The sequence below is a fragment of the Kitasatospora sp. YST-16 genome, assembly GCF_026802215.1.
Classification (GTDB): domain Bacteria; phylum Actinomycetota; class Actinomycetes; order Streptomycetales; family Streptomycetaceae; genus Kitasatospora; species Kitasatospora cineracea.
Genome location: NZ_CP113837.1, coordinates 1 through 56,442, shown reverse-complemented (window position 1 = coordinate 56,442; position 56,442 = coordinate 1). Strand labels below are relative to the sequence as shown.

At 74.9% G+C, this 56,442-nt stretch carries 51 protein-coding genes and 7 pseudogenes (1 of these 58 only partly in view); 29 read left to right on the top strand and 29 right to left on the bottom strand.

Annotated elements, in window-relative coordinates:
• Both OU787_RS00285 and OU787_RS00280 read right to left on the bottom strand, forming a co-directional pair.
• Window positions 1–2,688, bottom strand: partial view of a penicillin acylase family protein gene (locus OU787_RS00285; RefSeq protein WP_268658098.1) — the 5' portion only. 501 nt of this gene lie to the left of the window's left edge; the window shows 2,688 of its 3,189 coding nt (coding positions 1–2,688); its start codon is at window positions 2,686–2,688; its stop codon lies off the left edge, out of view.
• A 212-nt stretch (window positions 2,689–2,900) separates the two neighbouring features.
• A complete protein-coding gene (locus tag OU787_RS00280) occupies window positions 2,901–3,776 on the bottom strand; it encodes a helix-turn-helix transcriptional regulator (protein ID WP_268658097.1) in 876 nt (291 codons plus the stop codon).
• Between the two features lie 190 nt (window positions 3,777–3,966).
• Between OU787_RS00280 and OU787_RS00275 the strand changes: the two genes are divergently transcribed.
• Window positions 3,967–5,019 (top strand): aldo/keto reductase, encoded by a 1,053-nt coding sequence (locus OU787_RS00275; RefSeq protein ID WP_268658096.1) that lies wholly within the window; start codon window positions 3,967–3,969, stop codon window positions 5,017–5,019.
• A 48-nt stretch (window positions 5,020–5,067) separates the two neighbouring features.
• On the opposite strand, the gene OU787_RS00270 is transcribed toward OU787_RS00275, so the two are convergent.
• Window positions 5,068–6,081: a DMT family transporter gene (locus OU787_RS00270; protein WP_268658095.1), complete on the bottom strand. Its 1,014-nt coding sequence runs from the start codon at window positions 6,079–6,081 to the stop codon at window positions 5,068–5,070.
• A gap of 48 nt (window positions 6,082–6,129) precedes the next feature.
• On the opposite strand from OU787_RS00270, the pseudogene OU787_RS00265 reads away from it, so the two are divergent.
• Both OU787_RS00265 and OU787_RS00260 read left to right on the top strand, forming a co-directional pair.
• Window positions 6,130–6,644 (top strand): annotated as a pseudogene (locus OU787_RS00265) (MarR family winged helix-turn-helix transcriptional regulator).
• A 132-nt stretch (window positions 6,645–6,776) separates the two neighbouring features.
• Complete coding sequence (locus tag OU787_RS00260) at window positions 6,777–7,124, top strand: hypothetical protein (protein WP_030462007.1); 348 nt, start codon at window positions 6,777–6,779, stop codon at window positions 7,122–7,124.
• A gap of 170 nt (window positions 7,125–7,294) precedes the next feature.
• Here the strand turns inward: OU787_RS00260 and OU787_RS00255 are convergent, their stop codons facing one another.
• A complete protein-coding gene (locus OU787_RS00255; RefSeq protein WP_268658094.1) occupies window positions 7,295–8,530 on the bottom strand; it encodes a serine hydrolase domain-containing protein in 1,236 nt (411 codons plus the stop codon).
• A 291-nt stretch (window positions 8,531–8,821) separates the two neighbouring features.
• Here OU787_RS00255 and OU787_RS00250 point away from each other — a divergent pair, with 291 nt between their 5' ends.
• Window positions 8,822–9,559, top strand: a complete 738-nt coding sequence (locus OU787_RS00250) for an ATP-grasp domain-containing protein (protein ID WP_268661765.1) — start codon at window positions 8,822–8,824, stop codon at window positions 9,557–9,559.
• 60 nt (window positions 9,560–9,619) lie between these two features.
• A complete protein-coding gene (locus OU787_RS00245) occupies window positions 9,620–10,144 on the top strand; it encodes an AAA family ATPase (RefSeq protein WP_268658093.1) in 525 nt (174 codons plus the stop codon).
• Between the two features lie 101 nt (window positions 10,145–10,245).
• Here the strand turns inward: OU787_RS00245 and OU787_RS00240 are convergent, their stop codons facing one another.
• Window positions 10,246–11,325, bottom strand: a complete 1,080-nt coding sequence (locus tag OU787_RS00240) for a winged helix DNA-binding domain-containing protein (RefSeq protein ID WP_268658092.1) — start codon at window positions 11,323–11,325, stop codon at window positions 10,246–10,248.
• Between the two features lie 197 nt (window positions 11,326–11,522).
• Between OU787_RS00240 and OU787_RS00235 the strand changes: the two genes are divergently transcribed.
• Window positions 11,523–12,485: a TerC family protein gene (locus OU787_RS00235; RefSeq protein WP_268658091.1), complete on the top strand. Its 963-nt coding sequence runs from the start codon at window positions 11,523–11,525 to the stop codon at window positions 12,483–12,485.
• Between the two features lie 27 nt (window positions 12,486–12,512).
• On the opposite strand, the gene OU787_RS00230 is transcribed toward OU787_RS00235, so the two are convergent.
• From OU787_RS00230 to OU787_RS00210, 5 genes and pseudogenes are all read right to left on the bottom strand, one after another.
• On the bottom strand, window positions 12,513–12,839 hold the full coding sequence (locus OU787_RS00230) for a putative quinol monooxygenase (RefSeq protein ID WP_030462014.1): 327 nt from the start codon (window positions 12,837–12,839) through the stop codon (window positions 12,513–12,515).
• Window positions 12,840–12,993: 154 nt separating this feature from the next.
• Window positions 12,994–14,013, bottom strand: a complete 1,020-nt coding sequence (locus OU787_RS00225) for an acetamidase/formamidase family protein (protein ID WP_268661736.1) — start codon at window positions 14,011–14,013, stop codon at window positions 12,994–12,996.
• Entirely contained in the window at window positions 14,010–14,417 is a 408-nt protein-coding gene (locus OU787_RS00220) for a hypothetical protein (protein WP_268661764.1), read from the bottom strand. The genes OU787_RS00225 and OU787_RS00220 overlap by 4 nt, the downstream gene beginning before the upstream one ends.
• A 100-nt stretch (window positions 14,418–14,517) precedes the next feature.
• Window positions 14,518–15,339 (bottom strand): annotated as a pseudogene (locus OU787_RS00215) (APC family permease); the annotation flags it as partial.
• 276 nt (window positions 15,340–15,615) lie between these two features.
• A complete protein-coding gene (locus OU787_RS00210) occupies window positions 15,616–16,677 on the bottom strand; it encodes an ABC transporter substrate-binding protein (RefSeq protein WP_268658090.1) in 1,062 nt (353 codons plus the stop codon).
• 102 nt (window positions 16,678–16,779) lie between these two features.
• Here OU787_RS00210 and OU787_RS00205 point away from each other — a divergent pair, with 102 nt between their 5' ends.
• From OU787_RS00205 to OU787_RS34500, 4 genes and pseudogenes are all read left to right on the top strand, one after another.
• The gene (locus OU787_RS00205; RefSeq protein ID WP_268658089.1) at window positions 16,780–17,268 is read left to right on the top strand and encodes a MarR family transcriptional regulator; all 489 of its coding nucleotides are present in this window, start codon (window positions 16,780–16,782) and stop codon (window positions 17,266–17,268) included.
• A 223-nt stretch (window positions 17,269–17,491) separates the two neighbouring features.
• On the top strand, window positions 17,492–18,160 hold the full coding sequence (locus OU787_RS00200; RefSeq protein WP_268658088.1) for a DUF4232 domain-containing protein: 669 nt from the start codon (window positions 17,492–17,494) through the stop codon (window positions 18,158–18,160).
• Between the two features lie 177 nt (window positions 18,161–18,337).
• Window positions 18,338–19,363, top strand: a pseudogene (locus tag OU787_RS00195) (serine/threonine-protein kinase); the annotation flags it as partial.
• 107 nt (window positions 19,364–19,470) lie between these two features.
• A complete protein-coding gene (locus OU787_RS34500) occupies window positions 19,471–19,995 on the top strand; it encodes a hypothetical protein (RefSeq protein ID WP_327059342.1) in 525 nt (174 codons plus the stop codon).
• 69 nt (window positions 19,996–20,064) lie between these two features.
• Here OU787_RS34500 and OU787_RS00190 read toward each other — a convergent pair whose 3' ends face one another.
• The 3 genes and pseudogenes from OU787_RS00190 to OU787_RS00180 form a co-directional block, all read right to left on the bottom strand.
• Window positions 20,065–21,120 carry an ABC transporter substrate-binding protein gene (locus OU787_RS00190; protein ID WP_030462022.1) on the bottom strand — a complete coding sequence of 352 codons (1,056 nt, stop codon included), beginning with the start codon at window positions 21,118–21,120 and terminating at the stop codon, window positions 20,065–20,067.
• A 40-nt stretch (window positions 21,121–21,160) separates the two neighbouring features.
• The gene (locus tag OU787_RS00185) at window positions 21,161–22,024 is read right to left on the bottom strand and encodes an ABC transporter permease (protein ID WP_030462023.1); all 864 of its coding nucleotides are present in this window, start codon (window positions 22,022–22,024) and stop codon (window positions 21,161–21,163) included.
• Between the two features lie 12 nt (window positions 22,025–22,036).
• Window positions 22,037–22,837, bottom strand: a pseudogene (locus OU787_RS00180) (ABC transporter ATP-binding protein); the annotation flags it as partial.
• A 262-nt stretch (window positions 22,838–23,099) separates the two neighbouring features.
• Between OU787_RS00180 and OU787_RS00175 the strand changes: the two are divergent.
• Together OU787_RS00175 and OU787_RS00170 are read left to right on the top strand one after the other, a co-directional pair.
• On the top strand, window positions 23,100–24,710 hold the full coding sequence (locus tag OU787_RS00175) for an ATP-binding protein (RefSeq protein WP_030462025.1): 1,611 nt from the start codon (window positions 23,100–23,102) through the stop codon (window positions 24,708–24,710).
• Window positions 24,707–25,399, top strand: coding sequence for a response regulator (locus OU787_RS00170; protein WP_030462026.1), 693 nt, complete (start codon window positions 24,707–24,709; stop codon window positions 25,397–25,399). The genes OU787_RS00175 and OU787_RS00170 overlap by 4 nt, the downstream gene beginning before the upstream one ends.
• On the opposite strand, the gene OU787_RS00165 is transcribed toward OU787_RS00170, so the two are convergent.
• The 4 genes from OU787_RS00165 to OU787_RS00150 form a co-directional block, all read right to left on the bottom strand.
• Window positions 25,372–26,112 carry a phosphatase PAP2 family protein gene (locus OU787_RS00165; protein WP_268658087.1) on the bottom strand — a complete coding sequence of 247 codons (741 nt, stop codon included), beginning with the start codon at window positions 26,110–26,112 and terminating at the stop codon, window positions 25,372–25,374. The two genes, OU787_RS00170 and OU787_RS00165, sit on opposite strands and share 28 nt — an antisense overlap.
• Window positions 26,109–26,756: a DedA family protein gene (locus OU787_RS00160; protein ID WP_268658086.1), complete on the bottom strand. Its 648-nt coding sequence runs from the start codon at window positions 26,754–26,756 to the stop codon at window positions 26,109–26,111. Before OU787_RS00160 ends, OU787_RS00165 begins: the two co-directional genes overlap by 4 nt.
• A gap of 113 nt (window positions 26,757–26,869) precedes the next feature.
• Window positions 26,870–27,664, bottom strand: a complete 795-nt coding sequence (locus OU787_RS00155; protein ID WP_442788388.1) for a COG4705 family protein — start codon at window positions 27,662–27,664, stop codon at window positions 26,870–26,872.
• Between the two features lie 103 nt (window positions 27,665–27,767).
• A complete protein-coding gene (locus tag OU787_RS00150; RefSeq protein WP_157852459.1) occupies window positions 27,768–28,295 on the bottom strand; it encodes a hypothetical protein in 528 nt (175 codons plus the stop codon).
• A gap of 186 nt (window positions 28,296–28,481) precedes the next feature.
• Between OU787_RS00150 and OU787_RS00145 the strand changes: the two genes are divergently transcribed.
• Both OU787_RS00145 and OU787_RS00140 read left to right on the top strand, forming a co-directional pair.
• The gene (locus OU787_RS00145) at window positions 28,482–29,159 is read left to right on the top strand and encodes a response regulator transcription factor (protein WP_030462031.1); all 678 of its coding nucleotides are present in this window, start codon (window positions 28,482–28,484) and stop codon (window positions 29,157–29,159) included.
• Entirely contained in the window at window positions 29,152–30,594 is a 1,443-nt protein-coding gene (locus tag OU787_RS00140) for a sensor histidine kinase (protein WP_268658085.1), read from the top strand. The genes OU787_RS00145 and OU787_RS00140 overlap by 8 nt, the downstream gene beginning before the upstream one ends.
• Window positions 30,595–30,652: 58 nt before the next feature.
• On the opposite strand, the gene OU787_RS00135 is transcribed toward OU787_RS00140, so the two are convergent.
• The 7 genes and pseudogenes from OU787_RS00135 to OU787_RS00105 all read right to left on the bottom strand — a co-directional run bounded on the left by OU787_RS00135 (window position 30,653) and on the right by OU787_RS00105 (window position 37,931).
• Entirely contained in the window at window positions 30,653–31,786 is a 1,134-nt protein-coding gene (locus OU787_RS00135) for an FAD-dependent oxidoreductase (RefSeq protein WP_268658084.1), read from the bottom strand.
• A gap of 244 nt (window positions 31,787–32,030) precedes the next feature.
• A complete protein-coding gene (locus OU787_RS00130; protein ID WP_268658083.1) occupies window positions 32,031–32,951 on the bottom strand; it encodes a LysR family transcriptional regulator in 921 nt (306 codons plus the stop codon).
• A 55-nt stretch (window positions 32,952–33,006) separates the two neighbouring features.
• A complete protein-coding gene (locus OU787_RS00125; RefSeq protein ID WP_030462036.1) occupies window positions 33,007–33,681 on the bottom strand; it encodes a response regulator in 675 nt (224 codons plus the stop codon).
• Window positions 33,678–35,165 carry a sensor histidine kinase gene (locus OU787_RS00120; RefSeq protein WP_442788387.1) on the bottom strand — a complete coding sequence of 496 codons (1,488 nt, stop codon included), beginning with the start codon at window positions 35,163–35,165 and terminating at the stop codon, window positions 33,678–33,680. Before OU787_RS00120 ends, OU787_RS00125 begins: the two co-directional genes overlap by 4 nt.
• Window positions 35,166–35,358: 193 nt before the next feature.
• On the bottom strand, window positions 35,359–36,210 hold the full coding sequence (locus OU787_RS00115; protein ID WP_268658082.1) for an ABC transporter permease subunit: 852 nt from the start codon (window positions 36,208–36,210) through the stop codon (window positions 35,359–35,361).
• A pseudogene (locus OU787_RS00110) lies at window positions 36,207–37,152 on the bottom strand (ABC transporter ATP-binding protein). Before OU787_RS00110 ends, OU787_RS00115 begins: the two are co-directional and overlap by 4 nt.
• Before the next feature lie 98 nt (window positions 37,153–37,250).
• Window positions 37,251–37,931 carry a TetR/AcrR family transcriptional regulator gene (locus OU787_RS00105; RefSeq protein ID WP_268658081.1) on the bottom strand — a complete coding sequence of 227 codons (681 nt, stop codon included), beginning with the start codon at window positions 37,929–37,931 and terminating at the stop codon, window positions 37,251–37,253.
• Between the two features lie 94 nt (window positions 37,932–38,025).
• Here OU787_RS00105 and OU787_RS00100 point away from each other — a divergent pair, with 94 nt between their 5' ends.
• The 6 genes and pseudogenes from OU787_RS00100 (at window position 38,026) to OU787_RS00075 (ending at window position 44,962) form a co-directional block, all read left to right on the top strand.
• On the top strand, window positions 38,026–38,883 hold the full coding sequence (locus tag OU787_RS00100; RefSeq protein ID WP_268658080.1) for a class I SAM-dependent methyltransferase: 858 nt from the start codon (window positions 38,026–38,028) through the stop codon (window positions 38,881–38,883).
• A gap of 92 nt (window positions 38,884–38,975) precedes the next feature.
• Window positions 38,976–40,442, top strand: a complete 1,467-nt coding sequence (locus OU787_RS00095; RefSeq protein ID WP_268658079.1) for an aminotransferase class I/II-fold pyridoxal phosphate-dependent enzyme — start codon at window positions 38,976–38,978, stop codon at window positions 40,440–40,442.
• Window positions 40,439–40,954, top strand: a complete 516-nt coding sequence (locus tag OU787_RS00090) for a CinA family protein (protein WP_268658078.1) — start codon at window positions 40,439–40,441, stop codon at window positions 40,952–40,954. Before OU787_RS00095 ends, OU787_RS00090 begins: the two co-directional genes overlap by 4 nt.
• Window positions 40,955–41,031: 77 nt before the next feature.
• Window positions 41,032–43,467 (top strand): annotated as a pseudogene (locus OU787_RS00085) (molybdopterin oxidoreductase family protein); the annotation flags it as partial.
• 22 nt (window positions 43,468–43,489) lie between these two features.
• On the top strand, window positions 43,490–43,972 hold the full coding sequence (locus OU787_RS00080) for a hypothetical protein (RefSeq protein ID WP_268658077.1): 483 nt from the start codon (window positions 43,490–43,492) through the stop codon (window positions 43,970–43,972).
• Window positions 43,973–43,999: 27 nt separating this feature from the next.
• Window positions 44,000–44,962 carry a TIGR03557 family F420-dependent LLM class oxidoreductase gene (locus OU787_RS00075; protein ID WP_268658076.1) on the top strand — a complete coding sequence of 321 codons (963 nt, stop codon included), beginning with the start codon at window positions 44,000–44,002 and terminating at the stop codon, window positions 44,960–44,962.
• 34 nt (window positions 44,963–44,996) lie between these two features.
• Here the strand turns inward: OU787_RS00075 and OU787_RS00070 are convergent, their stop codons facing one another.
• Window positions 44,997–45,719, bottom strand: coding sequence for a Mut7-C RNAse domain-containing protein (locus tag OU787_RS00070; protein ID WP_268658075.1), 723 nt, complete (start codon window positions 45,717–45,719; stop codon window positions 44,997–44,999).
• A 60-nt stretch (window positions 45,720–45,779) separates the two neighbouring features.
• A pseudogene (locus OU787_RS00065) lies at window positions 45,780–46,966 on the bottom strand (alcohol dehydrogenase catalytic domain-containing protein).
• Between the two features lie 295 nt (window positions 46,967–47,261).
• Here OU787_RS00065 and OU787_RS00060 point away from each other — a divergent pair.
• Window positions 47,262–49,475, top strand: coding sequence for a catalase (locus OU787_RS00060; RefSeq protein ID WP_268658074.1), 2,214 nt, complete (start codon window positions 47,262–47,264; stop codon window positions 49,473–49,475).
• Between the two features lie 87 nt (window positions 49,476–49,562).
• A complete protein-coding gene (locus OU787_RS00055; protein WP_030463622.1) occupies window positions 49,563–49,733 on the top strand; it encodes a hypothetical protein in 171 nt (56 codons plus the stop codon).
• Window positions 49,734–49,851: 118 nt separating this feature from the next.
• Here OU787_RS00055 and OU787_RS00050 read toward each other — a convergent pair whose 3' ends face one another.
• The 3 genes from OU787_RS00050 to OU787_RS00040 form a co-directional block, all read right to left on the bottom strand.
• On the bottom strand, window positions 49,852–51,081 hold the full coding sequence (locus tag OU787_RS00050) for a PP2C family protein-serine/threonine phosphatase (protein ID WP_268658073.1): 1,230 nt from the start codon (window positions 51,079–51,081) through the stop codon (window positions 49,852–49,854).
• 3 nt (window positions 51,082–51,084) lie between these two features.
• Entirely contained in the window at window positions 51,085–51,513 is a 429-nt protein-coding gene (locus tag OU787_RS00045; RefSeq protein ID WP_268658072.1) for a hypothetical protein, read from the bottom strand.
• Window positions 51,514–51,636: 123 nt separating this feature from the next.
• On the bottom strand, window positions 51,637–51,915 hold the full coding sequence (locus OU787_RS00040; protein WP_268658071.1) for a DUF6479 family protein: 279 nt from the start codon (window positions 51,913–51,915) through the stop codon (window positions 51,637–51,639).
• A gap of 206 nt (window positions 51,916–52,121) precedes the next feature.
• On the opposite strand from OU787_RS00040, the gene OU787_RS00035 reads away from it, so the two are divergent.
• Genes OU787_RS00035 through OU787_RS00005 form a run of 7 tightly spaced genes read left to right on the top strand, consistent with a single transcriptional unit; the run spans window position 52,122 to window position 56,355 of the window.
• On the top strand, window positions 52,122–52,739 hold the full coding sequence (locus tag OU787_RS00035; protein WP_268658070.1) for a hypothetical protein: 618 nt from the start codon (window positions 52,122–52,124) through the stop codon (window positions 52,737–52,739).
• Window positions 52,740–53,834 (top strand): SRPBCC family protein, encoded by a 1,095-nt coding sequence (locus tag OU787_RS00030; RefSeq protein WP_268658069.1) that lies wholly within the window; start codon window positions 52,740–52,742, stop codon window positions 53,832–53,834. It begins immediately after the preceding gene.
• 5 nt (window positions 53,835–53,839) lie between these two features.
• The gene (gene gvpJ, locus OU787_RS00025; RefSeq protein WP_030463628.1) at window positions 53,840–54,277 is read left to right on the top strand and encodes a gas vesicle protein GvpJ; all 438 of its coding nucleotides are present in this window, start codon (window positions 53,840–53,842) and stop codon (window positions 54,275–54,277) included.
• Window positions 54,274–55,095, top strand: coding sequence for a GvpL/GvpF family gas vesicle protein (locus OU787_RS00020; RefSeq protein WP_268658068.1), 822 nt, complete (start codon window positions 54,274–54,276; stop codon window positions 55,093–55,095). Before gvpJ ends, OU787_RS00020 begins: the two co-directional genes overlap by 4 nt.
• The gene (locus OU787_RS00015; RefSeq protein WP_030463630.1) at window positions 55,086–55,328 is read left to right on the top strand and encodes a gas vesicle protein GvpG; all 243 of its coding nucleotides are present in this window, start codon (window positions 55,086–55,088) and stop codon (window positions 55,326–55,328) included. The genes OU787_RS00020 and OU787_RS00015 overlap by 10 nt, the downstream gene beginning before the upstream one ends.
• Entirely contained in the window at window positions 55,325–55,873 is a 549-nt protein-coding gene (gene gvpO, locus OU787_RS00010; RefSeq protein WP_268658067.1) for a gas vesicle protein GvpO, read from the top strand. Before OU787_RS00015 ends, gvpO begins: the two co-directional genes overlap by 4 nt.
• Window positions 55,870–56,355 carry a gas vesicle protein gene (locus OU787_RS00005; RefSeq protein WP_435820781.1) on the top strand — a complete coding sequence of 162 codons (486 nt, stop codon included), beginning with the start codon at window positions 55,870–55,872 and terminating at the stop codon, window positions 56,353–56,355. The genes gvpO and OU787_RS00005 overlap by 4 nt, the downstream gene beginning before the upstream one ends.
• The last annotated feature ends 87 nt before the right edge of the window (window positions 56,356–56,442 follow it).

Below are 56,442 nucleotides of genomic sequence, written 5' to 3'. Positions count from 1 at the left end.
GATCGAGTCGGCGCACAGCTGGTCGCTCGCCGCGCAGTACTTGTCGGCCGGGTACGTGGTGGCGGCCGGGGTGGCCACCGCCCGGGTCAGCGTGGTCAGCAGCACCTGGCGGCAGGCGCTCAGCGTGCCGGCGCCGCAGTACGCCCTCTCCAGCGGGCCGGCCACCGGGCGGCCGAGCACCGTGCGCAGGTCCTTGTCGACGTACGACCACCAGCCGTGCTGGAACGCCGAGCCCTTGTGCGCCTGGCCGGCCGCGATGTCGCTGCCGCCGGAGGTGGCGCCCAACTGCCCGCCGGAGGGCGTCTCGTTGATCGGGGCGACGGCCGTCAGCGCCTGCCAGGCCGGATCGCCCAGGCCGGGCCGGAACTCGCCCTCCACCAGCAGCGGCCACCAGGCGTCCAGCACCCGGATCGCCTCCGCGTCGGTGTACACGCCCGCGCCCTTGGACGCCTCGCGCCGGTGCGAGCCGCCCGCCGCCCAGGCCCGCAACTCGGCGATCGCGTCCGCCGCCGCCGGGTCGGTGACCGGCGCCGAGTCCAGCACCGCGAGCAGTTCGGGCAGCACCCGTTCGGCCCGCAGGTCGACGTTGGCGGCGTCCTCCATCGCCTTGACCAGGTCGGTGCGGGTGACGGCGCCGCGCTGCACCAGCGCCTTCACCCGGTTGTCCAGCAGGTCGGCCCGGTGGACGGCGCCGTTGCCCCAGGCCGAGGTGAAGCCGGGGGCCTGCTTGTTGTTCCAACTGACGTAGTAGTCCTGGTCGGTGGAGTGCGCGTGCCGGTCGGCCGGTTCGACCGCGGAGGTGTTGGCGGCCTTGTCCCAGCCCTGCCAGGTGTAGGCCGGCAGGGCCAGGACCGGCAGGTCCGGGTCGGTGCCGGGGGCGCGCAGCGGCTCGGTGCCGGAGTTGTAGTAGGAGGTGTGGTCGGCGTCCGCGTAGAACCAGTTGAAGGTGTAGCCGATGTCCTGCGCGGCGCGCTGGAACGCCGCCGCCGAGGTGATCGCCGCCGGGTCGTTGAACTGCTGGAAGCCGATCACCGAGTCCACCTCGTGCCGGTAGGTGGAGCGCAGCGCGGTGTACGCCACCGGCCGCCCGCCGACCGTCCCGGTGTGGGTCACCAGCCCGTACGCCGAACGCAGCGTCACCAGGTCGTAGGCGCCCGCCGCGGTGGAGTCCGCGGTGCTCGGCTGCCAGGCGTCGTGCTGGACCAGCCGTTCGAACGGGGTGCAGGCGCCGTCCAGCAGGTAGCCGGTCGAGGAGGTGGACGGGGTGCCGCCGCCGGGCTCGCACAGCTCGACGGCGAAGGTGTCGGTGATGTCCTGGTTGGCGGAGGTCGCGCTCCACGAGTAGTCCAGGCCGCGGCCGATCTCCACGTAGAAGCTCAGCCCCGGGAAGGACGCGCCCCGGCTGCGCAGGCCCGGCCCGTCCAGTTCCTGCACCATCAGGATCTGCGGCGCGTAGTAGCCGGTCTGCGGGCCGTACACGGCGATCGGGTGCCCGGAGGCGGTGTGCGCGCCGGACACCAGCAGGGCGTTCGACATGCCCTTCTTCGCGGTGATCAGGTCGGCGGGCAGCACGCCCTCGGCGGTTCCCGCCACGGCGGCCCCGGTGCCCGTCCCGTTGGCGGTGTGCGACACCTCGGCGACCGAGCCCGGGTCCGGCAGCGCGGTGCCCACCGGCGCGGCGGGCGAGGCCGCGTACGGGAAGGCGGTGCCGTCGTGCACGGTGGCCGTCGCCTCCGGGTCGTCCTCGGCCCGCCAGGCCGCGTACGCCCGGTCGCCCGCCTCGGTGCCGTACTGCCGGCGCAGCGCGAGCTTGGCCAGCGCGTTGCCGACCTCGCCGCCCCCGCCGCCGCCGAAGATCGCCCCGATCACCGAGGAGATCGCCACCACGTCGGTGGCCGTGAACGGGGCGATGGTCGAGCCGTGCCCGGTCAGCACGTACTCGCCCGGGTAGGTGTTCGCCGCGACGTCCGCCGCCGCGAAGGCGTTCAGGCCCGCCACGTAGTCCTGCACGTCCTGCCAGGCCTGCGCCCCGCGCGGGCCGGACGCCTTCACCCGGTCGATCTGCTGCTGCAGGTCCGCCTCGGTGTACGGGGCGACCGCCCACAGGCTCTGCTCCAGCTCCCGGTTGCCCGCCGCGCCGCCCGCGAACGAGGACAGCTGCCCGCGGCCCACGTGCCGCAGCACGTCGATCAGCCAGAGCCGGTCCTGCCCGGCCGCGTACCCGGCGCCGAACTCGGTGTCGGACCGGGTCACGCCCTTGACGTGCGGGGTGCCGGTCGCCTTGTCCCGGGTGATGGTCACCCCGGGGCGCGGGGTGGCGGTGCTCTCCACCTGCCCGGCGGGCACCCCGAACGAGGCGTCGTTGAAGTACGCCGACAGCTGGTCGGGTGTCAGGCCGCTGTAGTCGTGCAGCAGCGCGTCGTACTCGTCCACCTGGTCGGCGGAGTGCGCGGGCCGGGTCCCCACGCTCTGGTGCAGCAGGATCCCGGCCAGCGTGGCGTGGCCGTTCTCACCCGCCGTCAGGACGTCCTGGCACTGGCCCAGGCACGGGTCCCCGGCGGCGGGGGCGGGCCCGGCGGCGGCCCCGGCGGCCGGCTGGGCGGTGAGCGCGCCGAGCAGCAGCGCGGCGGAGGCGAGGACGGCGAGGGCGGCCGAACGCAGTCGGCGGGGGCGGGGGGCAGCGGGCACCTGGGCCTCTTCCTGACAGGGGGTATCGGAAGTCCGGGCGCACGCTAGTCCGCGAAGTGACCCCCGGGTAGGGGGCGGGCGGGACCCGCCACGGAACTGTCACCCGCCTGTCATGAACGCGAGTTGACGCTGCGTCAGGATCCGTCGGAACGCGCAGGCCGGTGCGGGCCCGTGCGGGCCGGTGCAGGTTCGCGCGGGCTGTGGCGGGAGGCTCAGGAGACGTCCGGGCCCGGGACGGCCGGGACGGCCGGGGCGAGGGGGCGTTCGGCGAGCTCGGCGAGGACGTGCAGGGCGGCCTGGGAGGGGGAGCCCTCCTCGGCGGTGTAGGTGACCAGGGTCTGGTCGGGATCGCCGGGCAGGGTCAGGCTCTCGTAGGCGACGGTGAACTCGCCGACCGCGGGATGGCGCAGGTGGTAGCTGCCGTGGGTCTTCTCCCGGATCTCCTGCTGCTCCCACAGCCGCCGGAACTCCGGGCTGGCGTCCGACAGTTCACCGATCAGCGCCGGGTACGCCAGGTCCCCCGGGTGGCGGCCGAGGTCCAGGCGCAGGTAAGCGACGATGTCGCGGGCCTTGGCCTCCCGGTCGACGAAGCGGCTGCGCAACTCCTCGTGGCAGAAGACCAGCCACGCCTTGTTGAGCCGCTCGGGCGGCAGCGCGGCGAAGTCGATCATCATGGCGGCCATCGGCGCGTTCCAGGCCAGCACGTCGGTGCGGCGGCCCACCACGTACGCCGGGGTGTGCGGCATCGAGTCCATCAGCCGGCGCAGGCCCGGACGCACCTGCTGCACGGGCGTCGGCAGCGGCCCGCCGCCGGCCCGCACCAGCCGGTGCAGGTGGCCGGTCTCGACCGGGTCCAGGCGCAGCGCCCGGGCGACGGCGTCGACGATCGCGTCGGACACGTTCTCGGCCCGGCCCTGTTCGAACCGGGTGTAGTAGTCGGCGCTCACCCCGGCGAGCTGGGCCACCTCTTCGCGGCGCAGCCCCGGCACCCGCCGCCGCTCGCCGAAACCCCGGATCCCCGCGTCCTCCGGGCGGATCCGGGCACGGCGGGAGCGCAGGAAGGCACCGAGGTCGGCTCGTCGGTTCATGGCCACGATCCTATTGAACCGGGCCCGGCCAACCGGGCCCGGGCAACCGGGCCCGGCCCGAAGGGGGTTCCGGCAGACCCAGGACGGGCGGCACCGGGGACGAACGGAGCCCTGGGTGCGGCCGGGCGCGGTCGTGAGGATGGGGGCGCACCACCCGGACACCCGAACGCAACGTGAGGAACCCGCAGTCATGGACGCTCTGCCCACCACCCGCCTCGGCGGCACGGACCTCGACATCAGCCGGATCGGCTTCGGCGCCTGGGCGCTGGGCGGGGCCGGCTGGGGCTTCGCCTGGGGCGCCCAGGACGACGCCGACTCGGTCGCCACCATCCACCGGGTCGTCGAGGCCGGGGTCAACTGGATCGACACCGCCCCCGCCTACGGCCTCGGCCACTCCGAGGAGGTCGTCGGCAAGGCCCTCGCCGCCCTCCCGGAGGCCGAACGCCCGTACGTCTTCACCAAGGCCGGCCTGGTCTGGGACGAACCCGACCCGTTCGCCGCCCCGCGCAAGCTGCTCAAGCCCGCCAGCATCCGGGCCGAACTGGAGGACTCGCTGCGCCGCCTGGGCGTCGAGCGGATCGACCTCTACCAGGCGCACTGGCCCGGCGACGGCGCGCTGCTGACCTTCGGCCCCGACGAGGACCCGGCCGCCACCGCCCGGCACGCCACCGCACTGGAGGAGTACTGGGCGGCGCTGGCCGAGCTGAAGGCCGAGGGCAAGGTGCGGGCGATCGCGCTGTCCAACCACGACGCCGCGCAGCTGGCCGCCGCCGAGGCGGTCGCGCACGTCGACGCGATCCAGCCCCAGTTCAGCCTGCTGCACCGGGAGGCCGCGCCCGAACTCGCTTGGGCGCACGCCCACGGCACCGGGGCGATCGTCTACCAGCCGCTCCACTCCGGGCTGCTGACCGGGACGTTCAGCGCCGAGCGGGTCGCGTCCCTGCCGGACGACGACTGGCGCAAGGGCTTCCCCGAGTTCACCACCGGCCTCGCCGCCAACCTCGCCCTGGTCGAGGCCCTGCGCCCGATCGCCGCGGCGCACGGCACCACGGTCTCCGCGGTCGCCCTCGCCTGGACGCTGGCCTGGCCCGGCGTCACCGGCACGATCGTCGGCGCCCGCCGCCCCGGCCAGGTCGACGACTGGATCGGCGCCGGATCCCTGGAGTTGACCGACGCCGACCGGGACGCGATCACCGCCGCGATCACCGCGACCGGCGCCGGCGCGGGCCCGGCCCGCCCCTGAGCCCCGGCCCTATTCCGGCCTGACACCGGCCCCAACTTCCGCTCTTGCTCACGCCTCGGGCGGAGGCTCGCACCCCTGCGCAGCCGTCGCCGCTGCCCGGCGGGCGGGTGGGACGCCGGTCCGGCCGGCCCGGGCGCGGGGTGACGCCCCGTCGGGGCGCGGGCGGCCGAGGAGGACGCCGACGGCGACCAGCGCCATGCCGCCGAGCCGGGCGGGGCCCAGCGGTTCGCCGTCCAGGGCGGTGCCGAGCAGGACGCCGGTGACGGGGTTGAGCAGGCCGATCAGGCCGACGGTCGCGGCGGGCAGCCTGCGCAGGCCGGTGAACCAGACCAGGAAGGCCAGGGCGGTGGCGACCAGCGAGGTGTAGCCGAAGGCCGCCAGCGCGCCGCCGTCCAGCGCCGGGGGCGTTCCCTCGGCCAGTGCGGCGACCGGCAGCAGGAGCAGGCCGCCGAGCGTCAACTGCCAGGCGGTGGAGGCCAGTACGCCCGGGGTGTCGCCGCCGTCCGCGGGCGCCGCCCAGCGCTTGGCGAGCACGTAGCCGACCGAGGAGGCGAGCAGCGCCCCCAGTGAGGCGAGCAGCCCGGGCAGGCCGTCCGCACCGCTCGCGCCGCCGGTGCCGACGGCGCCACCGCCGCCGCCCGCCGGGCCCGGGTCGCCCGCGAGCATCAGGACCACCCCGCCGACGCCGACCGCGCCGCCCGCCAGTTGCGCGGGCAGCGGGCGTTCGCCGGCCAGCAGCCAGGCGCAGAGCATCAGGGCGAGCGGGGAGAGCGCCATCACCATGGCGGCGGTGCCGGCCGGGAGCCACTGCGAGGCCAGGTAGACCAGGACGAAGAACGCGGCGGTGTTCAGCGCCCCGAGCACCGCCGAGCGCCACCACCAGGCGCCGCGCGGCAGCCGCCGGGCCGCGGCGAGCAGCAGCAACCCGGCCGGGAGGGCGCGCAGGGCCGCGCCCCAGAGCGGCGCGCCGGCCGGCAGGTAGCGGTGGGTGACGTAGTAGTTGGCGCCCCAGGCCACCGGGGCGAGGGCGGTCGGGACACCCCACCGGATTATCGCTTCCATGGAAGACAATATAGCTTCCACGGAAAACACCACCGTTATGCTGGGGCCATGGAGCAGCCCCTCGACCACGTCGCCCGGATCCAGGCCGCCTGGCAGCGCGAACGCCCCGACCTGGACGTCGCCCCGCAGGGCGTGATCGGCCGCCTGCACCGGGTCGCCACCCTGCTCACCCATGAGCTCTGCGCCGTCTACGCCCGCTACGACCTCGGCGAGGGCGAGTTCGACGTCCTCGCCGCCCTCCGCCGGGCCGGCGCCCCCTACGAACGCGCCCCCGGCGAACTCGCCGCCCACACCATGGTCACCACCGGCGCCGTCACCAAGCGCATCGACCGCCTCGAACGGGCGGCCTGGTCACCCGCCGCACCGCCACCGAGGACCGCCGCGGCCGGGTCGTCGCCCTCACCGACGCCGGCCGCGACCTGATCGACCGCGCCTTCACCGACCACATCCGCAACGAGCACCGGCTCCTCGCCACCCTCACCCCCGCCGAGGCCGACCGGCTCGAAGCCCTCCTCACCGACTGGCTCGCCCGCCTCGAACCCGCCGACCCCATCCCCTCCTGACCCGGACCCCGGACCCCGGACCCCGGGCCCGGACCGGGAACGGCCAAACTCCCGCAAAAGCCGCGCATACTCGCCGTGAAGCCGGGCAGCCGACCCGCAGAACGACGAACTCCCCTCACGAAGGAGGCAGTTGTGAGCGACGGCATGTGGGGCTACGAGAACGCCGAGGGCCACCGGCCGGGCGTCGACCTGACCGGGTTCCGGGTCGAGGCCGCCGACGGGCACATCGGAAAGGTCGACAAGCACTCCTACGAGGCCGAGGACGGCCACATCGTGGTAGACACCGGCCCGTGGATCTTCGGCCGCACCGTCCTGCTCCCCGCGGGCACCATCCGCCGGATCGACGAGGAGGCCCGCACCGTTTGGGTCGGCCGCACCAAGGACGAGATCAAGAACGCCCCCGAGTACCACCACGAGTCCCACGCCGGAGACCCCGAGTACCGCCGCACCGTCGGCGGCTACTACGGCACCGGCCTCTGACCCCCCACCTCTCCCGGGGGCGTCCCGCAACCACAGGGCCGGGACGCCCCCGGGCCGGGTCCTCCTCCGCGGCGGCGGGGGAGGACTTCGAACTCGGCGCAGCGGAGAAGGACTTCGGTTCAGGACCCCGGCTCAGGGCTCCGGCTCAGGACCCGGTTCAGGGCTCCGACTCAGGACCTGGCCGGTCCGCAGAAGGCCAGGTCGACCAGGGCGACCGCGGCGGGCGTCAACGCGGCGCTCTTCGCCTGGTCGTAGGGGTTCGCCGAGACCGAGACCTGCCGGCGGCCCGCCCGGTCGCCGAACAGGTAGGTGGTGTAGCCGTAGATCCCGCCCGGGTGGCCCCAGACGTTGCCGCAGGACAGCTTCAGCTCCATCAGGCCCAGCCCGTAGTCGGTCGGCGGCTGTACGTCGGCCGGCACCGTGGTGGTCATCTGGGCCAGCTGCGCCGGGGCGAGCAGGCGGCCGCCGAGCAGCGCCGCGTCGAACCGGGCCAGGTCGTCGTTGCTGGAGATCAGTTCGCCGGACGCGCCCGCCACCGAGGTGTTGAACTCCGTGACGTCGGCGGGCCCGTCGGAGAGCTGCAGGTAGCCGTGGCTGTGCGGACCCGGGATGCCGGTGGCGGTGCCCGGCACCGAGGTGCGGTGCAGGCCGAGCGGCCGGATCACCCGCCGGCGCACCTCGCTGCGCCAGTCGTGGCCGGTGACCTTCTCCACCAGCTCGCCGATCAGCAGGTAGTCGGTGTTCGAGTACTGCCAGCCCTGGCCGGGCGGGAAGTACGGCGGGTGCGAGAGGCCGATGGAGATCAGCTCGGACGCCGACCAGGTGCGCCAGCGGTCCTGGTCGAGCAGGCGGCGCTGGTCGGCCTCGGTGTCGTAGGCGAACCGCGGGTCCTGGGTGTAGTCGTACAGCCCGGCGGTGTGGTTCATGACCTGACGGACCGTGATCGCCGAGCCGTTCGGCACCACGCCCGGCAGGTAGCGCTCGATCGGCTCGTCCAGCCCGACCCGGCCCTCGCCGACCAGTTGCAGGACCACCGTCGCCAGGAACGTCTTGGTGATGCTGCCGGCCCGGAACGCGCCGTCCACCGGGGCGGGTTCGCCGGTGGCCAGGTCGCCGACGCCGGAGGTCCCCCGCCACACCACCCGCCCGTCCTGCCGCAGTTCGCCGGTCGCCGCACTGGCGCCGCCTTCGCCGGTCAGCGCGTCCAGCCCCTGCTGGAGCTGCTCCGGCCGCACCTTCGCCCCGGGCCAGGAGGGGCCCGCGAACCCGGCAGCCCCGGCAGCCCCGGCGGCCTCGGCGGCTCCGGTGGCCTGGGCGGCCCCGGCGGTCGGGGCGAGGACGAACACCGACGCGCCCGCGAGCAGCGCGGCGGCCAGTCGCCGGGCGCCCGTTCGGTACTGCTTCACACGATTCTCCTTGTTCGGGAGTGACCGGACAGTCGGGGTTCGTCACCGCCCAGCCTCACCGCTCCGGGCGGGCCCCGGCATCGCGCGCCGGAAGGAGGAGACCGGGACCCGGGTCGTCCCCGGGGAGGAAGCCGAGTCGGCCCCGCCCCGACCGACGGGGGATTGCCCTCCGACCGGCAGCATGACAGTCCGTCAGGTGCGGCGGGCGACACGGTGGGACTAACGTGGCGGTCCTGCGGAACAGGGGAGGAGAACGCGGTGCTGGTCATGCCCGGGCGGCGGACGTCGACGATGGAACTGCTGGCCGCAGAGGCGGCGGGCCGGGGGATGCCCGTCCGGGCGGCGGAGGAGCCCGGGCTGACCGGCCCCGCGTACTGGTACGGCGGGCCGGTCGCGGGGGCGCGGCTCGCGGGGCGGCTCGGGTTCGCGCTGCTCGAACCGACGGACGGCTGGCTCGCCGAGCTGCCGGAGGAGTTCACGGGCCGTCAGGTCCGGGTGGGGACCCTCGCGGACGCGTGGGCGCTGGACCGGCCGACGTTCGTCAAGTCGCCCCGGGACAAGTCCTTCCCCGCCGAGGTCCACGGCGACGGCTCCCGGCTGCCCGCCGACCTGGACCCGGCGACCCCGGTACTGCTGTCCGAGGTGGTGACCTTCGCCGCCGAGTACCGGCTGTTCCTGCTGGACGGCCGGATCGCCGCGGCCAGCAGGTACGCGGTGTTCGGCCGGCTCGACCCCCGCCCGCTCGGCCCGGACCGGGAGGACCGCTCCACCGCCGCGCAGCTCGCGGAGTTCGCCGACCGGCTGGCCGCCGCGGCCGGCCCCACCCTGCCCAGCGCCGTGGTCGTGGACGTCGGCCAACTGCTCGACCCCTACCGCCCGGGCCACCGCTGGGCCGTGGTGGAGGCCAACATGGCGTGGTTCTCGCACGCCTACGCGGCCGACCCGGCCCGGGTGCTGGACGTGGTCCTGCGGTCGGCGGGCCCGCGCGAGCACGTGCGACCGCGGGACGCGGCGTTCGAACGGCGCTGATCCGGCCAGGCCCGGAAGACCAGGTCCGGAAGACCGGAAGCGAGGCCCTAGCCTGGGCGGGTGATCGTATGGCTGAACGGCACCCACGGGGCGGGCAAGACCACGACGAGCGCGCTGGTGCAGCGGCTGCTCCCGGACTCGCGGGTGTTCGACGCGGAGAAGGTCGGCGAGACGCTGATGGACATCTCGCCGGGGCTCCCGGCGACGGACAACTTCCAGCACTGGCCGCCGTGGCGGCCGCTGGTGGTGGAGACCGCCCGGCGGGTGCTGGAGTACACCGGCGGCACGCTGGTGGTGCCGATGACCGTGCTGGTGGAGGAGTACTGGCGGGAGATCGCCGCGGGCCTGGCCGGACACGGCATCCCGGTGCGGCACTTCGTGCTGCACGCCGACCGGGAGACGCTGCGCGGACGCATCGCGGGGGACACCGTCACCGGGCCGGACTCCCCGTTCCGGCTCAGGCACCTGGAGCCGTACGCGGAGGCGGCCCGGGGCTGGCTGCACGAGGCTGCGGAGGTCGTCGACACCACGCACCTGACGCCCCACCAGGCCGCCCGGCGGATCGCGGAGTCCGTCCTCGACTGAGCCCGCCGTCGACCGGGTCCGCCGTCTACCGGGTTCGCCGTCGACCGATCCCGTCCTCGACCGAGCCCGTACCGCGCCCGCCGCCTTCCGCGCCGCCCGGGTCAGCCGGCCGCCGTGAACACCACCCGCTGCCCGGGGCCGAGGAACGCCGCCAGCCGGTCGGCCTCCGCCGCCACCTGCCCGGTGGCGCCGTTGGGCAGCGGGCGGAACGGGGTGACCAGCAGCTCCGTGCCCCGCACCGCCCAGGTGCCCGCGACGAAGCCGTCCAGCAGGAAGGTCGGCAGCACCCGGGCCGCGCCCGGCATCACCCGCGGCCGGTCCGCCTCGGCGAGCACCCGGGTGCGGTCCGCGTGCCCGAGCAGCAGGTTGTCGTACGCGGGCAGGAAGCGCACCGGGACGGGCCGGTCCGGGTCGGCGGGCGCCGCGTCCGGCAGGTCGAACAGCTCGGTGCCGCGCTCGTCGCGGTGCACCCGCAGCCCGGGCCGCAGTTCCTCGAACACCGCCCGCATCCGGGTCAGCCCGGACCAGGCCTGGAAGTCCTTCACCCCGGCCGGGCCGAACGCCGCCAGGTAGCGGAGCACCGCCGCGCCCGCCGAGAGCTCGCCGGGGCGCGGTTCGGCGAGGGTCAGCGAGGTGTTCGTCCGGGGGCTCCAGCCGCCCCAGGCGGAGCTGTCCGGCCCGTGCACCACCGGCACCCGCAGCTGCACCGCGCCCGCCAGCAGCTTCCCGTCCCGCCCGGGGTAGCGGGCGCCCAGTTCGGTGGCGAGTTCCTGCCGGGAGAGCCGCCGCCCGGCCAGCAGCTCCCGGCCGACCGCCGCCAGCGCGTCCAGGTCGAGGCCGTCGGTGGCCGGGGTGAAGTAGCCGGCCCGCGAGGTGCGTTCCAGCGCCGGCTGCAGCAGCGGCCGCCAACGCCCGTAGTCCGCCCTGCCGGACAGGTGCTGGGTGCTGCGCAGCGACGCCGCCCGCACCATCCGCCCGTCCGCGAGCAGCTCGGCCAGCCGCTCGCGCCGGAACCCCTCGATCCGGGCCCACAGCCCCAGGTAGGGCCAGTTCGGCTCCTGCGCCTGCAGCGCGACCAGCCGCTCCACCACGTCGGGTACGCCGAGCCCGGTCCGTTCGGTGAGGAACTGCCGCTCCAGCAGCGTCCGGTTCAGGGTGCGGACGGACAGCACGTCGTTCATGCGGTGCGGGTTCTCCCGTCGGTGGGTGGTGGGGCCTGCCGCCACGCTAGGGGCCGCAGCGGCCACTTTCCGTCCGCAATGGCCGCCGTCGCCGTCCACCGGCGGAAGGCCCGGCCGGGTGTGTCGTGCGGGCGGGGCGGTTCCGGCCGGTCAGGATGGGGCTTTCCGACGGGACGACGGGATACCGGGGAGCAGCCATGGACGTGTCCGCGGGCCTGTGGGCCGGCACCATCGCGGTGCTGGTCGCGCTGATCGTGGCCGACTTCTTCATCGGGGGCCGCAAGCCGCACGAGGTCTCGATCAAGGAGGCCGGGGTCTGGACCGCCGTGTGGGTGGTGCTGGCGGGGCTGTTCGGCTGCTTCGTGTGGGGGTACGCCGGATCGAAGTCCGGGGTGGAGTTCTTCGCCGGGTACGTCACCGAGAAGTCGCTCAGCGTGGACAACCTGTTCGTGTTCATCCTGATCATGGGCAAGTTCGCGGTGCCGAGGATCTACCAGCAGTGGGTGCTGATGTTCGGCGTGATCATCGCCCTGGTGCTGCGGGCGGTCTTCATCGCCGGTGGTGCGGCGCTGGTCGCCCAGTTCTCCTGGGTGTTCTACGTCTTCGGCGCGTTCCTGGTCTGGACGGCCGTCAAACTGCTGCGGGAGGCCGGGCAGGACAAGACCGAGGAGGAGTTCGAGGAGGGCCGGCTGCTGCGGATGATCAAGAAGCGGATCCCGTCCACGGACGAGTACCACGGCACCAAGCTGTTCGTCCGGATCGACGGCAGGCGGCTGATGACGCCGATGATGACCGTCATGCTGGCGATCGGCACCACCGACATGCTGTTCGCCCTCGACTCGATCCCGGCGATCTTCGGGCTGACCCAGGACGCGTACATCGTCTTCACCGCCAACGCCTTCGCGCTGATGGGCCTGCGCCAGCCGTACTTCCTGATCGGCGGCCTGCTCACCAGGCTGGTCTACCTGTCCTACGGGCTGTCGGTGATCCTCGGCTTCATCGGCGTCAAGCTGATCCTGCACGCCCTGCACGAGAGCGGCGTGCACGTGCCGGAGATCGGCATCGCGTTCTCGCTGGGCTTCATCGTGGTGGTGCTGGCCGTCACCACCGTCGCCAGCCTGCTGGCCTCCCGGAAGCAGGACCGGGCGGCCGGCGCCTGACGCGGGGTCAGGCGCCGGCCGGAAGGCTCAGCCGCGCGGGCTGAGTTCGGCCATCGCGCTCCAACCGGTGCCGGGGACCTCGACGTTGACGATCTCCGGGGTACGGGCGATGAAGTCCGGCATCCAGGCCATCGCGGTCTTGAAGTGCTCCGACTCGACGTGCCGGGCGCCCGCCTCGCCGTCCCGGAACGCCTCCAGCAGCACGTACTGGTGCGGGTCGTCGACGCTGCGGGACCACTCGAAGAAGACGTTGCCCTCCTCGGCGCGGGTCGAGGTGGTGAACTCCTCGACCCGCTCGATCCAGCTCGCGCTGTGCTCGGGCCGGACGGTGAACTTGACGGCGATGAAGATCACGACTGCTGCTCCTCCGCGGTGGGTGCGCACACGCACGCGTGTGCCTTCACCTGCAACGATCGCAGATCCGCCCGGCCCACCGGGTCACCGGTCCCGCAGGTAGGCCGCCGCGGTCCGGGTCACCGGCTCCGCAGGTAGGCCGCCGCGGTCCGGGTCACCGGCTCCGCAGGTACGCCGCCGCGGTCGCCCGCAGCCGCTCGTGCAGGCCGTCGTACGCCCGGGTCCGGCCCAGTACGGACTTCGGCAGCTTGGCGGCCATCGTGTAGTTGGTGTCGCAGACGTTCGCCGCCGGGGCCAGCCCGGCCTGGCTGACCAACTGGTAGGCGTCCAGCTGGTCCAGGCCGAGCAGGTCGGCCGTCCAGCCGACCAGGTCGTGCTGGCTGATCCGGAACGCGTCCTCCAGCGGGCGGGCCGAGCCGGTGCTGATCAGGTAGTCGTCGTTCTCCATCCGAGGCCAGGCCGGGCCGCCGCCCTTGACCAGGTCGACGATCACGGTGGTGCGCATCGCCGCCTCCACGGCCGTCCCGCACACCTCGCCCTCGCCCTGCCGGGCGTGCCCGTCGCCGATCGCCAGCAGGGCGCCGTCCACGTTGACGCCGAAGTACGCGGTGGTGCCGGCCCGCATCTCGGGCGTGTCCAGGTTGCCGCCGTGCGCGCCCGGCGTGATCGAGGCCAGCACCTCGCCGGCCGCCGGGGCCACGCCGACCGTGCCGTGCATCGGGTCCAGCGGCAGCGCGACCGCGAAGTCGGAGTTCCGGGCCCGGAAGTGGCACAGGCCCGCGGCCACGTCCAGGTCGTACACCCAGACCCGCTCCTCCAGCGCCGGGTGCAGCATCGCGGTCTGGTGGGTGGCGGTCAGCGCCCCGAAGTGCGGGAAGGTGCTGGAGAAGCCGCGGTCCCGGGCCGGGGTGATCTCCACGAAGTGCACCGCCAGCACGTCCCCCGGCTCGGCCCCCGCCACCGCGATCGGCCCGGTCACCGGGTTGAGGTACGGGAACACGCACACCCGGCTGGGCAGGTCGTCCACGCCGCGCACCTTGCCGCCGAAGCAGTCCTCGGTGGTCAGCTCCACGATGCTGCCGGGCCGAACCGTCGTCAGCGGGGCGCGCCCGCCGAAGGTGTAGGCCCAGTCCTCCGGGCCGGGGGAGAGGCGGACGGTCTCGGGCAGGGTCACGGGGTCTCCTCGACGGTGTTCTCGGTGACGTTCTCGGCGGTGTTCTCGGGACTGGCGACGGACAGCTTCGGGGTGCGGCCGGTGACGACCAGGCCGGTCAGCACCACCGCGCCGACCAGCAGCCAGACGAAGCCCAGCCGCTGCGCCGCGATGTTCGCGTTGACGACCACGTACGCCAGGATGGCGAAGCCGATCACCGGGGCGATCAGGTGCCGCCAGTAGTCCCTGCTGCGGTTGCGCACCAGGTAGTGCACCACCACGGCGACGTGCAGCACCAGGAAGGTGGTCAGCGCGCCGAAGTTGACCAGGGTGCTGAGCAGCGTGATGCCGTCGTCCCGGGAGGTCATGTAGAGGCCGAGCAGCAGCGAGACGCCGGCGGTCAGCAGGGTCGCGTTGACCGGCACCCGGCGGGTCGGGTGGACCTTGGCCAGGAAGGACGGCAGCTCGGCGGTCGCGGGCCATGGCGAACAGCAGCCGGCTGGTCGCCGCCTGCGCCACCAGCGAGTTGGCGAAGCCCCAGGCCACCGCCGTCGCGGCGGCGGTCAGGGTGGCCAGCCAGCCGCCGGCCGCGGTGCGCGCGGCGTCGTAGAACGCGGTGCCGCCCGGGTCGCCGTCGCGGATCAGCGCGTCCGGGTCGGTCACCAGCAGCGAGGCCACCCAGGTCTGCACGATGAACAGGGTGCCCGCCAGCAGCAGCGCCGCCACCATCGACCGGCCGATGGCCTTCGTCGAGTCCCGGTTCTCCTCCGAGAGGGTGGAGATGCCGTCGAAGCCGAGGAAGCTGAGCACCGCGATCGACACCGCGCCGAACGCCAGGCTCCAGGAGAAGGTGTGCCCGTTGTACAGCGGCGTGAAGTCGAAGCCCCGGCCCTTGCCGTTCGCCAGCGCGACCACGCCGACCACCACGAACAGCGCCAGCACCACCAGTTCGCCGACCAGCACGGCCTTGTTGACCCGGGCGGTGGTCTCGATGCCCAGGTAGTTGACGGCGGTGTTCAGCAGCACGAACCCGACCACCCACAGCCACACCGGCACCGAGGACACCAGCGAGTTCATCGCCACCCCGGCGATCAGGTACAGCAGGCCCGGCACCAGCACGTAGTCCAGCAGGATCATCCACCCGGACAGGAAGCCCACCGGCGCGCCGATCCCGCGCCCCGCGTAGGTGTACACCGAGCCCGCCATCGGGAACGCCCGGGACATCTGCGCGTACGACAGCGCGGTGAACATCATCGCCACCATGCCCAGCACGTACGCCAGCGCGACCATGCCGCCGGAGCCCTGGAAGACGCCGCCGAAGATGCCGAACGGCGCGATCGGCACCATGAACACCAACCCGTAGACCAGCAGGTCGGTGAAGGTCAGGGAACGGCGCAACTCCTGTTGGTAGCCGTAGCTCTCGATGCCCTGCGGCGCGGGTGTGTCGGCCATGGGTGCTCCCTCTCCGTGACGGCCCAGCGGGTGTGGGGGAGACTGTAGGGCCAAGTATTTCCAGATGGAAGGGTTTTCTCGGCGTACGGGATCCACTGCGCACGGTCACGGACGGCTCGGGGCGGGACGGTGCGGGGCGGCTCAGGACCGGACGGCTCGGGGCGGGGCGGTTCAGGGCAGGACGGCGAAGCCCGGCCCCTCGGCCCGGGCCAGGTGCACCGTCCGCCGTCCGGCCCGCAGCAGCGGGGCCGCTGCCCGGGCTAGGCCGGACGGTTCCAGCGCGCGGCGGGCGGCCAGCCCCGCCAGTAGGTGCAGGCCGTCGTACAGGCCCACCGCGTACGCGTCCAGCACCGGCGCCCACGGGCCGCACAGCGCCCGGTGGCGCTCGGCCAGCGACTGGCGCGGCTCCTCGGCCAGGGTGGCGAACGAGGGCATCGCCGCGTACAGCGTCCCGGTGACGTCGCCGCCCAGGGCCAGCAGGCCGTTCTCCTCCAGCGCGCCGGACAGCCGCACCAGCCGGCGGTCCAGGCCGCTGCGCCGCAGCGCCCGGTGGAACACCACCTGGTCGCGCCCGATCAGGCTGAGCAGCAGCGCGTCCGCGCGGGCGGCGCGCAGCCCGTCCAGCAGCGGCTCGACCGCCCGCTCCACCGCCCCGAACGCCACCCGGCGCTCCAGCACCACCCGGGCCCCGGCCCCGGCCGCCAGCCGGGCGGCGGCCCGGTGCACGGTGCGCGGCCAGATGTAGTCGTTGCCGATCAGCGCCCACCGGCGCAGCCCGTGACGCTCCGTCAACTGCTGTATGGCCGAACCGAGTTGGGCCGCCGGGGAGATGCCGGTGCAGAGCACCCCGGGCCGCCGCGAGCCGCCCTCGTGCGGCGGCGTGAACACGTACGCGATCCGCTCGGCGGCCACCGCCTCCACCGCCCGGTGCACGTCGCTGGTGTGGCAGCCCGCCAGCGCGTCCAGCGCGCCCGCCGCCAGCAGTCCGCGCACCTCGGCGGCCACCGGCTGCGGCGCCCCGCCCCCGTCCACCAGCACCAGTTCCAGCGGCCGGCCCCGCACCCCGCCGCGCGCGTTCACCTCGTGCGCCGCCAGCAGCGCGCCGTCCAGCGCGGACGGGCCGGTCAGCCCGAGCGTCCCGGACTGCGGCACGACGAGGCCCACCCGGAACGCGCCGCCCTCCCGTCCGAGGTGCAGCGCGTCGAGCGGATCGACCAGCCTGACGTCCAGCATCACCCGTCCTCACGCGTTCCCCGCCGGTGCGAGTATGGTCGTGCCGCCGGGCCCCGGGAAACCCCCTCCGGGTCACGGCAAGGGATCGGAACGGGAGGCCGGATGTCCGCGGACAGCGCCACGCGGGAGGACGCCGTCGGCCGGGAGGGCACCGTCGGCCGGGAGGGCGCCGTGGGCGGGGAGGCCGTCCCGGCGCCGCTGCTGGTCGAACTCGTCGCGCTCGCCCACCGCCGCCTCACCACCGGACTGGCCGCCGCCCTCGCCGAGGAGGACTGCACCGTCGACCAGTGGCGGGTGCTGCGCGCCCTCGCCGACGGGCGGGGCCACCCGATGGGCGAACTCGCGCAGTCCCTGCTGATCCCGCAGGCCAGCCTCAGCCGCCTGGTCGACTCCCTCGCCGACACCGGCCAGGTCTACCGCCGCCACGACGAGCACGACCGCCGCCGGATCACCGCCCACCTCTCCCGCACGGGCCGCACCCGCCTGGCCCGCCTCGACGCCCTCGCCGCCGCCCACGACAGCGCCGTCCGCGCCGCCTGCGACCTCCCCGACCCGGCGGCCGGATCGCTGGCCCGCCTCGCCGCGCTCTGACGCCCCGTCGCCCGAGGCGGTGCCCCGCCGTTCCGGCTGACACCGGCTCAACCCCGGTGCGGCGCGCCCGGTTCGACCCCCGGTGTCCGTTGTGCGCGGCGCTGTGACGCGGCTGTGACAACCGGCGGACACGGCTGTGGATCATGACCGGATAGAACTGGGTCAAGAAAGTTTCCGGTCCGTTCCGGGCCGCTCCTCCGACCCCCACCCGAGGTACACCGCCATGCGCACCGCCACCCGCCTGACCGCCACCGCCGCCGTCGCCCTCCTCGCCGGGCTGGGCCTGACCGCCTGCAACGACGACGCCGCCACCACCGCGACCGCCCCGACCAGCGCGGCGGCCCCGGCGTCCGGCACTGCCGCGGCCCCGGCCGGCGGCACGGCGGCGAGCCCGGCGGGCAGCACCGGCGGCGCCGGCGCCGCCGCCTCGCCCAAGGCCGGCGGCAGCACCAAGTGCACCGCCCAGGACGTCAAGCTCACCGTGACCGGCCCGGCCGGCCGCGCCAGCGAGCAGCAGCCCGCCCGGGCCGAGGTCCGGGCCCAGAACACCTCCGGCAAGCCCTGCACGCTGACCGGCTTCCCGGGCGTCCGGCTCACCGACAACGAGGGCAAGGCCGGCCCGCTGGACGCCGTCCGCCAGGGCGGCGCCAACGCCGCCACCGTCACCCTGCAGCCCGGCAAGTCCGCCGCCGCCCCGCTGATCTACAGCGACGTCAACCTCCAGGGCAGCGCCTCCGGCCGCCTGGTCTGCGCCGTCCAGGGCTCCAAGCTCGCGGTGATCCTGCCCGACACCACCCAGCAGTCCCAGGTCCCGGTCACCGGCGGCGTCGACAACGGCACCCTCAACGTCTGCGGCGACCTCACCGTCGGCCCCTTCGAGACCGCCGCCTGACCCCCGCCTGACCCCCGCCGCCGCCCGCCCGGCCGGTTCCGTCCGCTGACGACGCGTCACCCGGGCCCCGGGCCCCGGGCGGCGGCGGCCGCACCGCCCGTGCCGTTCGTGTCGGCACCGCCCGCCCCGCCCGGCCGCGTTCGAACGCCGTCGGCGCCGACCCCTACGATGTGCGCCATGACGACAGCCGGGCCGGGCGGCCAACTGATCGACGGCCGCTTCGAGTTGCTGGGGCGGCTCGGCGGCGGCGGAATGGGACTGGTCTGGCGGGCCCGGGACACCATGCTGCAGCGCGAGGTCGCGCTCAAGGAGGTCCGGCCGCCGGACCCGGCGATGCTCGCCGCCGACCCGGCCGCCGCCCACGAACTGCGCGAACGGGTGCTGCGCGAGGCCCAGGCCCTCGCCCGGCTGCAGCACCCCAACGTGGTGACCATCCACCACATCGTCGACAACGCCGAACTCGCCCACCCCTGGCTGGTGATGGAACTCGTCACCGGCGGCTCCCTGCACGACCGGATCACCCGCGGCCCGCTCCCGCCGCAGGAGGCCGCCCGGATCGGCCGCGGCCTGCTCGCCGCCCTCACCGCCGCGCACGCCGCCGGGATCCAGCACCGGGACGTCAAACCCGGCAACGTGCTGCTGCGCCCCGACGGCACCCCCGTCCTCACCGACTTCGGCATCGCCGCGCTCAGCGAGTCCACCAGCCTCACCGCCACCGGCGCGCTGATCGGCTCGCCCGAGTACATCGCCCCCGAACGCATCCGCGGCCACGAGGGCGACCCCGCCTCCGACCTGTGGTCGCTCGGCATGACGCTGTACGTCGCCGTCGAGGGCCACCACCCGCTGCGCCGCGCCAACAGCATCGCCACCCTCGCCGCCGTCCTCGACCAGCCGCTGCCGCCACCCGTCCGCTCCGGCCCGCTCGGCCCCACCCTCACCGCGCTGCTGGCCCGCGACCCGGCCGAGCGGCCCGACGCCGCCCGGCTGGACCGGCTGTTCGCCGCCGCCGAGCAGGGCGTCGACGGCACCCTCGGCGGCAGCCCGGCCTTCTCGCCGACCGAGACCAACTCCCCGCCCCCGTACAGCCGGACCGAGACCAACGGCACCCTCCCGCACACCCCCACCGAGACGGTGCGTCCGGGCCCGCGCCGGCGGACCGGGGCGGTGCTGACCGCGGCGGTCGCGGTGGCGGCGGCGGTCGGGCTGCTCGGGTGGGCGTTCGGGCCGAAGCTGTTCGACGGGAAGGGGGCGAGGACCCGCCCGTGGCCGGGGCCTCCGCCCCCGCGACCGCCGGGGCCGTACCGCCCGCCGTGCCGTCCGCCCTGCCGTCCTCCACCGCGCCGTCCAAGGGCGGCCCCGGCGTCGGCGCGCCCGCCTCCGGCACCGACCTGCTGACCCCGGACGGTGCCCGGGTGCTGGTCGAGTCGATCCGGTCGAGCACCGGCAGCTCCACGATCATCGACATGACGGTCCGCTCCGACAACGCCCACGCCAAGGTGGTGCGCAAGGACAACCCGGCGCGCTACGACACCGTCGACTACCGCGCCGGGAAGCTCACCACCACGACCGGCGGCGTCGTCGACAGCATCAGTGCCAAGAAGCTCGTCGACCTCGGCCGGATCGACTGGGACCAGATCCCGACGGTCACCGCCACCGCCAAGAGCCGGCTCGCCGTCCCGCAGCCGACGGACCGCTACCTGCTCGTCGACTACGGCTGGTTCGCGGACGAGATCACCATCCGCTACTACCTCTCCGACGACCGGGGCAGCGGCGGCGGCTACCTCACCGCGGGCGCCACCGGCAAGGTCCTCAAGGTGGTGAAGTCCACCGACTGAACCGGGCACGGCGGCGGCCCCGCCCCCCGCTGTCCGGGAAGGGGGCGGGGCCGCCGCGTCGACCGGCCGTCAGCCGGTGGCCTTGGAGACGAACTCGGTGGTGTAGGTCTTGGCCAGGTCGATGCTCGCCTCCTTGCCCTGCACGTCCGGGTGGAAGGCGGCCAGCACCGACAGCACGGTCTTCGGGCCGTCGGCGGGCATCACGCCGTCGGTGGTGAACATCGGCAGGGTGGCCTTGATCGCGGCCGCGTACTCGGCGGCGCCGCCCTGCGCGTAGTCGGCGGGCATCTGGGCCGCGATCTCCTCGGGGGTGTGGGTGTTCATCCACTTGAGGGTCTTCACGAAGGCGTTGGCGAGCTTCTGGACGGTCTCCTTGTTGCCGTCCACCCACGCCGTGTTCATGTACAGCGAGGAGGACGGGTAGAGGCCGCCGAGCGCCGCCTTCGAGCCCTCGGGGGTGCGCATGTCGTACAGCACGGTGCCGAGCTGCTTGGACAGGATGTTGGCCACCGTCGGGTCGGTGGTCATGCCGGCGTCGATCGAGCCCTGCTGGAGCGCGGCGATGAAGGTCTGGCCGGCGCCGACCGCGATCGGGCTGAACTCGCTGACGTTGACGCCGTTCTTGACGGCCAGGTACTTGGTGAGGAAGTCGGTGGAGGAGCCGATGCTGGTGACGCCCAGCTTGCGGCCCTTGAAGTCCGCGCCGGACTTGATCGCGTCGGCCTGCTTGGCGGAGACCACCTCCACCTCGCCGGGGGCCTGCGAGAACTGCACCACCGACTCGACGATCTTGCCCTTGGCCTGCAGGTCGATGGTGTGGTCGTAGAAGCCGACCGCGCCCTGCACGTCGCCGGCCAGCAGCGCGGTGGTGGCGTTGACGCCGGCCGGCTCGCTCAGCAGCTCGACGTTGACCCCGGCGTCGGCGAAGTAGCCCAGCCGCTGGGTCAGCATGGCCGGCATGTAGATGACCTTGTCCAGGCCGCCGACCATGATCTTGACGGTGGGGCCGTCGACCTTCTTCCCGGCGGGGGCGGCGCCGTTGTGCGAGGTCGCGGCGTCGTTGGCACAGGCGGCCAGCGGCAGCAGGAGGACGGCGGCGAGGGCGGCGGCAGCGGTTCTGCGCATGGTGGGGGAGCCTCTCAGGGGTGAACGGGTGGGGTGGGGGTCAGCGGCCGTCGCCGGCGTCGGCCGGCTTCCAGCGGAACAGGCGCTTCTCGGCGAAGGTCAGCAGGCCCTCGGTGAACAGCGCGACCACGGCCAGGATGGTCATCGCGGCGTACACGCCCGCCGCGTTGAAGGTGCCCTGCGCGGCCGCGACCATCAGGCCCAGGCCCTTGGTGGCGCCGATGTACTCGCCGACGATCGCGCCGATCAGCGCGAAGCCGAAGCTGACGTGCAGGCTGGTGAAGATCCAGGTGGTGGCGGCGGGGATGACCACCTGCAGGGTGACCTTCCGGTTGCTGGCGCCCAGGATCCGGGCGTTGGCGACCAGGTTGCGGTCCACCTCGCGGGCGCCCTGGAAGGCGTTGAAGAACACCGGGAAGAACACCAGCACCACGGCCGAGGCGACCTTGGACGCCGGGCCGAGGCCGAACCAGATCAGGAAGATCGGCGCCAGCACGATCCGCGGGATCGCGTTCAGCACCTTGATGTACGGGCCGAACACGTCCGCCAGGAACCGGATCCGGCCCAGTGCGATGCCCAGCAGCACGCCGCCGACCACGCCCAGCACCCAGCCGGTCAGCGCCTCGTACAGGGTGTAGCCGATCTGCTCGCCGAGCGAGCCCTGCGCGGTGCCGTGGGTGACCCACTGCCAGATCTGGTTCCAGATCTTCGACGGCTGGGAGAAGTTGAACGGGTCGATCACCCCGGTCCGGGAGCACAGCTCCCACAGGCCGAGGAACCCGGCCAGCACGGCGGCCCGGGCCCCGTACACGCCCAGCTTCCGGTTGCGGGCCGCCCGCTCGCGCACCTCGGTGCGGGAGGCGGTGGGGGCGGCCGGGGCTACTGCTGCGGTCTCAAGCGGCACGACCCGCTCCTCTTCACGGGTGATCCGGACCTCTTCGCCCAGCGAGGCCCAGATCTCTCGGTACAGCTCGACGAAGCGCGGCTCCAGCCGGACGGCCTCCACGGTGCGCGGCCGCGGCAGGTCCACGGTGAAGACCTCCTTCACGGTGGCCGGTCCGGCCGTCATCACCACCACCCGGTCCGCCAGCGCGATCGCCTCGTCCAGGTCGTGCGTCACGAAGACCACCGAGGAGCCGGTGCCCGCCCACAGTTCGAGCGGCTGGTCCGACATCAGCGCCCGGGTCTGCACGTCCAGCGCCGAGAACGGCTCGTCCATCAGCAGGATCCGCGGGTCGTTGACGAAGGTCTGGGCCAGCGCGACCCGCTTGCGCATGCCGCCGGAGAGCTGGTGCGGGTAGCGGTCCTCGAACGCCGACAGGCCCACCCGGGACAGCCAGTCGCGGGCCTTCTCCCGGGCCCGGTCGGCCGGCACGCCGCGGAACCGGGGCCCCGCCATCACGTTCGACAGCACCGTGCGCCACGGGAACACGGCGTCCTGCTGGAAGACGAAGCCGACGTGCTCGTTGATGCCGGACACCGGCTCCCCGTACACCCGCACCTCGCCCTCGGTGGGCTCCTCCAGGCCGCTGACCAGCGTCAGGGTGGTGGACTTGCCGCACCCCGTCGGGCCGACGACGGCGACGAACTCGCCGGGGGCGACGGTCAGGTCGAGCTCCCGGACGGCGGTGTGCAGGGCGCCGGACGGCGTCCGGAAGCGTTTGGTCGCCCCGGTCAACTCGATCGCCGGGACGGCCCCGGCCTTGTGCGGGTCCACGTGAACCACCTACCTCCTCGGCCGGCTCCCTCGCCGGCCCGCTGCTGTGGACCGGGACGCTACGAGGACGGGCGGGGGCGGCGGGAGCCTTGCGGGCGTAACGCGGCTTTGCGGCGTTGAGGGCTGTTGTGCTCGTTTTGCTTCCGCTACAACAACCGGGGAACGAAACGGGGGCGCAACACCGGGCGGGGCTGACAGAAACACGCCGGAAACATAGGGTGGCCACCACCCCGCACCCGGCCTGAGCAGGAAGGACGCCACCGTGGGACGACCGCTCGGACCGTTCCGGCCGCACTGGCCGCGCCGCGTCTTCGCCCAACTCCTGCTCAGCCAGACCGTGGTGACCGTCGCCGTCACCGCCGTCACCGCCGGGCTGTTCCTCGCCCCCGTCAGCGCCGAACTCGACCGCGACGCCATGCAGCGCGCCCTGACCATCGCCCAGGTCACCGCCACCGACCCGGACGTCGCCCGGGCCGCCGCCGACCGCGACCCCGACACCGCGCAGGGCATCGCCGAACGGATCCGGCTCGCCAGCCGCGCCGAGTTCGTCGTCATCACCGACACCGAGGGCATCCGGCTCTCGCACACCGACCCCGCCCGGATCGGCCTGCGGGTCTCCACCGACCCCGAACCCGCCCTGCGCGGCGAGGTCGTCACCGCCATCCAGGACGGCACCCTGGGCCGCACCGCCCGCGGCAAGGTCCCGCTGCGGCTCGCCGACGGCCGGATCGTCGGCGAGGTCTCGGTCGGCCTCAGCGACGACTCGATCCGCGGCCGGCTGGTCTCGATGGCCGGCGGCATCCTGCTCTGCGCCGGCGCCGGCCTGGTCGTCGGCCTCGCCGCCACCCTCGTGCTGGCCCGCCGCCTCAAGCGCCGCACCCACAACATCGCCGTCGCCGACATCGCCGCCCTGCTGATCGAACGCGAGGCCATGCTGCACGGCATCCGCGAGGGCATGCTCGCCCTCGACGCCGCCGGGCGGATCCGGCTCGCCAACGACGAGGCGCTGCGCCTGCTCGCCCTGCCCGAGGACTGCACCGGCCGCACCGTCGACGACCTGCTGCCGCCCGGCCGGCTCGCCGACGTGCTCACCGGCCGGGTCGAGGGCGCCGACCTGCCCGCCGTCCGCGACGACCGCGTGCTGGTCGTCAACCGGATGGCCACCGCCGACGGCGGCGCCGTCACCACCCTCCGCGACCGCACCGAACTCGAGTTCCTGGTACGGGAGTTGGACCACACCCGGGGCCTCACCGAGGCGCTCCGCGCGCAGGACCACGAACACGCCAACCGGATGCACACCCTGCTCGGCCTGCTCGAACTCGGCCGCCACGACCAGGCCGCCGACTTCATCTCCGAACAGTCCGGCACCCAGGCCGCCCGCGCCGCCCGGATCGGCCGCCACGTCCAGGACCCGCACACCGCCGCCCTGCTCACCGGCAAGGCCGCCGTCGCCGAGGAACGCGGCACCCGGCTCACCGTCACCCCCGACAGCCACCTGCCCGACGCCCTGGTCGACGCCCGCGCCCTGGTCACCGTGGTCGGCAACCTGGTCGACAACGCGATGGACGCCGCCCCCGCCGGCACCGTCGAGGTCCGGCTGCGCACCGCCGGCACCACCCTGCTGGTCGAAGTCGCCGACAGCGGCCCCGGCATCCCCGCCGACCTGCGCGAACGCGTCTTCGAAGAGGGTTGGAGCAGCAAGCAGGCCCCCGCCCACCGCCCCCGGGGCCTCGGCCTCGCGCTGGTCCGCCGCCTGGTCGAACGCAGCGGCGGCCGGCTCGCCGTCGGCACCGGCCCGCTCGGCGGCGCCCGCTTCACCGTCGAACTCCCCGAGGCCCTGAGCGCCGCGGAACCCCGCTTGGAGCACGCATGATCGACGTCCTCGTGGTCGACGACGACTTCCGGGTCGCCGACGTCCACGCCGCCTACGTGGCCAAGGTCCCCGGCTTCCGGGTCACCGGCACCGCGCACAGCGCCGCCCAGGCGTACGCCACCCTCGAACGCGCCCCCGTCCACCTCGTCCTGCTCGACCACCACCTGCCCGACGAGACCGGGCTCGTCCTGGTCCGGCGGCTGCGCGAGGCCGGCATCCGGTGCGACGTCATGATGGTCACCGCCGCCCGCGACGTCTCCACCGTGCACGCCGCCATGCAGCACGGCGCACTCCAGTACCTGGTCAAGCCGTTCAGTTTCGCCGGCCTGCGCGACAAGCTCACCGCCTACGCCGAACTGCGGCACGCCCTCGCCGGGCCGTCCGCCCGCGAGACCTCCCAGGACGAGGTCGACCGGATGTTCGCCGCCCTGCGCACCGGTACCTCACCCGCCACCGCCCTCCCCAAGGGCCACAGCGCCCCCACCACCGACCTGGTCCTCGACGCCCTCCGCCGCGCCGCCACCCCCCTCTCCGCCCAGGAGGTCGCCGACGCCACCGGCCTGTCCCGCTCCACCGCCCAGCGCTACCTCAAACAGCTCGCCCAGGACCGCCGCCTGCGCCTCTCCCTCCGCTACGGCGACACCGGCCGCCCCGAGCACCGCTACCTGCTCGCCCCCGCCGCCCGCTGACCACCCGGCCCGGCCGCCCCCGCCGCCCGCTGCGCGCGCAGCCCCAGCAGCCACCCGCCCAGGGCCAGCCAGGCGGACGCCAGCAGCCAGCCGCCCAGCACGTCCAGCGGCCAGTGCACGCCCAGGTAGACCCGGGTGAAGCCGATGACGCCCGCGAACAGCGCCGCCCCCGCCGCCGCGAGCCGGGCGGCCCCGGGCCGGGCCCGGGCCACGGCCACGGCCAGCAGGCCCGCCGACAGGGCGGAGGTGAAGGCGTGCCCCGACGGGAACGCGAAGCCCGACGCGTCGAACGCCCAGTCCGCGACCGGCGGCCGCGGCCGGGCGAAGGCCCGCATCAGGCCCTGCCGCAGCAACTGCCCCGCCACCAGCCACACCAGCGGCGCCAGCAGCACCGCGGCCGTCCGCCGCGCCCCGGCCGTCCGCCAGGCCCCGACCGGCAGCCGCGCCCCGGCCGGGCGGGTGGAGCGCACCGCGACCGCGCCCGCCGCCAGCGCCAGCAGGTACGGGAAGACGTCCGTGCCCAGCGAGGTCACCGCCATCGCCACCGACCGGGCCCAGCCCGGCCGGTGCGCCACGCCCCAGCGCACCGCGGCCGCCTCGAACCCGAACGGCGCCCACCCGTGCACCGCCACCACCACCGCCAGCAGCGCGAACGCCCCGCCGCAGGCCGAAGCCAGCACGACGGGGCGGCGGCGCAGGTCCGCGCCGGTCACCGGGCCCGGGCCCCGCGGCGCGAACGCAGCAGCTCCAGGAGCAGCGGCAGCAGCGAGACCACCACCACCAGGGCGACGATCGGCAGCAGGTAGTGGTCGACGTTCGGGATCGACGAGCCCAGCGCGTACCCGGCCAGCACCAGCCCCACCGTCCACACCAGGCCGCCCACCACCTGCCACAGCGTGAAGGTGCGGACGTCCACCCCCAGGGCGCCCGCCAGCGGGTTCAGCACCGTGCGCACCACCGGCACGAAGCGGGCCAGCACCACCGCCTTCGCGTGCCCGTACCGGGTCAGGATCTCCTCCGCCCGCACCGCCCCGTTCTGCAGGTGCTTGTTGCGGGACCGGGCCAGCAGCGTCCGGCCGCCCCGCTTCCCGATCAGGTACCCGACCTGCGCCCCGGCCAGCGCGCCCACCACCGCGGCGGCCAGCACCTGCCCCAGGTTCAGGTGCGGCCCGCTGTGCGCGCTCGTCGTGCACAGCAGGCCCGCGGTGAACAGCAGCGAGTCGCCCGGCAGGAAGAACCCGACCAGCAGGCCGGTCTCCGCGAACATCACCACCGCGATGCCCAGCGCACCGAACGAGGCCAGCAGCGACCCCGCGTCCAGCGGATTGACGGCCAGCAGGGCCGAGGAGGAGAACATCGTCGAAGCGCCTTTCCGGGGAGGATCCGGGGAAGTGTGAGGCAGGCGGCGGCACCACTACGGCCAGCATGGCCCAGGTGCCCTGAACGGATCCTGAAGACCTGAAGGAGCCTTCAGGAAACGGCCCGCTCCCGCCGACCCAGCCACAGCACCGCGCCCGCGATCACCACCGCCAGCACCAGGCTCACCGGCCCGGTCCCCAGATCCAGGCCGCCACGCTGCCGGCTCACCCCCGCCCAGTCCGCGAAGCACGCGCCCAGCGGACGGGTCAGCACGTACGCCCACCAGAAGGCGAGCACCGGCGGCAGCCGCAGCACCCGGTACCCCAGCGCCGGAACCGCGATCAGCGCGGCGAACAGCAGCCCCGACGGCAGGTAGCCCCAGCCCAGGGTGGCCGCGGTCAGGTCGCCCACCGCCGTGCCCAGCGCGAAGGTCGCCATCACCGCCGCCCAGTAGAAGACCTCCCGGCGCCCGCCCGCCACCGTCTCCACCGCCAGCGTCCCCTCGGTGCGCCGCCACACCGCGAAGACCGCGGCCAGCGCCAGCGCGAACACGCCCGCGGAGAGCGCGTACGGCACCCCCGCGGCCACGTGCGCCACGTCGGCGGCCATCGTGCCGAACACGCTCACCATCACCACCGCCGCCCAGTACACGACCGGCCGGTACCGCCCCGCCCGCGCCTGCGCGGCCAGCGCGACGGCCAGCAGTACCGCCGCCCCGCCCACCGCCGGGACCGGCCCGAACGTGTGCGCGAGGAAGTCGGACGTGGTCTCGCCCATCCCGGTCGTCAGGACCTTCACCACCCAGAACCCGGCGGTCACCGCGGGCACCTTGCTCACCACCCCCGCCCCGGACGGCCGGCGCCGGTGCGTGGGGGAGACGGGGACGGCGGTGCTGCTACTGCTCACTGCGGGGCGTTCCTTCCGGAAGGGGGAGGGGGAGGGAGTGGGAGTGGGTGACGAGGGCGGGACGCCCGGGCCCCGGCGCAGGGCCGGGGGTCGGTGCCGGTGGTCAGCCGGTGAGGGGGGTGTTGCCGGTCAGGGCGCCGGTGGTGCCGTCCACCGTGACCAGGTGGCGGGTGCCGTCCGGGCCGAGGACCACGGCCTGCCAGGCCCGGCCGCCGTCGGCCGCGGTCGCCGCCCGGATCGACTCGGCGCGGCCGCCCGGCACCGCGGACGCCGCCTTGACGAGCGCGTCGGCGGCGTCCAGCGAGGGCAGCGGTGCCGGAGCGGCCTGCCGGGTCGGACGCCCGCCGGACCGCTGTCCGGAGCGGCTCCCGTCGTCTCCGCGCTCGCCCCGGTCGCGCCGCTCGCCGCGCTGCTCCCGGCCGTGCTCCGACCCGTCGCGCTGCTCGCCCCGGGCGGCGGCGGGCCCGCCGCGGTGCTCGTGGCGCTCGTGGTGCTCGGTGGCCGCGACCGCCGCCGCCCCGCCACCGACCAGCAGGGCCGCGACCGCGACCCCGCCGCCCCAGCGGGCGGCCCGCCCGCGCAGCCACGGCGGCACCGTCCGCCCCGCCCCCGACCGCTCCTGCTCGTCCACGCCGCCCACTCCCGCTCGCGTTGCCGGTGTTCCGTGTGTGCCCGGCCCCGGACGGGCCGCCGCCCGGCAGGCGGGCGGGCGCGCGTTCGAAGGCCGGGGCCAGCATGGCCGGGGCGCGCTGAAGGGTTGCTGAAGACCTGAAGACGCCTTCAGCTACGGGCCGCGCCGACCTGCCACCCTGGGGGCATGCGCGTACTGGTGGTGGAGGACGAACAGCGGCTGGCCCTGGCGATCAAGCACGGGCTGGAGGCGGAGGGCTTCGACGTCGACATCGTGCACGACGGGCTGTCCGGGCTGGCCCGGGCCACCGACCGGTCCTACGACGTGATCATCCTGGACATCATGCTGCCAGGCCTCAACGGCTACCGGGTCTGCGCCCGGCTGCGGGCGGCCGGCAGCGACGCGGGCATCCTGATGCTCACCGCGAAGGACGGCGAGTGGGACGAGGCGGAGGCGCTCGACACCGGCGCCGACGACTACCTGTCCAAGCCGTTCTCCTTCGTGGTGCTGGTCGCCCGGCTCAAGGCGCTGGCCCGCCGGATCGGCTCCCGGGCCCCGCGCCGGGCCGTGCTCGGCGACCTGGTGGTCGACTCCGCCGCCCGCACCTGCACCCGGGGCGGCACGCCGATCGCGCTGACGCCGCGCGAGTTCGCGGTCCTCGACCACCTGGCCCGGCGGGCCGGCGAGGCGGTCTCCAAGCGGGAGATCCTCGAACAGGTCTGGGACGCCGCCGCCGACAGCGACCCCAACACCGTCGAGGTGCACATCAGCGCGCTGCGCCGCAAGATCGACACCCCGTTCGGCCGCAGCGCCCTGCAGACCGTGCGCGGCGCGGGCTACCGGCTGGAGCCCGACGGTGGCTGACCGGAGCCCGACGGCGGCCGGCCGGCCCGGAGCGGGGCGGGCCCGGGCGGCCGCGCTCCGGGCCCGCGCGGCCGCCGCCGTCCTCCGCCTCGCGCCCCGCTCGGTGCGCACCCGCACCACCATCGCGGCCTGCGCCGCCGTCGCCGTCGTCCTGCTGATCGCCTCCGCCGCCGTGGTGCTGCTGCTGCGGGTCAACCTGGAGCGCACCGTCGAGGCCGGGGCCCGCGAACAGGCCCTCGCGGTGGCCGGGCTGGCCGCCGACGGGCACCTGCCCGGGCAGCTGCCGCTCGACCACGGCACCGACTTCATCCAGGTCACCGACGCCGCCGGGAACGTCGTCGCGGCCAGCCAGAACCTGGCCGGACGCCCCGCCCTAGCCCCCACCGGCACCAGCGACGGCCACTCCACCTTCGACCTCGGCGCGCTCGGCGACGAGCACCACCAGCGGGTCACCACCGTCACCACCGGCACCCCGTCCGGGCCGGTCACCATCCGGGTCGGCGCCTCGCTGCACACCGCCGACACCGCCGAGGACCTCACCACCGCCGCGCTCGCCGTGCTCAGCGCCGTCCTGGTCACCACCGTCGGCGCGGTCACCTGGCGGGCCACCGGGCGGGCCCTGCGGCCGGTGGAGGCGATCCGCTCCGAGGTCGCCGGGATCGGCGACCGCGACCTCGACCGGCGGGTCCCCGAACCCGGCAGCGACGACGAGATCGCCCGGCTCGCCCACACCATGAACGCCATGCTCGACCGGCTCGAATCGGCCGGCCTGCGCCAGCGCCGCTTCATCGCCGACGCCTCGCACGAACTGCGCAGCCCGCTCGCCGTGCTGCGCACCCAGCTGGAGGTCGCCCACACCCACCCCGACCCGGCGGTCCGCGCCGACATGGTCGCCGGGGCGCTCCAGGACACCGACCGCCTCCAGTCGCTGGCCGCCGACCTGCTGCTGCTGGCCCGCCTCGACGCGGCCGGCCACGACGGCCCCCGCGAGACGCTCGACCTCGCCGAACTCGCCCGCACCACCGCCGACTCCCGCGGCACCCCCCGCCACCCCGTCGACCTGCACGTCCGGGACGGCGCCCTGGTGCTCGGCAACCGCCTGTGGCTGGGCCGGCTGCTCACCAACCTGCTCGACAACGCCCAGCGGCACGCCCGCAGCCGGGTCACCGTCCGGGTCGGCACCGACCCCGCCGACGGCAGCGTCGTGCTGGACGTCACCAACGACGGCCCCGCCATCGCCCCCGCCGACCGCGAGAAGGTCTTCGAACGCTTCACCCGCCTCGACGACGCCCGCAGCCGCGACCACGGCGGCACCGGCCTCGGCCTGCCGATCGCCCGCGACATCGCCACCCTGCACGGCGGCACCCTCACGGTGGCCGACGGCCCCGGCACCACCTTCCGCACCCGCCTCCCCGGCCACGCCCCCGCGTCCTAGGCCCTGTCCGGCCGAACCGCCGGGCCGGGTGCGGTGCCCCGGGACTCGGCGCGTTCGGTCACTCGGGGCGGGGCCGGTCGAACAGGGTGACCACGCTCTGCGGTGCCTCCGGGCCGAAGAAGACCTCCAGGTTCCGCGCGGAGCGGCCCGCGGCTTCGCTGCCGCGCGGGAACAGCCGCTCCTCGTAGGCGGCGAGCGCGGTCTCGGTGTCGTCGGGTCGTGCGGCCAACTCGCCCGCCAGGTCGGCGCCGTCGTACATGGCGAGGTTCGCGCCCTCACCGGCGAAGGGCGACATCAGGTGCGCGGCGTCACCGACGAGCGTCACTCCGGGCACCCTGTCCCACGCGAGCCCGACGGGAAGGGCGTGGACGGGCCGCAGCCACGGCTCCGACTCGCTCCGGGCCACGAAGGCGGTGAGCAGCGGTGACCAGCCGTCGAACTCGGCGGCGACCCGGCCGAGGGCGGCGGTCCGGTCGCCGGAGGCGATCGGCCCCATCCACTCCTCGGGCCTGTTCAGCGCCGCGTATCCGCGCACGTGCCCGTCCGCGTACCGGTGGACGAGGATGCCCCTGCCCGGGGCGAGCGCCATCAGCGTGCCGCTGCCGATCGCGGCCGCGCTCGCCCGGTGGGTGCGGTCGTCCGGGGTGAGGGCGATCTCGACGAAACAGGTTCCGCTGTAGGAGGGCGTGGCGGGGGTGAGCAGCGGCCGCACCTTCGACCAGGCGCCGTCCGCGCCGATGACGAGGTCGGCGCGCGCGGTGGAGCCTCCCGCGAAGGCGAGGTCGTAGCCGCCCGCCGTGCGGTGCCGGAGCGAGGTGAGCTTGTGGCCCCACCTGATCGTCCCGGGTGCCAGCGAGTCGATGAGCAGGCGCCGCAGTGCGCCGCGATCCACCTCCGGGCGGGCCGATCCGGGGTCCGCGGGCCGGTCGAACAGGACGGTGCCGTGGCGGTCGACGACGCGCTTGGCGTCCTCGCCCGGGCGGACCAGGGCGAGGAACCCGTCGTACAGGCCCGCTGCGCGGAGCGCGACCTGTCCGGTCTCCTCGTCGATGTCGAGCAGGCCGCCCTGTGCGCGGGCCGTTGCCGAGGCCTCGCCCTCGTAGATCGTCGCGGTGATGCCGTGGGTCCGGAGCACCCGGGCGAGCGTGAGCCCGCCGAGTCCGGCTCCGATGATGGCGATGGTCTTCTGCATGCTGCGCTCCTGGGTGGCGCCGACAGGCGTCGGCGGCGGTCGGCGCCGTGAGCGGGTGCGACGGTCCGCTCTCGGCCGGAGACGCTCACCGGTCAGAAGCTCTCTGCATCGATGTACGAGCGGTGCCCGGTGGATGGACGTACGGGGCACCGTTTTTCGCGATCCCGCAACTATAGCCCGGCAGTTGCGACGTACCGGACCGGACGCGTCGCCGACGCGTTCGCAGAGCCCATGGAGGAGGACGCTACCGGTCGGAAGCGTCCGGAGCGGCGAACAGGTCCTGGAGGGTCCGGGTCGCCAGGTCGAGCAGCCAGGTGTGGGCGGGGTCGTCGTCGTAGCGCTGGTGCCAGAGCAGGTAGAGCGGCACGGGCGGCAGGTCGAACGGCAACGGCAGTGTGGTCAGGCCCAGTTGGTCGCGGGCGGAGCGGGTGACCGCGTCGGGGAGGGCGACCACGACGTCGGCGTCGCGGGCGAGTTGCAGGGCGGTGTCCGTCGCGGGGGCGGAGACGATGACGCGGCGCTCGTGGCCGAGGGCGGCGACGACGTCGTCGACCCGGTCGCGCAGGCTCCCCCGCCGGGAGACGGTCACGTGATCGGCCGCCGCGTACCGCTCGACGGTCACCGGCCCCTCGGTGAGCGGATGACCCGCCCGGACCGCGAGGATGATCCGGTCCCGGCCGATCAGGCGGTGCCGGATGTCGGGCTGGGGCGGGGGCCCGGCACTGGAGGCCACATCGACCTCGCCGCGCCGCAGCTCGGGGGTGTCGTGGCCGGGCTCGACCGTCAGGCGCATCTTCACCTTCGGGGCCTGGCGGTGCACCGCGGCGACCAGGGCGGTCCCGCAGGCGGTGGTGAGGGCGTCGTGCAGGCGGACGGTGAACACCCGCTCCAGGCCCGCCAGATCGAGGTCCGTACGGGCGGACAGCAGTCGGTGGGCCTGCTGCACCAGGACGTGGACCTTGGTGCGCATGGCCAGTGCGCGAGGGGTGGGCGTCATGTGGCGTCCGGTGCGCACCAGGATCTGGTCGCCGGTGGCTTTGCGGATGCGGCCCAGCGAGCGGCTCATCGCCGGCGCGGTGACGTGGAGCCGGTCCGCGGCTCCGGCCACGCTGCCCTCTTCCAGCAGCGCGTCCAGAGCGGTGAGCAGATTCAGATCCAATTGCATGGCAGTAACTATATGAGTGAAAAATCATGCACTTGTTGTTACGTCAGGAAGCCTGCTAGGACGGCGGGTTGGGCCGGGTCAGGCCCAGGTCGTAGGCGAAGATCACCGCCTGGACGCGGTCCCGGGCGCCGATCTTGGCGAGGACCCGGCCGACGTGGGTCTTGACGGTCGACTCGGACAGCACCAGGCGCTCGGCGATCTCGCCGTTGGTCCAGCCCTGGCCGACCGCGAGCAGGATCTCCCGCTCCCGGCCGGTCAGCGCGGCCAGCCGCGGGTCCTGGTCCACCGCCCCGGGCAGCCGCACCGGCAGGTGGTGGGCGTACGCGTCGAGCAGGCGGCGGGTGATCGCGGGCGCCACCACCGCGTCGCCCCCGGCCACCGCCCGGACGCCCGCCAGGAGCTCCTCGGGGCGGGCGTCCTTGAGCAGGAAGCCGCTGGCCCCGGAGCGCAGCGCGGCGTGCGCGTACTCGTCCAGGTCGAAGGTGGTCAGCACCAGGACCCGGGAGCGGCCGCCCGAGGCGACGATCAGCCGGGTCGCCTCGATGCCGTCCATGCCGGGCATCCGGATGTCCATCAGCACCACGTCCGGCCGCAGCTCGGCGGCCAGCCGGACCGCCTCCGCACCGTGCCCGGCCTCCCCGGCGACCGAGGTGTCGGGCTGGCTCTCCAGCAGCATCCGGAAGCCGAAGCGCTGCAGGGGCTGGTCGTCCACGATCAGGACGCTGGTCATGCCGGGCCTCCGGCCGGGTCGAGGACGGGCGGTGCGGGCGGTGCGGGCTGAACGGGCGGGGTGGACGGGACGGGCTGGGTGGACGGAGCAGGCGGGAGGAGCGGGGCGGGCGGGGCGAGGTCCAGGTCGGCGACCGGCGTGACGTCCAGGTCGGCGACCACCGACCAGCCCCCGCCCGGGGCCGGGCCCGCCGTGACGGCGCCACCGTACAGCGCGGCCCGCTCCCGCATGCCGGTGACGCCCTGCCCGTCCCCGTCCGGAGCGCCGCCCGGCCCGCTGCCGGGGCCGTCGCCGCCCGGCCTGTTGCCGTCGCCGCCGTCGTCGTCCACCCGGACCAGCAGCCGGGCCCCGGCCAGCGAGACCGACACCCGGGCCCGGGCCGCGGGGCCCGCGTGCTTGAGGGTGTTGGTCAGCGCCTCCTGGACGATCCGGTAGACCATCAGCTGCACCCCGCGGTCCAGCGACTCCAGGTCGCCCTCGGTGCGGTGCACCACCTCCGGGCCGGCCGAGCGGATCCGCCCGCACAGCCCGGCCAGGTCGGCGATGCCCGGCTGCGGGGCCAGCTCGGGGCCGTCGCCGTGCTCGCGCAGCACGCCCAGCATCCGGCGCAGCTCGCCCAGCGCCTGCCGGCCCGAGTCGCCGATCAGCGCCAGCGCCTCCCGGCCGCGCTCCGGCGCGGAACGGGCCGCGTACGCGCCGCCGTCCGCCAGCGTGATGATCACCGACAGGTTGTGGCCGATGATGTCGTGCATCTCCCGGGCCACCCTGGTCCGCTCGGTCGCCGCGGCCAGCCGGCTGCGCTGGTCGCGCTCCACCTCCAGCCGGGCCGCCCGCTCGCGCAGGCCCGCCAGCTGCGCCCGGCGGACCCGGACCGCGATGCCCACCGCGACGGCCGCCGTCACCGCCGCGGCCAGGAAGAACAGCACGTCCCACACCGACACCGCCGAGGACAGCCGGAGCGCCACCACCACCGCCCCCGCCGCACTGGCCGCGCACGCCCAGGCCAGGGTGCGCAGCCGCCCGTGCAGGGCCAGCGCGTACAGCGCCAGCAGCAGCGCCGCGTCCGCCCGCAGCGCCGCGCCCAGTGACCACTGCACCAGGAACACCGCGCCCACCACGGCGAACGCCGTCCCCGGGCGGCGGCGGCGCCACAGCAGCGGCAGCAGCAGCGCGGCCTGGAAGGCCAGGGTGGCGGGCAGCGGCAGGTGGGTGAAGACCACGTGGTGCTCGCGCGGGCCCTCGTCGTCCTCACCGCGCACCAGTTCCGGCACGCAGAACACCAGGAACGCCCCGGCCACCACGGCCGCGTCCAGCAGCCACGGCCACCGCCCGTCCAGCCCGCGCAGCCGCTGCCCGGCCCGGGCGAGCCGGTCCAGGAACGGATGGCCGGACTCGGGCCCGGAGGTGACGGCGGGGGCAGTGGGGACGGGGGCAGGGGAGACGGGGACAGCGGGGACGGGGACTGGGGTGGCCGGGTCGTGCACGGGGAACCCCCGGGGGTGGTCGGACGGCGGGTGCCGCGGGGCCCCGGCGCTCGGTGCGGCCGGGGCCCCGCGGCAGGTCAGTCTGTCAGGCGCGGCGCGTGCGGCCGAAGCGCCCTCGCGCGGTGTCGCCCGCGCGTCGCGTCGCCGGTGCGCCGTGCGGGCGACACACCGCGCCGCCCGCGCGTCGTGTCGCCTACGCGTCGCGCCGCAGCAGCCGCACCGCCGCGCCCGCCAGCGCCGCCACCGTCCACAGGGCGAAGACGGCCAGTCCGGCGCCGGGCGACAGGGTGGTGCTGTCGTGGGTGAGGGCGAACATCGCCTGGCCGGCGTTGCTCGGCAGGTACGGGTTGATGTGGTCGTGCCAGGAGCTGGGCAGCAGCGACACCAGGCCGGGCACCAGCATCAGCGAGGCGACCAGCACCGAGATGCCGCCCGCGATCGAGCGCAGCAGCATGCCCAGCGCGACGCCGATCACGCCCACCAGGGCCAGGTACAGGCCCGCGCCGAACAGGCCGCGCACCACGCCCGGGTCGGAGAAGGTCAGCGCCGCCTTGGTGCCGGACAGGATCCCGCTGCCGAACAGGAAGGCCACGAACACCCCGACGGTGGCCAGCACCAGCGCGACCGCCCCGTACACCAGGGCCTTCGCCCACAGCACCGGCAGCCGGCGCGGCACCGCGGCCAGCGTGGAGCGGATCATGCCGGTCGAGTACTCGCCCGCCGCGATCAGCACGCCCAGCACGCCGAGCGCGAGCTGCGCGAAGTTGGTGCCGAACAGCGACAGGGTGAGCGCGTTGGCGTCGGCGAAGTCCCGGTCCATGTGCCGGCCGGAGGTCAGCCGGGACTTGAACTGGTAGGCGGCGATCAGGCCGAACGCCACCAGGAAGACCAGCCCGAGGCCCAGGGTGATCCAGGTCGAGCGCAGCGACCAGGCCTTCGCCCACTCCGAGCGCAGCACCCGGGCGGCGGTGACCTTGTACGGCGGACGGGCGGGGCGCTCGGCGGCGGCCGAGGACGGGGCGGGGGTGGGGGCGATGGTGCTCACGCGGCGCTCCTCGAAGTCTCGACGGGGTGGGTGGTGGTCGAGCCGTGATACTCCACGGCGTCCCGGGTCAGGTCCATGAACGCCTGCTCCAGCGAGACCGTCCGGGTGGCCAACTCATAGAGTGCGATGCCGTGTTCGGCCGCGACGGTGCCGATCCGGCGGGCCGTCAGGCCGGTCACCTCCAGCTCCTCGGCGCCCGTCCGGCCGGTGATCTCCACGCCGGGGCCGGTGAGCAGTTCGCGCAGCTTCGCCGGGTCGGCGGAGGCGACCGTCACCCGGTCGCCGCCCGCCTGCCGGACCAGCTCCTGCACGGTGGTGTCGGCCAGCAGCCGGCCCCGGCCGACCACGATCAGGTGGTCGGCGACCAGCGCGACCTCGCTCATCAGGTGCGAGGAGACGAACACGGTGCGCCCCTCGGCGGCCAGGCCGGTGAGCAGGTTGCGGATCCACAGCACGCCCTCCGGGTCGAGGCCGTTGACCGGCTCGTCGAGCATCACCGTGGCCGGGTCGCCGAGCAGGGCCGCCGCGATGCCCAGCCGCTGCCCCATGCCGAGCGAGAACGCCCCGGCGCGCTTCTTCGCCACCGACTCCAGGCCGGTCAGGCCGATCACCTCGTCCACCCGGGCGCGCGGGATGCCGTGGGTGTGGGCCAGCGCCATCAGGTGGTTGAAGGCCGAACGCCCCGGGTGGATCGACTTGGCCTCCAGCAGCGCGCCGACCTCCTGCAGCGGCGCGGCGTGCTCGGCGTAGCGGCGCCCGTTGACCCGCACCGAGCCGCTGCTCGGCGCGTCCAGGCCGACGATCATCCGCATGGTGGTGGACTTCCCGGCACCGTTCGGGCCCAGGAACCCGGTCACGCTGCCCGGCTTGACGGTGAAGTCCAGCCCGTCGACGGCGGTCTTCTCGCCGTAGCGCTTGGTCGAGCTGCTGCGCCTCGATCATCCGGTCCGCTCCCTGCCGCTGCGGGGCCGGGCCGTCCCGACCGCCTCTGCTGCCACGCTAGGCCCGGCCCGGGCCCGGACGGCGGCACCCAGGGACGATCATTCGGCCGCGGGTGGTACCGCGGTACCACCGCCGCCCCCGTCCCCGGCTTCGGATCCGGTTCCGCCCCCGCCCCCGGCTTCGGCTCCGCCCCCGAAGGGCGGTACCAGCGCGGCGACCAGACGGCGGATCAGCGACGGGTGGTCGGCGGGCTCGGCGTGACCGTGCATCAGCAGGTGGTGGACGGTGCCGACCAGGGCGAGCGCGATCACCGGGCCGTCGGCGGCGGGGGAGAGCCGGCCGAGCCGCTGCTCGGCGGCCAGGTAGCCGGCCAGCGCGTCCTGCACCGTGCCGGGCCCGGGCGCGCCGTCCCGCCAGGCCCGCCGGACGCGGTCGGCCACGCCGCTGCGGGAGACCGCAGCGGCGGCGACCACCGGGCCGTCGGCGCCGAGCAGGACCAGCGCGGCCCGGGCCAGGTTCTCCCGGACCTCGCCCTGACCGGCCCGGTCGGCCAGCGGGGCGACCTCGGCGGCGACCCGTTCGAAGCGGTCCAGGACCAGCTGCGCGACGAAGTCGTCCAGGTCGGCGAAGTGGTTGTAGAGCAGGCCCTTCGCGCAGCCCGCCTCCTCGGTGACCGAGCGGTTGGTCAGCCCGGCGGGCCCCTCCCGGGAGAGCACCCGTTCGGCGGCGGCGAACAGCCGCTCCCGAACGTCGGGGATCGCTACGCCGCGCGGTGACACGGGTCCTCCTGGGGTCGGCCTTGCCGGTATGGGCATCTGCCCATACTGTGGGTATGGGCGATCGCCCATACTACTGTCCCGACCGGGGGAACCCATGCCCGCCACCGCCAACACCGCTCAGTCCGACGCCTGGAACGGCCCCGAGGGGCGTCACTGGAGCGACCACCAGGACCGCTGGAACGCCGTCAACGAAGGCTTCAACGCGCCGCTGCTCGCCGCCGCCGCGATCGACGCCCGCACCCGCGTCCTCGACGTCGGCTGCGGCGCCGGGCAGACCACCCGGCTGGCCGCCCGCACCGCCGCCGCCACCCTCGGACTCGACCTCTCCGGCCCGATGCTCGCCACCGCCCGGGCCCTGGCCGCCGCCGAAGGGCTCGGCGACCGGATCGCCTTCGAGCAGGGCGACGCCCAGGTCCACCCGCTGCCCGCCGCCGCCTTCGACGTGGCGGTCAGCCGCTTCGGCGTCATGTTCTTCGCCGACCCGGTCGCCGCCTTCACCAACCTCGCCCGCGCCCTGCGCCCCGGCGGCCGGCTCGCCTTCGTCTGCATGGCCGACCCCGCCCGCACCGAGTGGGTCCGGCTGTACGACACCGTCCGCGACCTGCTCGGCGTCCCCGCGCCGGAGCCCGGCCCCGCCGACGGCCCCGGCATGTTCTCGCTCGCCGACCCGGCCGTCGTCCGCCGCACCCTGGACGCCGCCGGGTTCGACCGCGTCCGCACCGAGCCCGTCGAGTCCGCGGGCCGCTTCGGCGCCGACCCCGCGGACGCCGCCGACCTGCTGCTCGGCTCCGGCCCCGGCCGCCACCTGCTCACCCTGCTCGACCCCGAGCACCCCGCCGACGCCGCCCCGCGCGCCCGGGCCGCCTTCACCGCAGCCCTCGCCCCCCACCACGGCCCCGACGGCGTCCGCCTGCGCACCGCCGCCCACCTGGTCACCGCCGTCCGCCGCTGAGCGCCGCCCCGCCCGGTCGCTGAGCGCCGCCCGCCCCGGTCCGGCGGCCGCCGGGCCCGTTTCGCCGCCCGGGCCGAGGGCACACGCGCCGCATGGACCAGTCCCAAGCGCCGGTGATCGAGGCCCTCGCGGCCTTCCACGCCAATCCGCTGACCGTGTTCACCCCGCCCGGCCACAAGCAGGGGCGGGGCGCCGATCCGCGCGTCCTGGAGGTGCTCGGGGCGGACGTGTTCCGCTCCGACGTGCTGGCCAGCGGCGGGCTCGACGACCGCACCGACTCGCGCGGCATCCTGCCGCACGCCCAGGCGCTGATGGCCGAGGCGGTGGGCGCCGAGCACACCTTCTTCTCCACCTGCGGCAGCTCGCTGTCGGTCAAGGCCGCGATGCTGTCCGTCGCCGGGCCGCACGAGGAACTGCTGGTCGGCCGGGACGCCCACAAGTCCGTGGTGGCCGGGCTGATCCTGGCCGGGATCCGCCCGGTCTGGGTCGACCCGTCCTGGGACGCCGGCCTGCACCTGGCCCACCCGCCCCGCCCCGAGGCGTTCCGGGCCGCCCTGGAGCGCCACCCCGACGCCAAGGGCGCGCTGGTCACCCCGCCCACCCCGTACGGCACCTGCGCCGACCTGGCGGGCATCGCCGAGGTCTGCCACGCGGCCGGGAAGCCGCTGATCGTCGACGAGGCGTGGGGCGCCCACCTGCCCTTCCACCCCGACCTGCCGCAGTGGGCGATGGACGCCGGGGCCGACGTCTGCGTCACCTCCGTCCACAAGATGGGCTCCGCCCTCGAACAGAGCTCGGTCTTCCACCTGCGCGGCGACCTGGTCGCCCCCGACGCGCTCAAGCAGCGCGAGGACCTGCTCGGCACCACCAGCCCCTCCGTCCTGATCTACGCCGCGCTCGACGGCTGGCGCCGCCAGATGGTCCAGCACGGCCACGAGCTGTTCGGTGCGGCGCTCGCGCTCGCCGCCGACGTCCGCGAGCAGATCGAGGCCCTGGAAGGGCTGCACGTCCACGGCCGGGACGACTTCTGCGGGCCCGGCCTGGCCGCCGACCTCGACCCGCTGCAGGTCATCGTCGACGTCTCCGGGCTCGGCACCACCGGCTACCGGGCCGGCGACTGGCTGCGCTCGTACCACCAGCTCACCCTGCACGTCTGCGACCACCGCCGGATCAGCGCCCAGCTCACCCACGCCGACGACGCCACCACCGCCGACGCCCTGCTGCGCGGCCTGCGCGGACTCGTCGCCGCCGCGCCCACCCTCCGCCCGGCCGCCCGGGTGCACGTCCCCGACCCGGGCGAGCTGCGGCTGGAGCAGGCCGCCCTGCTGCGCGACGCGTTCTTCGGCCCCACCGAGCAGGTGCCGCTGGAGAAGGCGTTCGGCCGGACCGCCGCCGAGATGCTCACCCCGTACCCGCCCGGCATCCCCGCCGTGCTGCCCGGCGAACGCCTGAACGACGCCGTCCTGGACTACCTGCGCACCGGGCTGGAGGCGGGCATGCTCGTCCCGGACAGCGCCGACCCCGACCTGGCGACCGTCAAGGTCGCCCGCGGGACATGAGCACCGGCGGGCCCCGCCCCGGGCTGCCCGACAGCGCCGTCCTGGCCCGGCAGGTCACCGCCGCGCTGGCCGCCGCCGGGCACACCGTCGCCACCGCCGAGTCCCTCACCGCCGGGCGGCTCGCCGCCGTCCTCGCCGACGCCCCCGGCGCGGGCGGGGTGTTCCTCGGCGGCGTCGTCGCCTACGCCACCGAGGTCAAGGCGGACCTGCTGCGCGTCGACCGCGCCCTGCTCGCCGACCAGGGCACCGTCCACCCCGAGGTCGCCGCCCAGATGGCCGAAGGCGTCCGGGCCCGCACCCGGGCCACCTACGGCCTGGCCACCACCGGCGCCGCCGGGCCCGCCCCGCACGACGGCCGCCCCGTCGGCACCGTGCACATCGCGGTCAGCGGCCCCGACGGCACCCGCACCGCCCGGCCCGAACCGCCCACCGACCGACCCGACGACATCCGGGCCGCCGCCGTCGACGCCGCCCTGCGCCTGCTGCGCGACCAACTGCGCCCGCCCGACTGAACGGACCGGCGCGCATGCCCCGCGGCCCCCCGGGTACACGCGGCAGCCGTCGGGCAGTGACACACGGAGGTGGCGCCATGCGCGAGCGGATCGACCGGATCGCCGAACCCTGGGGCGACCGCACCCCCTACGCCCCCGGGCAGCCCTGGCCGGTGCGCCGGGACAGCTGTCTGACCGCCGCCGAGGTGGACCGCTGGGTGCCCGCCGCCTCGCTGCTGCACTCCAACGGCGACGCGATGGACGTCGCGGTGCGCGACGGCCGGATCGTCGGGGTGCGCGGCCGGGCGGACGACCGGGTCAACCGGGGGCGGCTCGGCCCCAAGGACCTGTTCGGCTGGCAGGCCAACCACGCCCGCGACCGGCTCACCGTCCCGCTGGTGCGGCGCGGCGGAGAACTGGAGGAGAGCGACTGGGACACCGCGATGGGCCTGGTCGTCGACCGGACGAAACACCTGCTGGAGGAGCACGGCCCCGGCGCGATCGGCTTCTACACCTCCGGGCAGCTGTTCCTGGAGGAGTACTACACGCTCGCCGTGACCGCCCGCGCCGGCATCGGCACCAACCACCTGGACGGCAACACCCGGCTGTGCACCGCCACCGCCGCCGAGGCGCTCAAGGAGACCTTCGGCTGCGACGGCCAGCCCGCCTCCTACACCGACGTCGACCACTGCGACACGCTCGCCCTGTTCGGCCACAACATGGCCGAGACCCAGCCCGTGCTGTGGATGCGGGTCCTCGACCGCCTCGCCGGGCCCGAACCGCCCCGGCTGCTGTGCGTCGACCCGCGCCCCACCCCCGTCGCCGCCCGCTCCGAGGTGCACCTCGCGCCCCGGATCGGCACCAACGTCGCACTGCTCAACGCGCTGCTGCACGAACTCGTCCGCACCGACCGGATCGACCACGCGTACGTCGACGCGCACACCGTCGGGTACGAGGAGCTCGCCGCGGGCGTCGGGAAGTGCACCCCGCAGTGGGCCGCGCGGATCTGCGACGTGCCCGCCCGGGAGATCCAGCGGGCCGCCGAACTGCTCGGCGAGGCGCGGAAGTTGCTCTCCACCGTGCTGCAGGGCGTCTACCAGTCGCACCAGGCCACCGCCGCCGCCGTCCAGGTCAACAACCTCCAACTGCTGCGCGGCATGCTCGGCCGCCCCGGCTGCGGGGTGCTCCAGATGAACGGGCAGCCCACCGCCGAGAACACCCGCGAGTGCGGCGCCGACGGCGACCTGCCCGGCTTCCGCAACTGGGAGAACGCCGCGCACGTCGCCGAACTCGCGGAGCTGTGGAACGTGGAGCCCGAGCGCATCCCGCACTACGGGCCGCCCACCCCCGCGATGCAGATCTTCCGGTACGCCGAACAGGGCTCGATCAAACTGCTGTGGATCTCCGGCACCAACCCGGCCGTCTCGCTGCCCGAACTCGCCCGGATCCGCGAACTCCTGCGCGGCGAGGGCCTGTTCACCGTCGTCCAGGACCTCTACCCGACCGAGACCGCACTGCTCGCCGACGTCGTGCTGCCCGCCGCCACCTGGGGCGAGAAGACCGGCACCTTCACCAACGCCGACCGCACCGTCCACCTCTGCGAACAGGCCGTCCAGCCGCCCGGACAGGCCCGCTCCGACCTCGACATCCTGCTCGACTACGCCCGCCGGATGGACTTCCGCGACCGCGACGGCGCCCCGCTGATCGGCTGGCACGACGCGCCCGGCGCGTTCGCGGCCTGGCAGCGCTGCTCCGCCGGACGGCCCTGCGACTACACCGGCCTCAGCTACGGACTGCTGCGCGAGCGCGGCGGCGTCCAGTGGCCCTGCGACGCCGAGCACCCCGACGGCACCGAACGCCTCTACTCCGACGGCATCTCCTGGGCCGCCCCCGGCACCTGCGAGACCTACGGGCGCGACCTGGTCACCGGCGCCGCCGTCTCCGAGACCGAGTACCGGGCGCTCAACCCCGACGGCAAGGCGGTGCTCAAGGCCGCCGAGTACCTGCCCCCGCACGAGGACGTCAGCGCCGAGTACCCGCTGCAGCTCACCACCGGCCGCACCCTCTACCACTTCCACACCCGCACCAAGACCGGCCGCGCCCCCCAACTCGACGCCGCCGCACCCGGGATGTGGGTCGAGATCGGCACCGGCGAAGCCCGCCGGCGCGGCCTGGGCGAGGGCGACCTGGTCGAGGTCGCCACGGCCCGCGGCGCCGTCCGGGCCCGGCTGCGGGTCACCGCGATCCGCGACGGGCTGCTCTTCCTGCCCTTCCACTACGGCTACTGGGACACCCCCGGCCGCACCGGACCCGGCCCCGACGGCGGCCGCGCCGCCAACGAGACCACCGCCACCGACTGGGACCCGGTCTCCAAACAGCCCCTCTACAAGACCGCCGCCGCCCGCCTCACCCGGATCGCCCCCGCCGACGGCACCCCCGCCCCCGCACCCACCACCACCGCCTCCGCGCCCGCCGACCCCGCCGCCGCGCCCCCACCACCGGCGGCCCCGACGCGCTCGCCGACCAGCGGCCCGACCCCGCCCCGGAGGCCACCCCGTGAACCCCGTCGAAACCGTCCTGCGTACCCTGCACGACGGCGAACTCGCCCTGCACGACGACCTGCTGGCCGCCGCCGAGGACCACCGCGCCGAACACGAGTTCCACCACGTCGCCACCGACACCGCCCGCTGGTCCGCCGAACACGCCCGCCTGATCGCCGCCACCGCCGCCGACCGCGGCCTGCACCTGCCCGCCGACCGCGACCCCGCCGCCCTCACCCGGCTGCGCCGCAAGGCCGCCGAGGACCTCGCCCCGCGCCCCGACGGCCTGCCCGGCCCGCTGGAGGCGCTGGCCGCCCTGCACCTCGCCGCGAGCCGCAACTCGCTGCACTGGGAGATGCTCGCCCAGGCCGCGCAGGCCGGCCGGGACGGCGAACTCCTCGACCTGGCGAGCCGCTGCCACCCGCAGACGCTCCGCCAGATGCGCTGGACCAACACCCTGATCAAGACGCTCGCCCCGCAACTGCTGACCGCGAGCTGACCGCAACCGCCCTGCCAGGAGGCAGACATGCGCATCGGATACACCCTCATGACGGAGCAGCGCGGCCCGCGCGACCTGGTCGCCGACGCGGTGCGCGCCGAACGGGCCGGGTTCGACTTCGCGGTGATCTCCGACCACTACTTCCCCTGGCTGGACGAACAGGGCCACGCCCCCTACGCCTGGGCGGTGCTCGGCGCGGCCGCCCAGGCCACCGCCGAACTGCCGCTGATGACGTACGTGACCTGCCCCACCGTCCGCTACCACCCGGCGGTGGTGGCGCAGAAGGCCGCCACCGTGCAGCTGCTCTCCGAAGGGCGGTTCCGGCTCGGGCTGGGCAGCGGCGAGAACCTCAACGAGCACGTGGTGGGCCGCGGTTGGCCGCCCGTCGCGGTCCGCCAGGAGATGCTGGCCGAGGCCGTGGAGATCATCCGGGCACTGTTCGCCGGCGGGTACGTCACCCACCACGGACGGCACTACCAGGTCGACGGCGCCAAACTCTGGGACCTGCCCGAGCAGCCGCCCCCGATCGGCGTCGCCGTCTCCGGCCCGGTCTCCTGCGCCACCGCCGGACGGCTCGCCGACCTGGCGATCGCCGTCCAGCCCGAGCGCGAGCTGCTCACCGCGTTCGCCGGGGCGGGCGGCGCGGGGAAACCCGCCGTCGGCCAGGTGCCGGTCTGCTTCGACCGCGACCGGGACGCCGCCGTCGAACGCGCGCACGCCCAGTTCCGCTGGTTCGGCGGCGGCTGGAAGGTCAACGCCGATCTCCCCGGCACCGCCGGCTTCGCCGCCGCCAGCCAGTACGTCCGCCCCGAGGACGTCGCCGGCTCCATCCCCTGCGGCGACCGGGTCGAGGACTTCCTCGAAGCCGTCCGCCCCTACGCCGAGGCCGGGTTCGACGAACTCGCCCTGATCCAGGTCGGCGGCGACAGCCAGCCCGCGTTCACCGAATGGGCCGAACACGACCTGCTGCCCGCCCTGCGCGCCGCCTGACCCGGACCGGGGGCGGGGGCGGGGCGCGGGGGTGTCAGCCGCCGAACTCGGCGACGGCTGCCGCCACGATCGCGTCCAGCTGGGCGTGGTGCGCCCCGCGCCAGTAGACCTGGCCGCAGTCCGCGCACTGGGCGAAGACGTCGAACGAGCGCTCGGTCCCGTTCTCGATCCGGTCCTGCACCGCCTCCTTGGCGGCGGCGCGCAGCGTGCCGTTGCAGGCGGTGCACCTGGTCCACGGGGCCAGCGGCGGGGCGAACCGGGAGAGCACGTCGCGCAGTTGGTCGGCCGGCCGGTGGCTGTAGACGTAGCCGCCGGCCCACAGCTCGCGCCGGCGCAGCAGGCCCCGGTCGCGGGAGAGCAGCACCCGCTGCTCGGCGGCCGACCGCGCGGCCAGCGCCGGGTCGCCGATGTCCACGTTCTCGTACGCGGCGTCGACGCCGAGCAGCCGCAGCCGGCGGGCCAGCGTGCCCAGGTGGACGTCGAGCAGGAAGCGGGCCGGCCCGGGCAGCCGCTGCGGCCTGGTCACCCCGAGCACCGCGACCCGCGCGCCCGGCCCGGCGACCCGGGAGACCGGCACGGGGGCGCCGTCGACCCGCAGTTCGCCGACCTCGGTGAGCGGGACGCCCAGCGACTCGACCACGTGCCCGAGCGTCGAGGTGCCGTCGGTCCGCACCGCGACGGGCCCGCCGCGGTGCCGGGAGCCGACGAAGGGGTGCAGGTCGGGGGCGAACTCGATCCAGATCTCCGGTCTCTCCACGGCACCAGCATGCCAGCGGCCCCCAAGGGGTTTTCCTGCCCGGGGGCCCGGCCCGCGCGGTCAGGGCTTGAACAGCACCTTGACCGCGCCGTCCCGCTTCTGCTGGAACATCGCGTACGCCTCCGGCGCCTCGTCCAGCGGCAGGTGGTGGGTGGCGAAGGAGTCCACGCCCAGCGGATCGGCGTCGGTCAGCAGCGGCAGCAGCTCGTCCGTCCAGCGCCGCACGTTGGCCTGGCCCATCCGCAGCTGCACCTGCTTGTCGAACATGGTCAGCAGCGGCATCGGGTCGGCCGCGCCGCCGTAGACGCCCGCCACCGAGATGGTGCCGCCGCGCCGGACCAGCTCCACCGCCAGGTGCAGGGCCTGCAGGCGGTCCACCCCGGCCCGCTGCATCAGCGCCCGGGCCAGCGCGTCCGGCAGCAGGCCGGTGACGCGCTGCGCCGCCGTCGCGGCGGGGAGCCGTGCGCCTCCATGCCGACCGCGTCGACCACGCTGTCCGGGCCGAGGCCGTCGGTCAGGTCGCGCACCGTCTGCGGCAGCAGGTCGGGCCGGTCGTTCAGGTCCAGCACCACCGCGCCGCGCTCCCGGGCCCGCCGCAGCCGCTCCGGCACCAGGTCCACCCCGATCACCTGCCGCACCCCCGGGCGCAGCAGCGCCATCCGCACGCACATCTCGCCGATCGGCCCCAGGCCCAGCACCAGCAGCGTGCCGCCCTCCGGCACGTCCGCGTACTCGAGGGCCTGCCAGGCCGTCGGCAGCACGTCCGAGAGGAACACGAACCGGTCGTCCGGCGGCCCGTCCGGCACCTTCACCGGCAGCGTGTCGCCGAACGGGACGCGCAGCAACTCGGCCTGCCCGCCCGGCACCTGGCCGTACAGCTTGGTGTAGCCGAACAGCGCCGCGCCGCTGCCGTACTCGCGCACCTGGGTGGTCTCGCACTGCGAGTGCAGCCCGCCCGCGCACATCCGGCAGGTGCCGCAGCCGACGTTGAACGGCACCACCACCCGGTCGCCCGGGCTCAGCGTGCGCACCGCGCCGCCCACCTTCCGGACGGTGCCCATCGCCTCGTGGCCCAGGACGTCACCCTGGTCCAGGAACGGCCCGAGCACCTCGTACAGGTGCAGGTCGGAGCCGCACAGGCCGGTCGAACTCACCTCCACCAGCACGTCCGAGGGGTCCTCGACCGCCGGGTCGGGCACCTCCTGCACCCGGACGTCCCGCCTGCCCTGCCAGGTCACCGCGCGCATCACGCGCTCCTTCCGTTCGATGGCCAACCCGCCTGCGGGCCGGGCTCGTTCCGCCGGTGACCGGCGCCGCCCGGTCCGCGAGATCCGTCCGTGCCACGTCCGCCACCTCTCCTCCGTACAGGCCCGTACGCGACTGCGCCGCGCCTGCCCGAGGTGCGGAGCCGGAAACCGGGAGACAAGGGAGATGAGAGAGATGAGGGGTATCCGGGGGTGTTCGCCGGTTTCCGTTCGTTTCCGGCTGGTTAGCCGCGTCGGTGACGTACCCGTTCACGCCCACGTCTCGGAAGGACATCCCATGAGCGCCGACGACACCCGGTCCGGCACGCCCGACGTCCCCGGCGCGCCGAGCGCCGGCGAACCCACGGTCGAGGAGCCGGTCGAGCCGCGCCCGCCGCTGCCGCCCAAGCCCGACCAGGCCGCGCCCGCGCCCCTCTCGGCCACCGGCCGCGGCCCGCAGGACGACAGCGGCCCGGTCCGCGCCCAGGACGGCGCGTACCTCACCAACGCCCAGGGCACCCGGCTGCCGGACTCCGACCACTCGCTGAAGGCCGGACCGCGCGGCCCCGTCCTGCTCCAGGACCACCACCTGCGCGAGAAGATCACCCACTTCGACCACGAGCGGATCCCCGAACGCGTCGTGCACGCCCGCGGCGCCGCCGCGCACGGCGTGTTCGAGAGCTACGGCGCGGGCGCGGGCCTCAGCAAGGCCGGCTTCCTCGCCGCCGGGGCCAGGACCCCGGTCTTCGTCCGCTTCTCCACCGTGCTCGGCTCGCGCGGCTCCGCCGACACCGTCCGCGACACCCGCGGCTTCGCCACCAAGTTCTACACCGGCGAAGGCGTCTTCGACCTGGTCGGCAACAACATCCCGGTGTTCTTCATCCAGGACGCGGTCAAGTTCCCGGACGTGGTGCACGCCGCCAAACCGCACCCCGACCGGGAGATCCCGCAGGCGCAGTCCGCCCACGACACCTTCTGGGACTTCGTCTCGCTGCACACCGAGGCCACCCACCACACCCTGTGGAACATGTCCGACCGGGGCATCCCGCGCTCCTACCGGACGATGGAGGGCTTCGGCATCCACACCTTCCGGCTGGTCGCCCCCGACGGCTCCACCTCCCTGGTCAAGTGGCACTGGAAGCCCAAGCTCGGCGTCCACTCGCTGACCTGGGACGAGGCCCAGCCGATCGGCGGCACCGACCCCGACTACCACCGGCGCGACCTGTACGACGCCATCGAGGCCGGCGCTTACCCGCAGTGGGAGCTCGGCGTCCAGGTCATGCCCGACACCCCCGAGCAGACCTTCGAGGGCATCGACCTGCTCGACCCGACGAAGATCGTGCCCGAGGAACTGGCGCCCGTGCAGCCGCTCGGCCTGATGACCCTGCACGCCAACCCGACCAACTTCTTCGCCGAGGTCGAGCAGGTCGCCTTCCACCCCGGCCACCTGGTGCCCGGCATCGACGTCACGGACGACCCGCTGCTGGCCGGCCGGCTGTTCTCCTACCTGGACACCCAGATCACCCGGCTCGGCGGACCCAACTTCGCGCAGATCCCGATCAACCGCACCCACGCGCCGGTCAACGACATGCTGCGCGACGGCTTCCACCAGGACGCCGTGCACCCCGGCACCGCCCCCTACAAGCCCAGCTCGCTGGACGGCGGCTGCCCGTTCTTCGCCGGCGCCGACGAGCACGCCTTCGTCGAGCACCCGCAGCCCGTCCCCGCGTCCCGGAAGGTCCGGGAGGCGCCCGCCTCGTTCGACGACCACTTCTCGCAGGCCCGGATCTTCTGGGCCAGCATGACGCCCGTCGAGCAGGAACACATCATCAACGCCTACTCCTTCGAGCTCGGCAAGTGCACCGAACCCGCCGTCCGCGAACGCACCTTGCGCGTCCTGGCCCGGATCGACGCCCGGCTGTGCGCCCAGGTCGCCGACGGCCTCGGCCTGCCCGCCCCGGAGCCCGAAGGCGGCGAGCTGACGGACCCCGAGCCCAGCCCCGCGCTGTCCCAGCTCGGCCGCGACTGGCCGGTCGCCGGACGGACGGTGGGCATCCTCACCGGACCCGGCACCGACCCCGCCGCCCTCGACGCCGTCCGCCGCGCCGCCCTCGCCGCCGACCTGGTGCCGCTGGTGGTCGCCCCCACCGGCGGCGACCCGGCCGAGGTGCAGCGCAGCTTCGCCACCGCCCGCTCCACCGAGTTCGACGCCGTCCTGCTGGCCGGCGCCCCCGCCCCCGGCCCCGACGCCACCCCCGCCCGCGACGCCCGCGCCGCCGGGCCGCACACCGCCCTCGACCCCCGGCTGGCCCTGCTGCTCGACGAGACCTGGCGGCACGCCAAGGCGATCGGCGGCTGGGGCGACGCCCGCGAGGCCCTCACCGCGGCCGGCCTCCCGGCGGACGGCCCCGGCGTCGTCCTCGGCACCGACCCGGTCCAGGTCCTGCGCGAGGTCACGGACCTGCTCGCCGGACACCGGGTCTGGGACCGCTTCCCGCCGCCCACCGCCTAGATTCCCCCGCCCGTGACGGCATGAGCGGGCGTCCGCCGGGCAGACGCGGGACGAAACCACACAGAACGACATGAAAGAGGGCATCCCATGGTTCCGCTTCTGCTGGTCCTGCTCCTCGCCCTGATCCTGTTCGGCGCGGGCTTCGCGGTGAAGGTCCTCTGGTGGGTGGCGATCGTCGTGTTCGTGATCTGGCTGGTGGGCTTCATCGCCCGCAGCACCAGCTCGACCGGCGGCCGCGGACGTTGGTACCGCTGGTAGCGGAACCGCGGTACCGGTACCCGGCCACCCGGCCGGCGGGGCGGAGGCGGAAAGCCTCCGCCCCGTCGGCGCGTCCGGGGCCCGTTGACCGTCAAGTCGACCGTCGAGGGGCGGTGACTCACCAAGGGGAGGTGCGGGGACGGGTGTTGTCGAGCAGCGGCGGCGAGTCCGGCTGCCACTCGATCATCATGATGGTGGCGTCGTCGGTGAGGTTCTCGTCCTGGTGCTCCAGGATCGCGTGCATCAGCCGGCGCAGCGTCTCCGGAGCCGTCTCCCCGGCGCCGGCGGCCCGGATCACGAAGTCGGTGAACCGGGCCAGGCCGAAGAACTCGTGGTTGGCGCCCTTCGCGTCCACCACCCCGTCGGTGTAGATCAGCAGCCGGTCGCCCGGCTTGAGCGAGAAGGTCCGCGCGCTCCGCGCGGCGCCGGTGTAGTGGCTCAGCCCCAGCGGCAGCTCTCCGGGGCCGTCCAGCGCGCCCGGGACCACCTCGCCGGAGCGGATCAGCAGCGGGTGCGGGTGTCCGCAGTTGGCCCAGTGCAGGGTGCCGGTGGCGATGTCCAGGCGCAGGAACACGCCCGTGGCGAAGCGGTCCGGGAACCAGGTGTGCAGCGCCTCGTCGATCGTGTCGACCAGGTCCGGCAGGTCGGCGCCGTTGCGGCGGGCGTTGCGGCAGGCGGCCAGCGCCAGCGCGGCGGTCAGGCCGGACGCCAGGTCGTGGCCCATCGCGTCCAGCACCGCGGCGTGCAGCACCCCGTCGGCCAGCGAGTGCTCGAACGCGTCCCCGCCCAGCCGGTAGGCCGGCTCCAGGACGGCGGTGGAGATCGCCCGGTCGGTGCAGACGGTGCGCGGCGGCAGGAAGGCCCGCAGCATCTCCGACGGCAGGCTCATGGTGTCCGCCCGGGTGCCGTGCGCGTAGCTGTCGCTGGTGTCCCGCTTGGACGTGATCACCATGGCGAGCACCGAGGCCAGCAGCCGGCAGCGGCGCACCGCCTCCCGGTCCAGGGCCGGCGTGCGCAACCCCAGCACGCCCAGCCGCTCGGCCCCGTCGGTGAGGGGGAACCAGGCCACCAGCCCCGCCCCGGTGTCCTCGGCCACCCGCATCGAACCCGTCCGGAACGTCCACCCCGCCAGCGTGCCGTCGATCGGCAGGTCCGGGCCCTGGGCCAGGGCGACCAGGCGGTGCTGCTGGATGTCGGCCAGGTACACGGCGGCCGAACCGAGGCCGAGTGCCCGGGTGTACTGCTCGGCGAAACGGGGCGCGTCCCGCGGGTCGAGGGTGCGGCCCGCGGTCAGGAACTGCTCCAGCAACTGCTCACCGAGGTTCAGCGGCTGAGTGCGGTCGGGCATCGCTCACACCGACCTCGCCCGCCGGTTCGGCGCGCCGCCGGCCCGGGGCCCCGGACACCGTTCCGCCGGCCCGGCCCCGCCGTGGCGGCCCAGCCGCAGCTCGCGTTCGAGCTCGTCGATCCGGGCCGCCACCGCCCCCGGGTCCGGCCGGGCGGCGGCGCCGGGGCGCCCGCGGTCCAGGGCCACCGACCCGACCAGGCGGTGCAGCAGCAGGACGGGCAGCGCCACCGGCCACAGCGCGCCCGAGCACAGCGCGAACGCCTCGGTCTGCTGGCGCTCCTGCCGCTCGAAGGTGCGGACCCGCCGCGCGTCGACCGTCCGGGCCCCGCCCCTGTGCAGGAAGCGCTCCCGCCCCCGCCGGAAGACCGCCCGGGCGGTCAGCAGCCCCCCGAGCAGGTAGCCCGCCACCACCCCCAGACAGAGCACCACCACCGCTGATCGCCTCCTCGATCCTCGAAAGCCTCCTGGCAAGCCTCCGGACACGTCGCACGTATGCCCGACAATCCGAACCTCAACGGGCCGTCAGCCGCCCGGATCGATCAGCCGCTCGGGCGATCAGCGCTCGGACCGGCCGCCCGGGCCGCGCGGGGGAACCGGCCGCCCCGGGTCCTCCTCCGGCGCGTGCTCCGCCGAGGCGCGCTCCTCCGGGGTGCTCCAGGAACCGGCCCCCCGGGCGGCCGGCCCCGGACCCCCCGGGGGACGGCGCCGGTTCCACCACCGGCTGCCCCAGACGAACGCCCCGATCAGCAGGACCGCGATGATCAGCGCCGGAATGATCACCACCAGGAGGGACGGGCCGCTCGACTCCGCCGCCAGGACCGCCTCGACCGTCATGACCTGCTCCTTCCGTTCCGGCAGGCCCGCTCGTACGGACCCGCGACGCGGAGCGCCTACCCGGAAGAATCGGGATGAATGCCCGATAGGTCCCGATATCGGGGTGTCGTTCCCGGGGGCCCGGGTAGGCGGTACCCCTGTCGAAGCGGAACGGCCTCCAGGACCGGTCCGACTCCTGTTCGGGGAATCCCATGAAAAATTCGAAGTTGGCAGCCGCCGTGGTCGGGGGCTACTTCCTCGGGCGCTGGCACAAGGCCCGTTGGGCGCTCGCCCTGGCCGGTCTGGCGGCCGGAAAGAGAATCAGCACCAATCCCGGTGTCCTGATCGGTCAACTCCTCGAGTCCTCACCGCAGTTGCGCGGCCTGGTGGACGAGATGAGGGGCGACCTGACGGAAGCCGGCAAGAACGCCGTGGTGGCCGCCGCGAGCAACCGGATGGGCTCGCTCACCGACCGCCTCCAGCAGCAGACGGACGCCGTCCGCGACCGCACCGCCGCCCGCGACCGGGACGAGGAGCCGGACGGCTCCGAACCGGACGAGGAACCGGAGGAACCGGAGGACGAGGAGCCCGAGGAGCCCGAGGACGAGGAGGAGCCCGAGCCGCCGCGCCGCCGGACCTCCCGTACGAGCAGCACGCGCAGCACGAGCAGCGCGAGCAGCGCCGCGAAACGCCCCGCCCGCTCGACCGCCGCGAAGAAGACGGCAGCGCCGCGCAGAGCCGCAGCCGACCGGAAGAGCGGCAGCGGCGGGAGCGCCGGTGGCGGTGCGAAGAGCACGAAGAGCACCGGCAAGCGCGCGTCGGCCAGGAAGACGAGGACGGGGTGAATGGCGATGGCCAGGCGTTCCGATGACGACGGAGCGGGCGCGGGCAGCGTGCTCGACGCCCTGCCCACCGAGCAACTGATGGAACAGAGCCGGGAGTTGGTGTCCGCGCTGGGGGAGCGCGTGGCGGCCGCGGCGAGCGACAAGGTCGGCGCGATGACCGAGAAGCTGGTCGACTACGTCGCCAACGGCGGCAGCGGCAGTGGCAACGGCAGTGACGGGGGCGGGGGCGGCGGCTCCATGGCGAAGACCCTGCTGGGCGCGGGCGCGTCCGGGCTGAAGCAGGCCGTGACCGGCAAGCTCGGCGGTGGCGGGGGAGGCGGCGGCGGAGGTGCCGGCAAGGACACCAAGGTCACCAACATCGTCGAGCAGATCGACGTCGGAGTACCGGTCCGGGTCGCCTACAACCAGTGGACGCAGTTCCAGGACTTCCCGAAGTACACCAAGCGGGTCGAACAGGTCGACCAGTCCTCCGAGCAGAAGCTCGACTGGAAGGCCGGGATCTTCCTCTCGCACCGCACCTGGCAGTCGACGATCGTCGAGCAGGTCCCGGACGAGCTGATCGTGTGGCGCTCCAAGGGCGACAAGGGCTCGGCGGACGGGGTGGTGACGTTCCACGAGCTCGCCCCCAACCTCACCAGGATCCTGCTCGTCCTCGAGTACCACCCCCAGGGCCTGTTCGAACGGACCGGCAACCTGTGGCGCGCCCAGGGCCGCCGCGTCCGGCTGGAACTGAAGCACTTCCGCCGCCACGTGATGACCCGCACGATCCTCGACCCCGACGCCGTCGAGGGCTGGCGCGGCGAGATCCGCGACGGCGAGGTCGTCCGCTCGCACGAGGACGCCGTGCAGGAGGAAGAGGACCAGGACGAGCCGGACCAGGACGAGCCGGACGAGGACGGCTACGACGACGAGGACGCCGAGGGCGGCTACGACGAGGACGAGCCCGAGGCCGACGACGACGAGGAGTTCGAGGACGAGGGCGACGACGAGTACGCAGCCGAGGACGACGAGGACGACGAGGAAGAGGAGGAGAGCGACGAACCGGAGCGGCCCGCCCGCCGCGGCTCCCGCCGGACCTCCTCCCGGAAGAAGTGAGAACGGTGACCGTCACCCCGCGATCGGGCAGCTACGCCTCCCGCCCCTCCCCGTCCGGCCTGGTGGACGTCGTGGACCTGATCCTGGACAAGGGCCTGGTCATCGACGTCTACCTGCGGGTCTCGCTGGTAGGGATCGAACTGCTGACCATCGACGCCCGCATCGTGGTGGCGAGCGTGGACACCTACCTGCGCTTCGCCGAAGCGGTCAACCGGCTGGACATCACCCAGGACCGGAGCGAAGGACTGCCGGAGCTGGTGAACGACATGCAGGAGGGCGGCGCCCGGCACAAGACCCGCGGCGCGCTCGAAGGCGTGAAGGAGAAGGTGTCCGACCTGGTCGGCGGGGGCGACGACGAGGAGGACGAGGAAGAACCCGAGGAGGAACCCGAGCAGCGGCCCCGCCGCCGGGCCCGGCCGACCAGGAAGGAGCACGGACGATGAGCAGCGCCACCCCGTCCGACGCCACCCCGTCCGACCGGGCCTGCTACGTCTACGGGATCGTCCCCGCCGACGCCCCCGGCCCGGACGAGGCTGCCGGAGCCGACGGGTTCGTCGGCGTCGGCGACCCGCCGGAGCCGGTGCGCCGGGTGCGGCACGGCGACGTGGCCGCCCTGGTCAGCGAGATCGACCCCCGGCGCCCGCTCGGCACGCCCCAGGACCTGATCGGCCACGCCCGGGTGCTCGACGCGGTCGCGGCCGGGCGCACCGCCGTCCTGCCGTTCCGGTTCGGCGCGGTGGTCCGCGACCCGGCGGCCGTCACCGACGAACTGCTCGCCCCGCAGGGGGAGCGCTTCCGGTCCGCGCTGGAGGAGCTGGCCGGGCTCGCCCAGTTCACCGTCCGCGGCACGTACCGCGAGGAGGCGGTGCTGCGCGAGATCGTCGAACAGCGGCCGGACATCGCCCGCCTGCGGGCGGAGACCGCCGCGCTGCCCGAGGACGCCTCCCGTCCGCAGCGGATCCGGCTCGGCGAACTCGTCTCCGCGGAACTCGCCGACCGCGCCCGGGCCGGCGCCGACGAACTGCTCGCCCGGCTCGGCCCGCTCGCGGTGGCGACCGTCCGCGCCGACCCGTCCGCCGACCAGCCGGTCGGCGCCTCCTTCCTGGTGGCCGACGACCGGTGGCCGGAGTTCACCCGCGCCACGGACGAGCTCGGCGCCGACTGGGCGGGCCGGATCGACCTCCGGCTGCTCGGCCCGCTCGCCCCGTACGACTTCGCCGCGCGACTCGTCGACGCGCCGGGACCGCGGCCATGGGACTGATCACCGGCCTGCTCACCCTGCCGCTCGCCCCCGTCCGCGGCGTCATCTGGGTGGCCGAACGGCTCCAGGAGCAGGCCGAGCACGAGCTGAACGACCCGGCCGCCGTCCGCCGCCGGCTGCGGGAGGTCCAGGCCGCCCGGGAGGCGGGGACGATCAGCGAGCAGGAGGCCGCCGACCGGGAGGCCGAACTGGTCCGGCGGCTGCTGCCCCCGACCGGGGGCCTGGAGGTGTGAACCGTGCCCGAGCCCGCCGCCCGCAAACCCCGCGACCGCACGACCCGCAGCCCGTCGTCCACCGCCGCGCCGCGCCGCCGCACCGCACGCGACCCCGAAGCCGAACCACGGCCCCGCCGCCGCCCCGCCGCCGCCGACGACGACCGGGAACGCGAAGCTCCCCCGACGAGGACGAGGCACCCGCAGACACCGGCCGGACGCGCTCCCGCAGTTCCGGGTCCGCCCGGCCCGCCCGGTCCGACCAGTCGGACCGGTCCGCCCGGGCGGAGGAGGCCGGCCTCGGCGCCGCCGAGGCCGCCGGCCGGGCCGCCGCCCAGGTCCGGGCGATGACCGGGCGCAGCCCCGAAGGCGTCACCTCGGTGGAACGGACCGAGGACGGCTGGCGGATCGGCGTCGAGGTGGTGGAGAGCCACCGGATCCCCGACTCCACCGACATCCTGGCCGTCTACCGGGTGGACCTCGACCACGACGGGGACCTGCTCGCCTACCGCCGGGAGAGCCGCTACCCCCGCGGACGCTTCCCCGACCAGGAGGACCCGCCGTGAACACCCCCACCCCGTGGCGCGGCACCGGCGAGGTCCCCGCGTACCCCGGCACCTCCGCCGCCCCGCAGCCCGCCAACCTGGCCGACCTGCTCGAACGCGTGCTGGACAAGGGCATCGTGATTGCCGGGGACATCCGGATCAACCTGCTGGACATCGAACTGCTCACGATCCGGATCCGGCTGCTGGTCGCCTCGGTCGACAAGGCCAGGGAGATGGGCATCGACTGGTGGGAGCACGACCCCACCCTCTCCTCCGGCGACCGCCGCCGGGACCTCGAAGCGGAGAACCGCCGACTGCGCGAACGCCTCGGCGCACTCGAGGCCGCCCGCTCGCAGGACACCGCCGCCCCGGAGCTGGAGCCGGACCGGGAGCCGGATCCGGACGCCGACGCCGACACGGATCCGGGGCAGGCGGACGAGCCGCCGAAGAAGCGCCCGGCCCGGAAGGGCACCGGCACCCGGCGGCAGCGGGAGGCGCCGTGACCTACACCTGGCTGTACGCGGTCGCCCCCGCCGACACCGGAGCGCCCCCGCCGGACACCCCCGGCGGCGTCGCCGGCGAACACCCCC

Bases quoted from the DNA above. Each gene is read 5' to 3' on its own strand.
- OU787_RS00280 (WP_268658097.1), bottom strand. From the start codon at position 3,776: ATGAACCGACGAGCCGACCTCGGTGCCTTCCTGCGCTCCCGCCGTGCC.
- OU787_RS00275 (WP_268658096.1), top strand. From the start codon at position 3,967: ATGGACGCTCTGCCCACCACCCGCCTCGGCGGCACGGACCTCGACATC.
- OU787_RS00270 (WP_268658095.1), bottom strand. From the start codon at position 6,081: ATGGAAGCGATAATCCGGTGGGGTGTCCCGACCGCCCTCGCCCCGGTG.
- OU787_RS00250 (WP_268661765.1), top strand. From the start codon at position 8,822: ATGGAACTGCTGGCCGCAGAGGCGGCGGGCCGGGGGATGCCCGTCCGG.
- OU787_RS00240 (WP_268658092.1), bottom strand. From the start codon at position 11,325: ATGAACGACGTGCTGTCCGTCCGCACCCTGAACCGGACGCTGCTGGAG.
- OU787_RS00235 (WP_268658091.1), top strand. From the start codon at position 11,523: ATGGACGTGTCCGCGGGCCTGTGGGCCGGCACCATCGCGGTGCTGGTC.
- OU787_RS00210 (WP_268658090.1), bottom strand. From the start codon at position 16,677: ATGCTGGACGTCAGGCTGGTCGATCCGCTCGACGCGCTGCACCTCGGA.
- OU787_RS00205 (WP_268658089.1), top strand. From the start codon at position 16,780: ATGTCCGCGGACAGCGCCACGCGGGAGGACGCCGTCGGCCGGGAGGGC.
- OU787_RS00200 (WP_268658088.1), top strand. From the start codon at position 17,492: ATGCGCACCGCCACCCGCCTGACCGCCACCGCCGCCGTCGCCCTCCTC.
- OU787_RS00190 (WP_030462022.1), bottom strand. From the start codon at position 21,120: ATGCGCAGAACCGCTGCCGCCGCCCTCGCCGCCGTCCTCCTGCTGCCG.
- OU787_RS00170 (WP_030462026.1), top strand. From the start codon at position 24,707: ATGATCGACGTCCTCGTGGTCGACGACGACTTCCGGGTCGCCGACGTC.
- OU787_RS00160 (WP_268658086.1), bottom strand. From the start codon at position 26,756: ATGTTCTCCTCCTCGGCCCTGCTGGCCGTCAATCCGCTGGACGCGGGG.
- OU787_RS00145 (WP_030462031.1), top strand. From the start codon at position 28,482: ATGCGCGTACTGGTGGTGGAGGACGAACAGCGGCTGGCCCTGGCGATC.
- OU787_RS00135 (WP_268658084.1), bottom strand. From the start codon at position 31,786: ATGCAGAAGACCATCGCCATCATCGGAGCCGGACTCGGCGGGCTCACG.
- OU787_RS00130 (WP_268658083.1), bottom strand. From the start codon at position 32,951: ATGCAATTGGATCTGAATCTGCTCACCGCTCTGGACGCGCTGCTGGAA.
- OU787_RS00125 (WP_030462036.1), bottom strand. From the start codon at position 33,681: ATGACCAGCGTCCTGATCGTGGACGACCAGCCCCTGCAGCGCTTCGGC.
- OU787_RS00100 (WP_268658080.1), top strand. From the start codon at position 38,026: ATGCCCGCCACCGCCAACACCGCTCAGTCCGACGCCTGGAACGGCCCC.
- OU787_RS00095 (WP_268658079.1), top strand. From the start codon at position 38,976: ATGGACCAGTCCCAAGCGCCGGTGATCGAGGCCCTCGCGGCCTTCCAC.
- OU787_RS00090 (WP_268658078.1), top strand. From the start codon at position 40,439: ATGAGCACCGGCGGGCCCCGCCCCGGGCTGCCCGACAGCGCCGTCCTG.
- OU787_RS00075 (WP_268658076.1), top strand. From the start codon at position 44,000: ATGCGCATCGGATACACCCTCATGACGGAGCAGCGCGGCCCGCGCGAC.
- OU787_RS00060 (WP_268658074.1), top strand. From the start codon at position 47,262: ATGAGCGCCGACGACACCCGGTCCGGCACGCCCGACGTCCCCGGCGCG.
- OU787_RS00055 (WP_030463622.1), top strand. From the start codon at position 49,563: ATGGTTCCGCTTCTGCTGGTCCTGCTCCTCGCCCTGATCCTGTTCGGC.
- OU787_RS00050 (WP_268658073.1), bottom strand. From the start codon at position 51,081: ATGCCCGACCGCACTCAGCCGCTGAACCTCGGTGAGCAGTTGCTGGAG.
- OU787_RS00040 (WP_268658071.1), bottom strand. From the start codon at position 51,915: ATGACGGTCGAGGCGGTCCTGGCGGCGGAGTCGAGCGGCCCGTCCCTC.
- OU787_RS00030 (WP_268658069.1), top strand. From the start codon at position 52,740: ATGGCGATGGCCAGGCGTTCCGATGACGACGGAGCGGGCGCGGGCAGC.
- OU787_RS00020 (WP_268658068.1), top strand. From the start codon at position 54,274: ATGAGCAGCGCCACCCCGTCCGACGCCACCCCGTCCGACCGGGCCTGC.
- OU787_RS00015 (WP_030463630.1), top strand. From the start codon at position 55,086: ATGGGACTGATCACCGGCCTGCTCACCCTGCCGCTCGCCCCCGTCCGC.